The sequence below is a fragment of the Aneurinibacillus aneurinilyticus ATCC 12856 genome (assembly GCF_000466385.1).
Classification (GTDB): Bacteria; Bacillota; Bacilli; order Aneurinibacillales; family Aneurinibacillaceae; genus Aneurinibacillus; species Aneurinibacillus aneurinilyticus.
In genome coordinates this window covers 1-43,812 of record NZ_KE952853.1, presented here as the reverse complement: position 1 = coordinate 43,812, position 43,812 = coordinate 1, and the positions used below count along the sequence as shown (strand labels likewise).

At 43.7% G+C, this 43,812-nt stretch carries 44 protein-coding genes and 2 riboswitches; of the genes, 41 read left to right on the top strand and 3 right to left on the bottom strand.

Translation table 11 applies throughout. The features are described from left to right. Positions 1 to 231 precede the first annotated feature (231 nt). The 29 genes from HMPREF0083_RS18740 to HMPREF0083_RS18600 all read left to right on the top strand — a co-directional run bounded on the left by HMPREF0083_RS18740 (position 232) and on the right by HMPREF0083_RS18600 (position 29,064). The gene (locus HMPREF0083_RS18740) at positions 232 to 966 is read left to right on the top strand and encodes an AzlC family ABC transporter permease (RefSeq protein WP_021623237.1); all 735 of its coding nucleotides are present in this window, start codon (positions 232 to 234) and stop codon (positions 964 to 966) included. Then, on the top strand, positions 957 to 1,283 hold the full coding sequence (locus HMPREF0083_RS18735; RefSeq protein WP_021623236.1) for an AzlD domain-containing protein: 327 nt from the start codon (positions 957 to 959) through the stop codon (positions 1,281 to 1,283). The genes HMPREF0083_RS18740 and HMPREF0083_RS18735 overlap by 10 nt, the downstream gene beginning before the upstream one ends. A gap of 363 nt (positions 1,284 to 1,646) precedes the next feature. Beyond that, a complete protein-coding gene (locus HMPREF0083_RS26555) occupies positions 1,647 to 2,372 on the top strand; it encodes a hypothetical protein (RefSeq protein ID WP_021623234.1) in 726 nt (241 codons plus the stop codon). A 300-nt stretch (positions 2,373 to 2,672) separates the two neighbouring features. Then, the gene (locus HMPREF0083_RS18725) at positions 2,673 to 3,653 is read left to right on the top strand and encodes a ketoacyl-ACP synthase III (protein ID WP_040303800.1); all 981 of its coding nucleotides are present in this window, start codon (positions 2,673 to 2,675) and stop codon (positions 3,651 to 3,653) included. 300 nt (positions 3,654 to 3,953) lie between these two features. Then, on the top strand, positions 3,954 to 5,342 hold the full coding sequence (gene fumC, locus HMPREF0083_RS18720) for a class II fumarate hydratase (protein ID WP_040303767.1): 1,389 nt from the start codon (positions 3,954 to 3,956) through the stop codon (positions 5,340 to 5,342). 37 nt (positions 5,343 to 5,379) lie between these two features. Next, positions 5,380 to 5,733 carry a hypothetical protein gene (locus tag HMPREF0083_RS18715; RefSeq protein ID WP_040303763.1) on the top strand — a complete coding sequence of 118 codons (354 nt, stop codon included), beginning with the start codon at positions 5,380 to 5,382 and terminating at the stop codon, positions 5,731 to 5,733. Positions 5,734 to 5,956: 223 nt separating this feature from the next. Further along, entirely contained in the window at positions 5,957 to 6,565 is a 609-nt protein-coding gene (locus HMPREF0083_RS18710; RefSeq protein WP_021623230.1) for an SCO family protein, read from the top strand. Between the two features lie 89 nt (positions 6,566 to 6,654). Further along, a complete protein-coding gene (gene nosD, locus HMPREF0083_RS18705) occupies positions 6,655 to 7,878 on the top strand; it encodes a nitrous oxide reductase family maturation protein NosD (RefSeq protein ID WP_040303760.1) in 1,224 nt (407 codons plus the stop codon). A 23-nt stretch (positions 7,879 to 7,901) separates the two neighbouring features. Continuing rightward, a complete protein-coding gene (locus HMPREF0083_RS18700; RefSeq protein WP_021623228.1) occupies positions 7,902 to 8,492 on the top strand; it encodes a nitrous oxide reductase accessory protein NosL in 591 nt (196 codons plus the stop codon). Next, positions 8,492 to 9,331, top strand: coding sequence for an ABC transporter permease (locus HMPREF0083_RS18695; protein WP_021623227.1), 840 nt, complete (start codon positions 8,492 to 8,494; stop codon positions 9,329 to 9,331). Before HMPREF0083_RS18700 ends, HMPREF0083_RS18695 begins: the two co-directional genes overlap by 1 nt. A gap of 3 nt (positions 9,332 to 9,334) precedes the next feature. Further along, complete coding sequence (locus tag HMPREF0083_RS18690; RefSeq protein ID WP_021623226.1) at positions 9,335 to 10,021, top strand: ABC transporter ATP-binding protein; 687 nt, start codon at positions 9,335 to 9,337, stop codon at positions 10,019 to 10,021. Between the two features lie 31 nt (positions 10,022 to 10,052). After that, complete coding sequence (locus HMPREF0083_RS18685) at positions 10,053 to 10,325, top strand: TlpA family protein disulfide reductase (RefSeq protein ID WP_021623225.1); 273 nt, start codon at positions 10,053 to 10,055, stop codon at positions 10,323 to 10,325. 34 nt (positions 10,326 to 10,359) lie between these two features. Further along, on the top strand, positions 10,360 to 12,000 hold the full coding sequence (locus HMPREF0083_RS18680; RefSeq protein WP_021623224.1) for a copper resistance CopC/CopD family protein: 1,641 nt from the start codon (positions 10,360 to 10,362) through the stop codon (positions 11,998 to 12,000). Positions 12,001 to 12,151: 151 nt separating this feature from the next. Further along, positions 12,152 to 12,736: a nitroreductase family protein gene (locus HMPREF0083_RS18675; protein WP_021623223.1), complete on the top strand. Its 585-nt coding sequence runs from the start codon at positions 12,152 to 12,154 to the stop codon at positions 12,734 to 12,736. 198 nt (positions 12,737 to 12,934) lie between these two features. Further along, positions 12,935 to 14,560 carry an ABC transporter substrate-binding protein gene (locus HMPREF0083_RS18670; protein WP_021623222.1) on the top strand — a complete coding sequence of 542 codons (1,626 nt, stop codon included), beginning with the start codon at positions 12,935 to 12,937 and terminating at the stop codon, positions 14,558 to 14,560. A gap of 105 nt (positions 14,561 to 14,665) precedes the next feature. Further along, on the top strand, positions 14,666 to 15,652 hold the full coding sequence (locus HMPREF0083_RS18665) for an iron-hydroxamate ABC transporter substrate-binding protein (RefSeq protein WP_021623221.1): 987 nt from the start codon (positions 14,666 to 14,668) through the stop codon (positions 15,650 to 15,652). A gap of 20 nt (positions 15,653 to 15,672) precedes the next feature. Next, entirely contained in the window at positions 15,673 to 16,680 is a 1,008-nt protein-coding gene (locus tag HMPREF0083_RS18660) for a FecCD family ABC transporter permease (protein ID WP_021623220.1), read from the top strand. Further along, the gene (locus HMPREF0083_RS18655) at positions 16,673 to 17,695 is read left to right on the top strand and encodes a FecCD family ABC transporter permease (protein WP_021623219.1); all 1,023 of its coding nucleotides are present in this window, start codon (positions 16,673 to 16,675) and stop codon (positions 17,693 to 17,695) included. Before HMPREF0083_RS18660 ends, HMPREF0083_RS18655 begins: the two co-directional genes overlap by 8 nt. A 420-nt stretch (positions 17,696 to 18,115) precedes the next feature. Further along, the gene (locus tag HMPREF0083_RS18650) at positions 18,116 to 19,663 is read left to right on the top strand and encodes a 2-isopropylmalate synthase (RefSeq protein WP_021623218.1); all 1,548 of its coding nucleotides are present in this window, start codon (positions 18,116 to 18,118) and stop codon (positions 19,661 to 19,663) included. Positions 19,664 to 20,075: 412 nt separating this feature from the next. Further along, positions 20,076 to 20,618 (top strand): helix-turn-helix domain-containing protein, encoded by a 543-nt coding sequence (locus HMPREF0083_RS18645; protein WP_040303757.1) that lies wholly within the window; start codon positions 20,076 to 20,078, stop codon positions 20,616 to 20,618. Between the two features lie 24 nt (positions 20,619 to 20,642). Then, on the top strand, positions 20,643 to 21,749 hold the full coding sequence (locus HMPREF0083_RS18640; RefSeq protein WP_021623216.1) for an ABC transporter ATP-binding protein: 1,107 nt from the start codon (positions 20,643 to 20,645) through the stop codon (positions 21,747 to 21,749). After that, complete coding sequence (locus tag HMPREF0083_RS18635; RefSeq protein ID WP_021623215.1) at positions 21,739 to 22,530, top strand: ABC transporter permease; 792 nt, start codon at positions 21,739 to 21,741, stop codon at positions 22,528 to 22,530. The genes HMPREF0083_RS18640 and HMPREF0083_RS18635 overlap by 11 nt, the downstream gene beginning before the upstream one ends. Before the next feature lie 10 nt (positions 22,531 to 22,540). Further along, positions 22,541 to 23,344, top strand: coding sequence for an ABC transporter permease (locus HMPREF0083_RS18630; protein ID WP_021623214.1), 804 nt, complete (start codon positions 22,541 to 22,543; stop codon positions 23,342 to 23,344). Further along, positions 23,341 to 24,414: an ABC transporter substrate-binding protein gene (locus HMPREF0083_RS18625; protein ID WP_021623213.1), complete on the top strand. Its 1,074-nt coding sequence runs from the start codon at positions 23,341 to 23,343 to the stop codon at positions 24,412 to 24,414. The genes HMPREF0083_RS18630 and HMPREF0083_RS18625 overlap by 4 nt, the downstream gene beginning before the upstream one ends. Before the next feature lie 191 nt (positions 24,415 to 24,605). After that, positions 24,606 to 24,798: riboswitch (cobalamin riboswitch) on the top strand. Between the two features lie 204 nt (positions 24,799 to 25,002). After that, a complete protein-coding gene (locus HMPREF0083_RS18620; RefSeq protein WP_040303789.1) occupies positions 25,003 to 26,055 on the top strand; it encodes a FecCD family ABC transporter permease in 1,053 nt (350 codons plus the stop codon). Then, a complete protein-coding gene (locus tag HMPREF0083_RS18615) occupies positions 26,052 to 26,819 on the top strand; it encodes an ABC transporter ATP-binding protein (protein ID WP_040303788.1) in 768 nt (255 codons plus the stop codon). The genes HMPREF0083_RS18620 and HMPREF0083_RS18615 overlap by 4 nt, the downstream gene beginning before the upstream one ends. A 91-nt stretch (positions 26,820 to 26,910) precedes the next feature. Further along, on the top strand, positions 26,911 to 27,924 hold the full coding sequence (locus HMPREF0083_RS18610; protein ID WP_021623209.1) for an ABC transporter substrate-binding protein: 1,014 nt from the start codon (positions 26,911 to 26,913) through the stop codon (positions 27,922 to 27,924). Between the two features lie 8 nt (positions 27,925 to 27,932). After that, positions 27,933 to 28,131, top strand: a riboswitch (cobalamin riboswitch). Positions 28,132 to 28,278: 147 nt separating this feature from the next. Beyond that, on the top strand, positions 28,279 to 28,458 hold the full coding sequence (locus tag HMPREF0083_RS18605; protein WP_040303753.1) for a hypothetical protein: 180 nt from the start codon (positions 28,279 to 28,281) through the stop codon (positions 28,456 to 28,458). An 18-nt stretch (positions 28,459 to 28,476) separates the two neighbouring features. Beyond that, positions 28,477 to 29,064, top strand: coding sequence for a GNAT family N-acetyltransferase (locus tag HMPREF0083_RS18600; RefSeq protein WP_021623207.1), 588 nt, complete (start codon positions 28,477 to 28,479; stop codon positions 29,062 to 29,064). A gap of 126 nt (positions 29,065 to 29,190) precedes the next feature. On the opposite strand, the gene HMPREF0083_RS18595 is transcribed toward HMPREF0083_RS18600, so the two are convergent. Continuing rightward, positions 29,191 to 30,123, bottom strand: coding sequence for an LCP family protein (locus HMPREF0083_RS18595; protein ID WP_021623206.1), 933 nt, complete (start codon positions 30,121 to 30,123; stop codon positions 29,191 to 29,193). A 217-nt stretch (positions 30,124 to 30,340) separates the two neighbouring features. Between HMPREF0083_RS18595 and HMPREF0083_RS18590 the strand changes: the two genes are divergently transcribed. From HMPREF0083_RS18590 to HMPREF0083_RS18560, 7 genes are all read left to right on the top strand, one after another. Further along, a complete protein-coding gene (locus HMPREF0083_RS18590; protein WP_021623205.1) occupies positions 30,341 to 31,825 on the top strand; it encodes a class I SAM-dependent DNA methyltransferase in 1,485 nt (494 codons plus the stop codon). Further along, positions 31,818 to 33,122, top strand: a complete 1,305-nt coding sequence (locus tag HMPREF0083_RS18585) for a restriction endonuclease subunit S (RefSeq protein WP_021623204.1) — start codon at positions 31,818 to 31,820, stop codon at positions 33,120 to 33,122. Before HMPREF0083_RS18590 ends, HMPREF0083_RS18585 begins: the two co-directional genes overlap by 8 nt. Continuing rightward, the gene (locus HMPREF0083_RS18580; RefSeq protein WP_021623203.1) at positions 33,119 to 34,081 is read left to right on the top strand and encodes a helix-turn-helix transcriptional regulator; all 963 of its coding nucleotides are present in this window, start codon (positions 33,119 to 33,121) and stop codon (positions 34,079 to 34,081) included. Before HMPREF0083_RS18585 ends, HMPREF0083_RS18580 begins: the two co-directional genes overlap by 4 nt. 96 nt (positions 34,082 to 34,177) lie before the next feature. After that, positions 34,178 to 34,696 (top strand): DinB family protein, encoded by a 519-nt coding sequence (locus HMPREF0083_RS18575; protein WP_040303751.1) that lies wholly within the window; start codon positions 34,178 to 34,180, stop codon positions 34,694 to 34,696. A gap of 106 nt (positions 34,697 to 34,802) precedes the next feature. After that, positions 34,803 to 35,411 carry a YdcF family protein gene (locus tag HMPREF0083_RS18570; protein ID WP_021623201.1) on the top strand — a complete coding sequence of 203 codons (609 nt, stop codon included), beginning with the start codon at positions 34,803 to 34,805 and terminating at the stop codon, positions 35,409 to 35,411. 264 nt (positions 35,412 to 35,675) lie between these two features. Further along, positions 35,676 to 36,656 carry a DMT family transporter gene (locus HMPREF0083_RS18565; protein ID WP_040303748.1) on the top strand — a complete coding sequence of 327 codons (981 nt, stop codon included), beginning with the start codon at positions 35,676 to 35,678 and terminating at the stop codon, positions 36,654 to 36,656. 166 nt (positions 36,657 to 36,822) lie between these two features. After that, on the top strand, positions 36,823 to 38,037 hold the full coding sequence (locus HMPREF0083_RS18560) for an MFS transporter (RefSeq protein WP_040303745.1): 1,215 nt from the start codon (positions 36,823 to 36,825) through the stop codon (positions 38,035 to 38,037). A 134-nt stretch (positions 38,038 to 38,171) separates the two neighbouring features. On the opposite strand, the gene HMPREF0083_RS18555 is transcribed toward HMPREF0083_RS18560, so the two are convergent. Beyond that, positions 38,172 to 38,504 (bottom strand): DUF952 domain-containing protein, encoded by a 333-nt coding sequence (locus HMPREF0083_RS18555; RefSeq protein ID WP_040303743.1) that lies wholly within the window; start codon positions 38,502 to 38,504, stop codon positions 38,172 to 38,174. A 217-nt stretch (positions 38,505 to 38,721) separates the two neighbouring features. On the opposite strand from HMPREF0083_RS18555, the gene HMPREF0083_RS18550 reads away from it, so the two are divergent. From HMPREF0083_RS18550 to HMPREF0083_RS18540, 3 genes are all read left to right on the top strand, one after another. Beyond that, on the top strand, positions 38,722 to 39,189 hold the full coding sequence (locus HMPREF0083_RS18550) for a hypothetical protein (RefSeq protein ID WP_021623195.1): 468 nt from the start codon (positions 38,722 to 38,724) through the stop codon (positions 39,187 to 39,189). 64 nt (positions 39,190 to 39,253) lie between these two features. Beyond that, on the top strand, positions 39,254 to 39,841 hold the full coding sequence (locus HMPREF0083_RS18545; RefSeq protein ID WP_040303740.1) for a beta-class carbonic anhydrase: 588 nt from the start codon (positions 39,254 to 39,256) through the stop codon (positions 39,839 to 39,841). 21 nt (positions 39,842 to 39,862) lie between these two features. Beyond that, complete coding sequence (locus tag HMPREF0083_RS18540; protein WP_021623193.1) at positions 39,863 to 40,297, top strand: universal stress protein; 435 nt, start codon at positions 39,863 to 39,865, stop codon at positions 40,295 to 40,297. A 61-nt stretch (positions 40,298 to 40,358) separates the two neighbouring features. On the opposite strand, the gene HMPREF0083_RS18535 is transcribed toward HMPREF0083_RS18540, so the two are convergent. Further along, entirely contained in the window at positions 40,359 to 41,717 is a 1,359-nt protein-coding gene (locus HMPREF0083_RS18535) for an alanine/glycine:cation symporter family protein (RefSeq protein ID WP_021623192.1), read from the bottom strand. A 160-nt stretch (positions 41,718 to 41,877) separates the two neighbouring features. Here HMPREF0083_RS18535 and HMPREF0083_RS18530 point away from each other — a divergent pair, with 160 nt between their 5' ends. Both HMPREF0083_RS18530 and HMPREF0083_RS18525 read left to right on the top strand, forming a co-directional pair. Beyond that, a complete protein-coding gene (locus HMPREF0083_RS18530) occupies positions 41,878 to 42,675 on the top strand; it encodes an enoyl-CoA hydratase/isomerase family protein (protein WP_021623191.1) in 798 nt (265 codons plus the stop codon). A gap of 363 nt (positions 42,676 to 43,038) precedes the next feature. Beyond that, the gene (locus HMPREF0083_RS18525) at positions 43,039 to 43,596 is read left to right on the top strand and encodes a ribonuclease H-like YkuK family protein (RefSeq protein WP_040303770.1); all 558 of its coding nucleotides are present in this window, start codon (positions 43,039 to 43,041) and stop codon (positions 43,594 to 43,596) included. Positions 43,597 to 43,812 lie beyond the last annotated feature (216 nt).

The following is a 43,812-nucleotide window of genomic DNA, read 5'->3' as shown; positions in this document are numbered from 1 at the left end:
CGATCTAATCTGGATTATACTGGATAATCAACACCCTTGGTCTTACATAATAGCTTGAACATCACCTCTGTATGAACAAAATCCTATAAAAATACACTTTGAATTATTGTGATTATTTTGAGTAGGTAGTATAATGACTACTAAATAAAAAGGCTTATATTCCTTTTATTGCAGTTGTGTGGGTGACGAATGGATGTGACCTTTATCATTATGTTCTGAAGGAGGGGGAAAATGAAGCAGGAGCATGTATCAGCTGAAGCATATGTTGGTATACAACAGGAAGATAGTTTCTTGCAAGGTGTAAAAGATTGTTTGCCAACCGTATTTGGATATTTAAGTATAGGGTTTGCTGCCGGTGTAATCGAAAGAACGGCTGGCTTAAGTATTATGGAAATTGTGCTTATGTCTTTGTTTTTGTATGCGGGGTCCGCCCAGTTTATTGCCGCAGGTATGCTGGTAGCGGGCGCACCGATATCGGCGATTATTTTAACTATATTTTTCGCTAATCTTCGTTACTTACTATTAAGTGCTGCGCTGTCCCCTTATTTTCGACATCTTCCTACTTGGAAAAATGCAATTATTGGTTTTCAGTTAACCGATGAGACCTTCGGGGTGGCAGCGAACCATCTTGCGAATAGAAAGCTGGCTAACGATCGCTGGATGTTTGGCTTAAATATAACTGCGTATGTTAATTGGCTGATCGCCAATGTCGCAGGTGGAATTTTTGGTCAATGGATTGCCAAACCGGAAGATTACGGTCTTGATTTTGCTTTGCCAGCTATGTTTATTGGGTTGCTTGTTTTGCAAATTTTAGGTCGTGCAAAAGTACGAATAGACCTGTTGGTAGCCATTAGCGCAATTGCTATTACTGTAGGTGTCAGCTTCCTATTTTCCGGGGGGATAGATATTATTGTAGCTACTGTGCTGGCAGCAACGATAGGAGTGATAATAGAGAAATGGCTATAACATGGCAGGTGTTCTGGATTATTGTTGGCGGGACAATTGTAACAATCATTCCACGGGTATTTCCATTGGTCGTGTTAAGCAAGCTTAATATTCCTCAACTGGGATTGCGCTGGCTTGCCCATATTCCTGTTGCTATTATGGCAGCTTTGTTAGCACAAGAATTATTGTTGCCGACGAAAGAATTTTCATATTTTTGGGATAATATAAGACTTCTTGCTGCTCTTCCGGCTCTGCTTGTTGCAATTATAACTCGCAGTTTGTTAGGAACTGTCGTAGTCGGAATTTTTTCCATGATGATGCTACGTTGGTTTCTATAAGGGGCTGCTGCTGGATTTGGATTATACTGAAGGTTCTGTTATACTAGATGTAAGAAAATCTATTATATTAGAGTCTACTTTCTAAAGTGAGATGATTAAATTTTGGGATACTTTATTTTCTTCATACTCAACTTTATATTAGCTTACTTTATCTATGATGAATCCAGCTATGTTAAGCCTTTAGAACATTCTATTCTTTTGCTGATTGTGGTTGTTATAATGGATTTAATTACGAAAAACAAAAAGAAAAGAAAAAATTAATCAAATTAATAAACAAATACAATTAAAAAACAGGCGTTTCAGGAGTATAATGGAAAAAACTTCTGAACGCTTTTTTATTATTTATTTTTAAGGGGAGTGAAGATGATGGACATTTACCAGGAAAGAGCTGTAGCGTTTATTCACCTTATGGAGTTCGATTCCGTAATAGATGAATCTGCCAATGACTCTGCTCAAGCTTCTGCTATTTTGACAGCACTCAAATATGTAGAAGAAACTACGGTGAAGAAAAAACATGATGTATGGGGATTGGAGCTGCCAGGGAAACAAATGACCATTTTCTCTAACAGTATAGCGATTTCCTACCCTGTCGAATACAATTCAGGTGCATTATACCAATTATTAGTAGACGTGTGTCACCTACAGCTCAATCTGTTGGACAAAGGCTTTTTCGTTCGTGGTGGAGTATCTGTCGGAAAGCTATATCATGAGGGCAATATGGTATTCGGGCCGGCTCTGGCAGAAGCACGTCAGCTTGAAGCGAAAGTGGCTAAATATGCACGTGTTGTTTTATCTGAGGAATTTTATCAAGAGGCGCTTGAATATAGATATGAGGCCCATACGATTATGGAAGAAGAAAGATTCCTGGCCCAATTATTATTAAAAGATAAAAAAGACGATTATTACCTCGATTTTTTCCGGATATCCGAGTTTAATACACTTGATGAGGCAATGGATCTGCATAAAAAAACAAAAAGGCTGCTAAAGGATCGACTGAAAAATAAGGCATTGCCAAAGAAGGCAAGAGAAAAACTTGTTTGGTTTAAGAAATACCTCAAATATGCTAAAGAAAAGTATTCATTTGAATGAGTTACATAATATAAAGGGTGTTGGCCAGTACGCTCGGCAATGGATGGCTAACACCTTGAGCTTCAAACGGACGTGGGTTCGTCTGCTGTTTCTTGCCGCAACCAAGCGGGATGACAAAATATCTTGTGTCCCGCTCTGGTTGTCTTTTTTTCTCTAAACAATTTACAGATGTGCTTTGATTTAATTCGTATATGGCTCATTCCATACAAAAAGAACAGAAAAAATGTCTAAAAATTAGTACCAAGTACTAATATCTAGTGATAAAATACAGGTAAAAGAAAGTTGAGGTGTAGTCTAATGATTAAATCAAAAGCACGTATTACAGCGATTGGTACATATGTACCTCATAAAAAGCTATTAAATGCAGATTTAGAAAAAATGGTGGATACGAGCGATGAATGGATTATCCAAAGGACAGGCATGAAGGAGAGACGAATTGCGGAGGACGAAGAATATGCTTCTACTTTAGCTTTTCATGCGATTGAAAATTTGGTTGCAACCTATAAAAAAGACCTGTGGGACGTTGATTGTATCATTGTAGCGACGACTACTCCGGATTATGCGTTTCCAAGTGTAGCATGTCAAATACAGAACCATTTCAATATTCCCCATACTGGTGCTTTTGACTTGAATGCTACGTGTGCCGGCTTCACATATGGATTGCATCTAGCTAACAATTTAATTACGTCCGAGGCGCATAATAAAATTTTGGTGGTCGCTACAGAAACATTATCCAAGGTAACCGATTATAGTGACCGAACGACTTGCATTTTGTTTGGAGATGGAGCAGGGGCTGTCCTGGTGGAACGAGATGTGGAAAACCCCAGCTTTATAGCTGCGTATATGGGTACCAATGGTGAGGGGGGCGCTCACGTATACAGAACCACTTTCGCCACTACGATGGAGGGAAATCCTTTACAGACAACTGGAAAGATGGTCCAGAATGGAAGAGAGGTATATAAGTGGGCTGCACGCACTTTGCCGGTTGGCATACAGGAGTTGCTACGTAAAACAAACTTACAGAAAGATGATATTGATTGGTTTGTACCGCATAGCGCGAACATGAGAATGATCGAATCAATATGTGAGAAGTCCGAATTCCCAATAGAAAAGACGCTCACAAGTATGGAATATATGGGAAATACTTCTTCGGCGTCGATTCCATTAGCTTTACATTTAGGAATCCAAAAAGAGAAAGTAAAAAATGGCGATACCCTTTTGCTTTATGGTTTTGGGGGTGGACTGACACATTTAGGTTTGCTTGTGAAGTGGAGCGTGTAAGTTATACTTTATGGCACCGTTCTGTTCGGAACGGTGTTTTTTCTGTGCTTCCGATAAAAATAACCTTCATTAATTGACAATAATAATCAATATCAATATAATTTTAATTGAAAATAATTATCATCTGATGGTGCTGTGAAAGCGAGAATACATATAGAGTAGTTAACCAGCCCTGGTGCTGACATAATTGCCGTTAAACTGTAAAACCATATTAATTTATTTGTGTAAATTTATATATTTACAGTGATATGTGGAAAATAATTAATATGGTTTTTGAATGATGTTAAAGGAGGATGCATGATGGAATTCAGAACAGAGAAAGACACGCTAGGAGAAATCAAAGTACCAGCAGATAAACTGTGGGGAGCTCAAACACAGCGCAGCAGCGAGAACTTTAAAATCGGCACGGAAAAAATTCCTCAGGAAGTAATCCGTGCTTTTGCCATTTTAAAGAAAAGTGCAGCAAAAACAAATCAGCAGCTTGGTAAACTGGAAGAAGAGAAGGCAAAGGCGATTGTGCAGGCGGCAGATGAAATTCTGGAGGGCAAATGGAATGAGCACTTCCCGCTGGTAGTATGGCAAACAGGAAGTGGAACCCAATCAAATATGAATATGAATGAAGTGATTGCTCATCGTGCGAACCAGTTGCTTGAACAAAGTGGCAGTCACTATCGTATTCATCCTAACGATGATGTCAACAAATCGCAAAGCTCAAACGATACGTTCCCTACGGCTATGCATATAGCAGGGGTTTTTGCTATTGAAGATCAAGTGCTTCCGGCCCTGGTTAAGCTAAAGGATGTACTTCGTCAAAAATCTGAGAAGTTTAAGGATATTATTAAAATCGGCCGCACACACCTGCAGGATGCTACCCCGTTAACGCTAGGACAGGAAGTAAGTGGCTGGCACCGGATGCTGGAGAAGAACGAAAAAATGATAAAAGAAAGCGTCCAATCAATGAAGGAGCTTGCTATCGGCGGAACAGCAGTAGGTACCGGCATTAATGCCCATCCTAAATTCGGTGAGATGGTAGCCGCAGAAATTAGCCAGCTTACAAATAAAACGTTCGTTTCGGCTCCGAATAAATTTCATGCTTTAACGAGTCATGATGAAATCGTATATGTACACGGCTCCCTGAAAGCTCTTGCGGCTGATTTGATGAAGATCGCTAATGATGTACGCTGGTTGGCGAGTGGACCACGCACCGGAATTGGAGAAATCATCATTCCTGCGAACGAACCGGGAAGCTCGATTATGCCTGGAAAAGTTAATCCAACACAAAGTGAAGCGATGACGATGGTCGTGTGTCAGGTGATGGGGAATGATGCTACAATCGGGTTTGCTGCCAGCCAGGGTAATTTTGAACTGAATGTTTTCAAGCCTGTTATTATCTATAATTTCCTGCAATCTGCAAGACTGCTTGCGGATGCGATGATTTCCTTTAATGAGCATTGTGCGGTTGGAATAGAGCCGAACCTTGAAGTCATTAAACATAATTTGGAACGTTCGCTTATGCTTGTTACAGCATTGAATCCTCATATCGGTTACGAGAACGCGGCTGCTATCGCAAAGCTTGCCCATAAGGAAGGTCTAACGCTTAAAGAAGCAGCCATTAAAACCAATCTGCTTACGGAGGAGCAATTTGACAAGATTGTACGCCCTGAAAATATGATCCATCCCAGTGAATAAGAAGCCTGCTTAAGTAATAGGAGAGGAGGTGATCGCTTTGTGGCAGACTTTACCCATTTCCAAAGAATTGTACGGTTTTTTGCCTGAAGCGAACTGGCATGAAGCCTGGACAGCTACTGCAATGATTGTAGAAACAGAGCATAAGCTGGAAATCCACACGGATATTCATGTGTACTATGTAAAAAACAAAGAAGAGTTCGAACTTCTTCTAGAAGCGATTCGACATCTGGCTAGTATTAAAAAAGAAGAAATGGCAAAGGAAAGCTGCGTGATTCATTTTCGTTGCAAAGGCATCTCAACGTTTACGCTCGATGACTCAATGCCGGTTCAACATTATTCTGATAGAGACATACTTGTGGATGTGGAATTCTCTGAAGAGCTGGCATCGTAATGATAGGGACTCCCCTTTAGATATGAAGGGGAGCCTTTTTATTGAGTGAATTAGTTGCAACACAGAGGAATTTACAGGAGCATAAGAAGGAGTATGTGGTTGCTTCTTTTTCTACTACTATTAGTCCTATTTATTCATAAATTTGACATACATAGCACACAAGTTGCACACAACAATTTATTACCATTTGTATTGTGGATAACAAAAATACAAGGAGTCACATATGGTACTACACAAGTTAAAACGCAACCGATTTGCAATTATCGCTTCTTTGTTAATTATCGTTGTTCTTTTTGTGATTGTTTATCAGTTCATGTGGGGTTCGAGGCAGCTGCCCGTAATCGATAAAGCGCCGTCCTTTACGATGTCAGATATGTACGGTAAACAAGTATCCTTGCAAGATTCAGATGGAAAGGTACGCCTCGTCTCGTTTCATTACACACGTTGTCCGGATATTTGCCAGGCGACGAATTTGAATATTATCCGCATTCAGCAAAAGCTGAAGGAAGAGGATATGCTTGGCAATAAAACACAGCTATTGACTATTACATTCGATCCGAAGAATGACACAGAGGAAGTGCTGCAACACTATACGGCAGCAAGGAACATTCAGCCGGATGGCTGGAGATTCCTACGGGGTACGCCGGAACAAACGAAGGAAGTACTTGATGGATTTAAGGTGTATGTAGAGGATTCAGGAAATGGGTTCCTCACTCACTCTAATGAGCTATTTTTGCTTGATGGCCAGGAGAATATACGTGCGATTTATAAAATGGGCGATCAAATGGACAATGAACAAATAGTTAAAGATATGAAGACATTGCTGCAATAACAGCAGAGCCATATTACTTTCGATATTTTTTCACAGTTTTTACACAACTTGTAATTATAATAAAATAACGTAAGTTGAGATGTATGTTTATGGAGGGGGTTTTCATAGGAAAAATTATTATTCTTTTATTGCTTTCTTTTTTTACGGCTGTGTCGCATGCGCATGCAGAAAAAAACGTATCAATCGAACAGCTCATTACACAGGCCAAGCCTGGGCAGACGGTAGTTGTTCCGTCCGGTGTTTACAAAGGGCCGCTTACGATTGACAAGCCCGTTATCCTACGAGCAGAGCCAGGTGCCATTCTTGAAGGAAATGGTACAGGAAATGTGTTAACCATAGCAGCAGATAAGGTTACAGTAGAGGGGTTGACCATCCGAAATAGCGGACAGGATGTGACAGCACATGATGCAGGTATCCTGATTCAGGGAAACGATGTGATTGTGCGAAATAACAGCATACAAAATACCTTGTTCGGCATCCATCTGGACCGAAGCTCCGCTTGTTTTGTGTCTGATAATTTTATTGTAGGAGATAAAAAAGCTTCGGTTGCACGACGGGGAAATGGAATCCAAATTACGGCAGGCGGAAAGCATACGATTGAACGCAACCAGCTTGCTGAGGTACAGGATGGTGTGTATTTTGACCAAACTGTTCACAATACGGTAAGACAAAATACAGTGAAAAATTCCCGCTATGGTTATCATGTGATGTTCTCGGATAATAATCGCATCGTGTCCAATGTGACAGAGGATAGTGTAATCGGTGCGATGGTTATGTCAGCGAACAGTATTGAGGTTCAAGATAACGTTTTTCGTGACCAGCTGGATGTACAGGGGTGCGGCTTATTTCTGTACGATGTGCAGAACGGCCTTGTTAAGGGAAACAAGCTTCTTAATAATACAACCGGTATTACGATGGACACGGTTCAGGGAACGCTCTTGCAAAAAAATTTGATCGCTTATAATGCGATGGGTGTTAAACGTGAGGGAGATATAGAAGCCACCCATCTAACCAAGAACGCTTTTGTTGCCAATGTGCGTCAGATCGGTGGCGATACGGATTGGTTAACTGAAGTATGGAGCTGGCAGGCACAGGGCAATTATTGGGACGATTACAAGGGCTGGGACTTCAACAAGGATGGGATTGGCGACGGCGCTTATCGTATGGCCGATGATATGCTTAAAGCATTTGAGGGCAATCCTCTGCTGGGCATTTTCTATGCGGGTCCCTTGCACCAATTGATGGACCAGATCGCGTCTGCTTATCCCGTGGTTGATGAATACCCGCTTATGAGCATTCCCCTTACAGAATAAAACAAAGAGGAGAAGTGAATAGCATGTTGAAGAGAAAAGGTTTATGGCTGATTACTGGAATGATATTTTGTTTGCTTGTGCTTGCCGCATGCGGCAAAAAGGAGAGTGTACAGCCCCAGCCTATCGATGAAGCGGTGGACACATGTGCTCAATGCCACATGGCTATTAGAAATAACGGATATGCCGCTCAATACGTAACAGCGGACGGGAAAAGCGTTAAATTCGATGACATAGGCTGTCTGCATAAATATGTAGGGGAACATAAAGGAGAAAATATTGCAGAAAGCTTCGTACAGGACAGCGGAACGAAAGAATGGGTAACACTGAAGGACGCTACATATGTAGATGCGATGAATGTGCCGACCCCGATGGGATATGGTGTACATGCGTTTAAAGATAAAGCGGCTGCCGAGAAGTTCATTCAGGAAAAAGGTGCAGGACAAGTCATAACATATGAGCAATTGCAGCAACACGAGTGGAAGATGGACAAGAGCCACATGATGCCGCATGAAGGTATGCAGCATGGAAATATGAAACATGACGCAAAGCAGGATCATAGTGGACAGCATGGCGAAAGCATGCAGCATGAGGAAATGAAAGGTGAACATAAGTAATGAGGCGAATGAACATTCGTCAAGTAAAGGCTGTGGCCGGATATGAGTGGCAAATGATGCTGCGCAGTCGCTGGCTTGCGGCCTTTGCCGCCTTATTCGCTATATTGGGCGTGTTTTTAGCTTATTGGAATAATGCGTTGTTCTCAAGTACAGGAGCCAACGGGATGACTCGGCAATCAATGATGCTGTTGAATATGGTGCTTCAACTTGCACCGCTCATGGGAGTATTGCTCTCGTCCCTTTCGCTTTCCGGTGAGCGAAATGACGGAATGACCCGGCTGCTGCGTACATATCCGTTAACAGAGGCTCAGTATGTAATCGGGAAGTTCTTGGGGCTGTTTCTTGCTTTAGTATGCGCGGTATTAGCAGGAACCATGCTTGCATATGTTGGCTTGGTAGTCCTTGGACAGGGAGGTTCCATACAGGCGATAGGAGCATTGCTACTGACAAGCATTCCTCTGCTTGCCGCCTTTTCTTCCCTTGGCTTATGCTTGGGAAGTAGAGTGAGAAGCAGGCTGAATGCGATAGCGGGCAGTCTTTTTTTATGGTTTTTTCTAGTTTATATATATGGTATGGGCGTAATGGCTGCATTGCCGATGTTGCCTCGTATGGTGCAAGAAGGTATGCTGGCGGTACTGCTGGCGCTCAATCCGGTAGAAGCTGTGCGTATTGGCACGGTCTTTTGGCAAGGACAAGGATACATGTATGGTCCGGCCTTTTATTACTGGGAACAAATTATCCGCTCCCCGGTGGGGATCGTTGGCAGTGTGGCGCTTATGGTAATATATAGCTTGATTCCTTTGCTTTTTGCGGTGCGAAAGTTGAAGAGGGGGGAGTAGTGTATGATAAAGCTTGAACAAGTAAGTAAAACATATGGTAGCCATACGGCGCTCCACCCTTTCTCTGCAACAATTCAGCCAGGAACGTGCCTTGCATTATGCGGTGGCAACGGTGCAGGAAAAAGCACGCTGCTGTCCATATTGGCAGGGATTGTCCGCCCGGATAGCGGTCGAGTGACCGGCGTGGAGCAGCGGCACATCGGATATATGCCCGATTCTCTACAAATTCCTGCGGGGGTTAGTGCACGCCGCTGGTTGATGTATATGGCACAGTTGAGGGGCACGAAGAGGAATAGGATAGAAGAGGTTTTGGATATGGTGGGATTGACAGATGCCGCCGGGAGGGAGCTGTCTTCCTATTCACGCGGCATGATGCAGCGTCTTTTGTTTGCGCAGATGATACTGGATGAGCCGGACATTTTGCTGATGGACGAACCAGGGAACGGACTCGATCCTTTCTGGGTGGAAGAGTGGAAACAATGGATCGAAGCCTATCGCAAGCGGGGGGCCACGATTATTTTTTCCTCCCATTTGTTGCACGATGTACTGGCTGTCTCTGAACGAATTTTACTTATGCATAACGGGCGTTTACTGAAGGATGAACCGGCGGAGGCCTGGCGCAGCGATGTACGTTCTCCTGAACAGCGTTTCCTCGATCTTACGAAAAGCATACCTATACCGGATGAGTAAGATGAAGCAGGTGAAAAAATGAAGAAAACGCTTGTACGATCATTATAAAGGCAAATTCGAAATTCTTGCGGTGAATATTACGATAAATGATAAGGAAGAGAATGCGAGAAAATTTGCCCGATTTTTCGGAATGGAATTTCCGGTGTTATTTGATCGGGATGGAAGCATAGCTGAAAAGTATCGGGTCACAGGCTTTCCCACTACTGTTTTTATCGGTAAGGATAAAAAAATTGTATATATCGCAAATGGACTGCTACCCTCCAAAAAGCTGGAGGAAATCACACAGAAAATGCTTGATTCCTAAGTGAGCAGGGGATACAAGGAGCAAGGAGAGAACAATGATTACAGCAAGAAAAGAGAAAAGTAGAGTTGCATTTATTTTTTTGCTTCTGCTGGGTATTGTAGTATGGCTGTTGCTCCCCTTTCATGTGAAGGCCCAGGATGTATCAGGGACGACAACCGCTCAACAAGAGCAGACAGGAGAAGAAAAAGCGTATAAGCTGCTGAAGACAGTGCCGGAAGATGGTGCGATTCTATCGGCTACACCTAAGGAAGTGCGGTTGACGTTCGCGCAACCGACAGAAATAGAATATGCCTCTATTTTTGACAATCGAAACAAGGAATACAGTACAGGAAAGATTAAAATAAATCCGGAAGACCCGCGTCAAGTTATCCTGACGACTGCTAAAGAGCTATCACCAGGAACATACGGAGTCGAATGGGTTATGAGGACAGCGCCTTCGGCTAATAAAAAGGACCCGAATGCAAAGCTGCGCGGACAAATTTATTTTGCGATTCAATCGCTTTCCCCTACACCCAAGGGCGGAGGAGCAGGCTTGGTTGAACAATTAAGCAGGGAAACGCTTCCGAATTGGGTTGTATTTTGGGGGATGGCTGTTTCGTTCGGTGGCACATTCTTTGTACGATATATCGCTCGGGAGAAAGAATATCATAAGCGTTGGCAATACTGGCAAATTCCTATTTATTTTCTGACTTCGACTGCTGCGCTTGTCCTGTTCCTGGTGCGAAATGCTGCAATACCTGAGGTAACACCTGTTGAATTAGCTTCACTTCGTATTGGATGGGTGCCGTTAGTGCAATTTTTTATGTTTGCGCTTATTTTTGGAATTACGTATACAAGATGGACGCTTCCGTTTCTTGGGCTTGCATTGATGCTAAATGTCATTGTTGGACGCTCTTATACGGTTGAATACGGCGGATGGATGGCAATGCTAATGAACGGGATTCACTTGTTTGCGCTATCCATTTGGTTAGGCGGCGTTTTTGCATTGTTAGTAGTGGCTCCAAAAGAGGGCAAATGGAAATGGTTTAGGGAGAAAGGAGCGGAATTCTCACGGTGGGCGATGATAAGTATCGTACTGCTGATTTTGACAGGCATTGCGATGACGGTCGATTACGCACCAACCTGGGATGAATTTATACGTAGCGTGTGGGGGATTTCAATTCTGGTAAAAGCGGGTCTTGTCATCCTTATTGTGCTACTTGGTTGCTTGCAGATGCGATATGTCAGGAAAGGAACCGAAAAGGGAGTACACTGGTTTGTCCGTAAAATCAGGTGGGAACTCTGGCTTGGAGCGACTGCCCTGCTTATAGCTGGAGCGCTTGTTAATTTTGTGCCCGCTGTTTCGAAAGTCGATGCTGCACCGGTTCAGGTAACGAAGCAGGGCATTACCGTATATGCGACCATCTCCCCGTTTGTAGCGGGCTTTAATGATGTTAAGATTCAGTTTGATAAGGATGCTCCAGAGTTCAAGGAAGTATATGTACGATTCTCGGAATTGGCAGGATATAATGTAGTGAATAGGGCGTTTGTCCTTGGAAAAGGAAGCTATGCAGTTTCGGGTGATCAGATGCGTTCGCCAAGCTCTACTTATGTAAATGTAGAGGCGATCACTCAGGACGGAAAAAAAATTGTTTTTACGTTTCCGCCGCGGGGCACTGCCTGGTGCGACATATAACACATAGCGAAACAAACAAGGCTGTTTATTATGAGCACATCATGATGACAGCCTTTTTTCAATTGATACTAGCTATAGTTAATAAAAAGTGTTAATATGATAATGATTATCATTATCTTTTTTGGATAGCCATAACAGGAGGAGATATGCTGTGGCAGTATCGCTTGAATCACTTATAACCTCAAGAAGAACCGTTCGAAAGACAAAAAGCTCTCCCATTCCTTTAGAAGTCATTGAAGATATTCTGGAGAAAGCGGCTTATGCTCCTTTCCATAGTAAGATTGAGCCGTGGTCTGTAAAAATAGCATCTACAGCAGAGGAAAAGCAGTATATTTTTGATTGTGTCCTGCGAAGCTATGAGCGGACCGGAGTGCTTGCTTCTTATTCAGATGAGCAAGTGGAAAAGATAAAGACCTCTTATAAAGATTATTTATTGTCTACGCCTATTACAATGATTGTAGCAACAGAAGTATTTGAAGATGAGAAGAAAGATTTCGACTCTATGGGAGCAACATGCGCCTTTATCCAGAATATTCAATTGCTATCGTGGGAGAAAAATATAGGGACGGTGTGGCGTACGAATCCGTACATTTTTGATCCTGCATTTGCAGAAGAGCTTGGCATATCGTCTTCAAAAAAAGTAATAGGATCTATTCACCTTGGCTATCCCGAACAAGTGCCTGAGGCGAAGGAAAGAAGACCTATTCATGAGTGGGTAACACGTATAGCTCCGTAATTAAAAAGTATAGAAATAAAAGAAGTAGAGAACCTCATTTTGATGCAATGAGAGAGGATTATAAGAATAGAACAGGTTTATTTTTGTAGCACCGCTCAAAGTTTGAACGGTGTTTTTTCAATTCGGCATAAGCCCGAACAGAACTGGAAAGAGTTCATTTTCGTATAAATCTTAATTAAATAAGGATGGTGAAGAGCGATGATTGATCATGAATCGATTAAGGAGGGGAATGCTGATTTTTCCTTGGACGGCTTGCTATTCAAGCTTCGGGACATAGAGTTTATCAAAGGGAATAGTGACTGGCGGAGCGAACAGCAGTTTACTACTTCCCATGTGCTGCTGGCGGTAATAAGCGGACAGGGAAGACTGACGATTGGTATGCATGATTATCGATTACGGCCGGACACTGTATATGTATGTTCTCCTAAACAAACTTTTGGAACTGTGGTGGAACGGGCGGATGAAATGGAGATGTTTCTGCTCAAATTCGATGCGGTCGGAGAAGCAGAGCATGGAAAGAAGCCCTTATTTCCGTTGATGGGAGAGATTCCGCTCCATTCTAGAGGGCAGCTCGCTTTTTTATGTGAGGTGATTACCAGCCAGAGGTACAGTCAGGATGAGTTAGAACGCTTTCGAAGTCAGGCTACGTTTCAAGAATTGCTTTACTACATCCTGAAAAGCAGTCGACTGATACTAAAAGATTCGCAAACAGCGCTTGAACGCACAAAAGCATATATGGAAGAACAGTATAGTGATAGTGTAACAATCGATCAGCTAGCTCGTATGACGGACATTAGCCCCAAGTATTTCGTAGATTTATTTAAAAAGACGTATGGCATAAGTGCAATCGATTATTTGACCGAATTACGGATGAACCGAGCCAAACAGCTTATGGCACAGACCAATGTCAAACTACAGGATGTAGCCCGGCAGGTCGGCTATAGTGATCCATTTTATTTCAGTCGCAAATTCAAGAAGGAGGTTGGCGTATCTCCTACGGTATATATGAAAAGTCGTCGCCGCAAAATTGCTGCCTATGAAACTTCGATTATCGGTCAATTACTCGCACTTAAGATGATTCCGTATGCTGCGCCGCTTCACCCGAAATGGACAACACATTATTACAGGATACACCGTAATGATATTCCTGTACATCTCAGCGCCTATCGGCAAAATCAGCACTGGGAGGCCAATATCGAAACGCTTCTTCAGGCCCATCCAGATGTTGTGATTAGCACAAGTAAATTGGCTATTAGAGAGAAAGCGGAGCTAGAGAAGGTTGCTCCTGTGTTTTACGTTCCATGGAAAGAGAAGAATTGGCGGGAGCATTTGCAGTTGATAGCTGAATTCCTAGACGAATCGGAAGAAGCAGAGCAATGGCTTGCAAGTTATGACCGGAAAGTAAAAATAGCTAGGGAGCAGTTGAAGCACAAGGTACAGGATGACACGTTCCTTATTGTACGTATTTTAAAGAATAATCTATATGCTTATAGCAATCGTAGTATGGCCGAAGTTGTTTACCATGACTTGCAGTTGGCACCTGCATATCTTTCAGAACATCCCGTCTACAATCAACAGATAACGCTGGAACAGTTAGCTAGTTTGGATGCAGATCATTTGCTATTAACGGTTTGCCAGGAGACGGAAACGCTGGAATATTGGAAAACGCTACAATATTTGGTGCCGTGGCAGGAGCTGAAGGCAGTTCGGAATAATCGGGTACATCTGCTTTCATCGGATCCATGGTATGAATACTCAGCCTCTGCCCACGATCGGGTCGTTGCTGAGCTAGTAAGAATGCTTTCTGGAAATCATCCAAAATGATTCTGGATATCCTCCATGGTTAGAATAGCAGGAACAATTTATAATCAATAATGATAATTGTTATCAATTAGTCGCATAACAACTGGGAGGAGAACTGCAAAAAAGATGAAGAAGAAATATATGAGTTTTGGTCTTATTATTGTAGTGATTTTAATGTTGACAGCTTGCGGTACAGGTAAAGAAGCACTGACGACAAACGTAGCAGGGAGTACAGCGGAGAAGAAAACGGATGGGACTGAATCGAAGGAAACAAGGACCATACAATACCTTGGCAAAGAATATACTGTTCCTGCTAAAACGGAGCGAATTGTAATTGCTGGCAGTATGGAAACGATGGAAGATTCAGTTGTACTCAAGGTTCAGCCGACAGGGGGGATTACGGTAGGAGGCAAGTTTCCGCCTATTTTCGCCGAAGTTACAGGCTCTACTGTACCGATAGGAGAGAAAATGCAGCCTAATATCGAAGCGATCCTGAAGCTCAAACCGGATGTTATCCTGGGAAGTACGAAATTTCCTGCAGATGTTGCAGAAAAATTCAAGAAAATCGCTCCCACAATTCTTGTATCCCATGTATCTGCCAATTGGGAAGACAACCTGCGTTTGCTGGCAGAGCTGACTGGTAAACAGGAGAAGGCAGAACAAGTTTTGCAGAAATATAAGGGTGATGTTGCCATGGCGAAGACAAAGTTAGGAGAAAACATGAAGGGTAAAAAAGTTGTCGCTATTCGGCTTAGAGGTGGCAATATCAACATTTATCCAGAAAAGGTGTTTTTTAATCCTTCGTTATATGCGGATTTAGGATTTACTGCTCCGAAAGAAGTGAAAGCTGCCAAAGCACAGGAAATGATTTCACTGGAGAAGTTCAGTGAAATGAATCCGGATTATTTGTTTGTACAATTCTCTGCAGATGAGAATAAAGATCAGCCGAAAGCGTTGGAAGAACTGCAAAGCAATCCGATCTGGCAGAGCATCAATGCAGTGAAAAACGGCAAGGTGTTCGTTAATGTTGTCGATCCGCTTGCACAGGGCGGCACGGCATGGAGCAAAATCAACTTCCTGCAAGCGGCTGTTGAGAAGTTGTCCAACCCATAATGCAGGGTGAATAGAACGATATGCGACTAAGAATTTCTTTGCCGGTTATTATTTTGTGTATTTCACCACTTGTCATTATATTGACGATTCTGGTGTCCATTCTTTACGGGGCCAAAAACATAGATGCGGACACCGTTTGGGAGGCGATTTTTTCCTTCGACCCGGGCAACGTCAATCATCAAATTGTAATGCATTCCCGTTTGCCAAGGGTAATCGGAGCACTTTTAATCGGTGCATTTCTGGCTATATCGGGAGCTCTGATGCAGGGGATGACAAGAAATTATCTTGCATCCCCTTCTATTATGGGAGTTTCTGATGGCTCGGCTTTTGCCATTACGTTCTGCATGATTTTTATGCCGAATGCCTCTTCTTTGGATATGATAGTGTATTCGCTTATCGGTTCGGCGTTTGGTGTGGGTATTACATTTGGGCTGGCATCACTTTTGCCGAACGGAATGACCCCGGTGCGAATGGCGATCATCGGGGTTATTATTGGAACGTTTTTGAGCAGCGTTTCAGCAGCGTTGGCCTCCTATTTTCAAGTCTCACAAAATGTTAGCTTTTGGTATAATGCCCGGCTGCATCAGATAAATCCGGATATGATAATGTTTGTGATTCCTTTTGCGGTAGTCGGCATTGCTATGGCGTTTTTCATCTCCCGCTCGATTACGGTTTTGTCGTTAGGCGAAGAGATGTCAATTAGCCTTGGACAAAGAACATTGCTTGTAAAATTAATGGCTACCGCTTCCGTTGTTATTCTCACTGGTATTTCCGTTGCTTTAGCTGGAAAAATTGGATTTGTAGGTCTTATTATTCCTCATATCACTCGCTTTTTAGTTGGCATTGATTACAGGCGAATTATACCGTATGCAGGTATTCTGGGAGGGATTTTTCTAGCATTATCCGACGTACTGAGCCGATTCCTGAACTATCCTTTTGAGACGCCGATTGGGGTCGTTACTTCTTTGTTTGGCGTTCCTTTTTTCCTCTATTTAATTCGAAAGAGGGGAGGGACAAAGCATGTATAAGGACTCGGCAAGAAGATACTGGCTGACATTGCTTGCAAGCGGCGGAATTATTCTGGCTGCAGCGTATATGAGTTTGACGAATGGCATATTTGATATGACGGTAGCTGATGTGATAAAGACGCTTCTCCGAATTCATCCGGTTCCGGAGCATGATTTGGTTATCTTTGATTTTCGCCTTCCCCGGCTTGTCATTGCTGCTCTAGTTGGTTTAGGGCTTGGCGTGGCAGGAGCTGTCATTCAAGGGATAACGAGGAATGGTCTGGCTGATCCGGGAATTTTGGGAATCAATGCTGGAGCGGGAGCTGCTATTGTCATTTTTATGTTTTTCTTTGAAGGGCAAATCACGGGTACCGGATGGTTATCTGTCATGATAAGGCCATTGTTTGGTCTGGCCGGTGGCCTGGGAGCGGCTATTCTGATCTATATTTTTGCGTGGAGGGGAGGAAAGCTGGACCCTCAGCGTCTCATACTGGCAGGTATCGCTATCGGCTCGGGATTTGGGGCCTTATGTTTGTATCTGTCATTAAAAATGAATGCGCAGGATTTCGAGATGGCAACGGTATGGCTAACAGGAAGTATATGGAATGCGAACTGGGATTATATTATATCAATGCTGCCATGGCTTTTGGTTCTTATTCCGATTATCATGAGAAAATCTACTATTCTTGACCTGTTTCAACTGGAGGAGAATAGTGTTAAAGGTCTTGGAGTAGCTACAGAAAAAGAAAGAAGCATATTGCTGCTAAGCAGCATCGGAATCGTGAGTGCATGCGTTTCTGTCTCGGGAAGCATCGGCTTTGTCGGCTTGATTGCTCCCCATATCGCCAGACGGTTAGTAGGAATTCATTATGAACGAGTCATTCCTATTTCTGGAACGATCGGCATGCTGCTGGTTATTGTCTCCGATTTTATTGCCAAAACCGTTTTTGCTCCAGCAGAGCTACAGGTAGGAATAGTTATTTCCATCATTGGTGTTCCCTATTTCGTATACTTGTTATTTAAGGCCAGAGCATAGAAATGATAGAGATGATATGGATAAGGATAGAAGTGATTCTCATTTTTAATTGATGGGAGGTGTTGACAAATAAAAATGAACAATGTAAAATTTGTGAAAATATGATTAACAGCTGGGAAGAGGAGCAAGATGAAGGCTCTTATATACAGAGAGCGATACATTTGCTGAGAGTATCGTAATAATCCATCATCGACTCGCCTCGGAGCTGATTCTCTGAAACTAAGTAAGAGAAAACGACTAACACCCGTTATCGTGTTTGAGTTAATCTGATACTCATGAAGGTCGTATGCTGTGAGGCATATGGCGAATAAGGGTGGTACCACGTTAGGAAATAGAACTCCTGTCGTCCCTTGTGCTTTTGCGCAAGCCGGATGATGGGAGTTTTTTATTTCATATATAACAATAAAAGGAGGCGTTCGTATGAGAAAAATTCATGTGTTCGATACGACACTAAGGGATGGGGAACAATCTCCAGGTGTTCATCTTACAACGGATGAAAAGGTGAAGATTGCCTTGCAGCTGGAGAAGCTGGGAGTAGACCGGATTGAAGCAGGTTTTCCGGCTTCATCGCCAGGAGAGATTGTCAGTGTGAGAGAAGTTTCCAGGGTAGTGAAAAATGCAAGCATTGCCGCTCTATCAAGAGCGAATCAGAAGGATATTGAAGCTGCAAGAGAAGCGTTAAAAGGTGCTGCAACACCTTGCTTACACATCGTTCTTGCAACTTCACCCATACATCGTAAATATAAACTAAATATGACCAAGGAGCAAGTTTTAGAGGCAGCGGAATCATCAATTCGTTATGGAAAAAAATATTTTAACGAAATTGAGTTTTCATGTGAGGATGCCAGCCGGACCGAAATCGAATTTCTCTATGAGATTGTTCGTATGGCAATTCGAGCGGGAGCAACCGTTGTCAATCTTCCGGATACAGTCGGATATGCATCTCCTGAAACGTTCGGCCGCATGTTTAAACAAATAAAGGAAAACGTTACCGGAATTGAAAAAATATTATTAAGCACCCATTGCCACAACGACCTGGGGATGGCAACAGCCAATACATTGGCGGCTATCTATAATGGTGTCGATCAAATTGAAGGTACTATCAACGGTATTGGAGAGAGAGCAGGGAATACCGCGATTGAAGAAGTGGCACTCGCCCTTGAGACGAGGAGCGATGTATATCAAGCCAAGACCTCTCTCGTGTTAAAAGAAATATATGCAACAAGTCGTATGGTAAGCAAGATGACCGGAATGATGGTGCAACGCAATAAAGCGATTGTCGGAGACCATGCTTTTTCTCACGAATCCGGGATTCATCAGGACGGGATGCTCAAAGAGCCAACCACATATGAAATCATTCGTCCGGACATCATCGGTATTGCCAGCAGTACACTTGTATTAGGTAAACATTCAGGACGGCATGCGTTGAAGGAAAAGATTAAAAGCATGGGCTTCGATTTATCGAAGGATGAGCTCACCGCTGTTTTCCATGAATTTAAAAATTTAGTCGATAAGAAGAAGTACGTTGTAGATGAAGACATACGCGCATTGGTCGATCAGCAAATGGTCCATGATACCGAAGGCTTTTCGCTGACAGATATTTCGATTGCCTATCCGAATCAACAGGCTGAAGTGTCTGTCACTCTAGAGGATAACAACCATAATGTGTACGATGCAACAGTTCAGGGGAATGGAGCGATTGATGCGTTATTCCAGGCTATCGATCAGGCGCTTGATACGTCATTTGCGTTAGAGGACTATACAATCCGTTCAAATACTGCGGGTAAGGATGCATTGGGAGAAGTGTATGTCGTGCTGGAGAAAGACGGAAAAGAGGTGCAGGGAAGAGGCATTGATACAGATATTATAAAAGCGAGCGCGCAAGCATATATTAAAGCGATCAATCGCTATTATGAGAATCGGGAGAAGCAGCCGGTCGGTAGCAGCGACTATTCATTTACTATTTAGTCTGTCAAAAGGGCCAACTCATATTGCTATGAGTTGGTCTTTTTTTAGTTTAAGAAAATGATCGTGATTAAATACATAGCTGTGACGTAGGTCCATACGTTACGGCTTTTTGCGCGTTTCCTGATATAAAAATTTTTGATTGAAGTTTTGCAACAATCATGTATAATATTCTGGGGTTAAAAGTAAACTTATAGTTTTATAAAATTAAACTTTATAACTGGAAGTTTAATTTTAATGGATAAGAAACAATATGTCGCTTCGTATCATTTGAAAAGCTCGTAAGGTGTATGCCAAATGTTGCCTGTGCGATAGCTTGGCACCAGCCAAGTTTTCTTTATGCCCCGTGGGGCGACGGGTGAAAAAGACTGGCAACGCCCACAGGTTTTTCTTAAACAAAACTGAGGAGCATATGATGCAAATCGGAAAAAAGATTAAAAATTTGCGTTTGAAAAAAGGGTTGACACAAGAAGAACTCGGTGAGCGTACAGACTTAACAAAAGGGTATATCTCACAGCTTGAGCGTGACTTAAGCTCTCCTGCACTTGAAACGTTTTTCAGCATTCTTGAAGTACTCGGCTGTACCCCCAAGGAATTCTTCGATGAAGAAGAACGGGAGCAGAAGGTCGTATACGGAGAAGATGACCAGACTGGCTACGTCGACGAGGAGCGCGGCTATCATATTCAATGGCTCGTTCCGGAATCGAACGAAAAGGAAATGGAACCGATTCGGCTAACGCTTCATGCTGCTGGTGAATTCAAGCAGTTTGAGCCCTCTCTTTCTGAAACGTTTGCCTATGTACTGAACGGACGCGTTATTGTACGGCTTGGCAGGCGTACGTATTGTGCAAAAGCCGGGGAGGCTATCTACTTTCATGCATCAGATGAACATCAAATTATTAACGACTTCGATGGGACATCAGAGCTGATCCTGGTCGCTACCGAGTCTTATTTATAACCCATTTGTTAAGGGGGGCCATTAATGTCAGAACATACGATTATTCGCTTTGAACAGGTTACGAAACAATATGATGATGATCCGGCTGTATTGGACAATGTTAGCTTTGAAATCGAACGAGGAAAATTCTATACTTTGCTCGGTCCTTCAGGCTGTGGAAAAACGACCATTCTTCGTCTGATTGCCGGTTTTATGGAGCCATCCGAAGGAAAAATTTATTTTAACGGAAAAATGATTAACAATGTGCCAGCCAATGAGCGTCAGGTTAATACTGTATTTCAGGATTATGCGCTGTTTCCGCATTTAAACGTATTTGAAAATGTGGCGTTCGGGTTGCGCATTAAAAAGATGAAGAATGCCGTTATTGGTGAGAAGGTAAAGGAAGCCCTTCGCTTTGTGAACCTGGATGGCTACGAAGCAAGAGAAATTAGGGAAATGTCCGGTGGGCAACGCCAGCGCGTAGCTATCGCACGGGCGATTGTTAACGAGCCGGAGGTTATTCTTTTGGATGAACCGTTATCAGCGCTCGACTTGAAACTGCGGACGGAAATGCAGTATGAATTGCGGGAGCTGCAGCGTCGTCTCGGTATTACGTTTATTTTCGTTACGCACGATCAGGAAGAGGCGCTGGCTATGTCAGACGAGATTTTTGTCTTGAATAAAGGGAAAATCCAGCAGAGTGGAACCCCAACGGATATTTATGATGAGCCGATTAATCGCTTTGTTGCGGATTTTATTGGAGAATCCAACATTATTCCAGGTAAGATGATTAAAGACTTCCTAGTAGAGTTTGACGGCAAACAGTTTGAATGCGTAGATCAGGGCTTTGATCCAAACGAGCCAATCGAAATCGTAATTCGTCCCGAGGATTTGGAGATTACCGGACGTGAGCAAGGAAAGCTTCAGGTGCGTGTCGATTCCCAGCTTTTCCGCGGTGTTCACTATGAGATTTGTTGCTATGATGCGGAAGGAAACGAATGGCTTGTTCATTCAACGAAAAAAGCTACGGTTGGCGATGAGATAGGCCTTTATTTTGATCCGGAGGCCATTCATGTTATGCGTTTTGGAGAAACGGAAGAAGAGTTCGATAAGCGTCTTGAAGCGTACGATGAGGGCAGCCATGGACAATAAAACACGCAATATTTATCTCATCCCGTACGTTTTATGGATTGTCCTGTTTGTTATTGCGCCGGTTCTCCTTGTTCTTTATTATTCTTTTTTTAATGTTGAAGGCCAGTTTACGTTCGAGAATTACGAGAAGTTTTTCACGCCGGTCTATTTGAAGATGACGGTAAGTTCGTTCTGGTATGCTTTTTTAATTACGGCTTTTTCTTTGCTTATTGCTTATCCGACTGCCTATTTGCTGACAAGAACAAAGCACAAGCAACTATGGCTGCTGCTTATTATTTTGCCATCATGGATTAATTTGTTGCTTAAAGCGTATGCTTTTCTCGGTATTTTTGGTACATACGGACCGGCGAATGCGTTGCTGGAAGTGTTCGGAATCGGAACGCAGCAAATATTGTTTACCGATTTCAGTTTTGTTTTCGTCTCGGTGTACATTTTCATTCCGTTTATGATATTGCCCATTTTCAATTCATTGGAAGAGTTGAATCCTTCCTTTATCGACGCAGCGCGTGATCTTGGGGCATCGGCATGGACAACATTTCGACGCGTGGTTTTCCCGCTAACACTGGATGGCGTGAAATCAGGCTGTCAGGCGGTTTTTATCCCGGCATTATCTTTATTTATGATTACCCGCTTGATTGCAGGAAACCGCGTTATTACGCTTGGTACGGCAATTGAACAGCATTTTCTCGTTACGCAGGATTGGGGCATGGGATCAACCATTGCCGTGTTCCTTATTATTGCGATGGCGATCATCATGATTCTAACAGGAAATCGGAAGTGAGGGGTGTAGTATGAAAAGAAATGGAAAGCTCTCGAATATTTACTTGTTCATCGTCTTTATCATCTTATACGCTCCGATTTTCTATTTAATGTATTACTCCTTCAACAGTGGCGGTTCCATGCACGATTTTGAAGGCTTTACGCTTGAGTGGTATAAAGAAGTGTTCCATGATACACGGTTATTAATTATCGTTTTGAACACGTTTGTTATTGCGCTTCTATCGGCGGCTATTTCCACCATTTTAGGTGTGTTGGGAGCGCTGGCGATCATGTATGTCAGAAGACGACAGGTAAAAAATACGTTGCTTACGCTGAATAACGTACTGATTGTAAGTCCTGACGTTATTATCGGGGCGTCGTTCTTGATTTTATTTACCATTATTGGAATTAAGCTCGGATTTGCTTCGGTACTGCTTTCCCATATTGCATTCAGTGTGCCGATTGTAGTCATTATGGTGCTGCCGAAATTGCAGGAGATGAGCCCAACGCTGATTGATGCGGCACGGGATCTGGGAGCAAGTCGCTGGGATGTTCTATCGAAGGTTATTTTGCCTTTTATCACGCCAGGAATTTTTGCCGGCTTCTTTATGGCCCTTACGTATTCGCTCGATGATTTTGCGGTGACCTTCTTTGTTACAGGAAATGGCTTCTCTACATTATCTGTCGAAATTTATTCACGGGCACGGCAGGGGATTTCTTTATCGGTTAACGCTTTATCTACGCTCCTATTCTTATTTACCATTGTGCTTGTGATCGGCTATTACTTTATTAATCAGAAAGGCAGCCGCTCCAAAGGAATGGGGGTTAGAAAATGAAACAGCTTGTTCGTATGTTTCTTTTGGTTTTTATCGTTTCTTTTGCCCTGATGTATGTCGTATCTCTTCTGAATTCGACGCAAGGCTACTCAGGAAAAAATACGCTAACAATCTATAATTGGGGAGATTACATCGATCCCGATTTAATCAAGCAATTTGAGAAAGAGAGCGGTATTAAAGTCATTTATCAAACGTTTGATTCAAACGAAGCCATGATGACAAAAATCGCCCAAGGAGGAACCACTTTCGATGTGGCGATTCCTTCAGAATATGCGATTAGCAAAATGAAAGAAGAAAATCTGCTGCTTCCGTTGGACCATACGAAGCTGCCAAACTTAAAATATATTAATCCGCGCTTTATGGATTTATCGTTTGATAAAAAGAATACATACTCGATTCCTTATTTCTGGGGTACTGTAGGAATCGTGTATAATCCGGATATGCTTCATGGCAAAAAACCGACAAGCTGGAATGATTTATGGGATGAGAGTTTGCGCAACCAAATTTTGCTTGTGGACGGTGCGCGCGAGGTAATAGGAATGGGCTTAAATAGTCTCCATTATTCATTAAATGATACAGATGAGGCGCATCTGCAAGAAGCAAAACGGAAGCTCAGTACGCTTACGCCTAACGTAAAAGCCATTGTTGGTGACGAAATTAAAATGCTGTTGGCGAACGAAGAGGCTGCGGTCGGGGTTGTCTGGTCTGGAGATGCCTCCGAGATTATGAAGGAAAATGAAAAGCTTGATTATGTGGTGCCTGAGGAAGGATCAAACTTGTGGTTTGATAATATGGTGATTCCAAAGACAGCGAAAAATCTGGAAGGCGCCCATCAATTCATTAACTTCATGCTGAACCCCGAACATGCGGCACAAAACGCTGAGTACGTCGGTTATTCTACACCGAACGAAAAGGCGCTGGAGTATTTGCCGGAAGAAATTGCCGGAGATGAACGGTTTTATCCGGACCCGGAAGTGACCAAAAAGCTCGAGGTGTATGAGAACCTCGGAAAAAGAATGCTTTCCCATTACAATGAGCTGTTTCTTGAATTTAAAATGCATAAAAAATAGGATAGACAATAAATAGACGGACTGAAGAAGGCAGCGTTGTATCATAATGCTGGCCAATTCAGTCCTTTTTAATAAGAAGCAGGTACAGGGGACGAAGCGCAGAGTGTTAAGGTTAATACTAATACTACAAATCGAATGGAAGAAAGATGTGGCTTAAAAGCCCATTGTATTATATCCTAGAAGTAACAATATTTTCATATGTGCAGCCAGGTGCCCTTGCAAAGGCAAGGGGTAACAGGGAATCGGGTGCAAATCCCGAGCGGTCCCGCCACTGTAAACGAGGAGTTCTCTTTCATTGACATGTCACTCGATTGGATAATCGGGGAAGACGGGAGAGTGCGATGATCCGGAAGCCAGGAGACCTACCTAGCTTGCTTACACCAGAAAAACCTTCGCGGAAAGGAAAGGTGTACGAAGAGTGGAATAACAGTTTATTCTATATACCTGTTGTCTGCGAATTGTACGCAAGCCCTATCCGTCAGGACGGGGCTTTTTTATATCATTAGCATCCAAGGAGCATGGTACATGAGGAATGCATACAGCATGAAGATCATACAGACTTTCAGAAGAACGGGAGCGTCTTTCCGCATGCAAAAGCTATGGCTGCGGCTCATTCTTCTATCGCTTACAGGTATTCTTCTATTAACGATAACGCTGGCTGTTATGCTTGGTCCTGTCCCCATTTCCCCTCTAACAGTGTGGAAAATTATACTGTCACACTTTCCGTTTATGGGAGATAGGATCGAGGCGGATTGGAGCAAAGCGCAAGAAAACATTATTTGGGATATTCGGCTTCCGCGTGTATTATTGGGTGCCGTAGTTGGGGCCGGCCTTGCCGTCGTCGGAGTGGTGATACAGGCACTGGTGCGTAATTCGCTCGCTGATCCGTATATCCTCGGCGTTTCATCTGGAGCTTCTGTTGCCGCTACGCTCGTCATCCTCTTTGGCGCGTTCTCGTTTCTAGGTCAATATGCTTTGTCGATTGGAGCCTTTCTGGGGGCCCTTTCTTCCATAGCTGTCGTATACATTCTTGCTCAGGTTGGAGGGAGAATGAATGCTACGCGCTTGCTTCTGGCTGGAGTGTCCATATCAATGATTTTATCTGCTGTTACCAGCCTTATTGTGATGATGGCACCGAATGAGAAAGGAATTCGGGATGCCATGTTTTGGATGATGGGCAGCTTCTCTGGAGCAAGATGGGGAAATCTTGTTATACCGGGTTTTGTTGTGTTTGTCGGATATGTGTTTTTGCTAGTTCGGCGTCGTTCCCTGAATGCCTTGTTAATGGGAGAGGAAACAGCTACAACCCTTGGCATAAACACGGACGCCTTTCGGAAGGTATTGGTTATTGTTCTCTCGCTGCTAACAGGAGCAATGGTGGCCGTGAGCGGTGCCATTGGGTTTATCGGCTTAATCACTCCCCATATCGCACGTTTTGTTGTTGGTTCTGATCATAGGAGGGTTCTTCCGGTAAGTGCATTGTTCGGGGCAATTATGGCGATATGGGCAGACGTGCTTGCCCGATTGGTACTAGCTCCCCAGGAATTACCGGTCGGAGTAGTAACGGCATTATGCGGTGGACCATTCTTCATCTGGCTGCTCAGGCGGAGCGCCTATTCTTTCGGAGGAGGGAATCGATAATGCTGACAATGGAAGATGTCTCCCTTAGCATACTGCAAAAGCCGATTATCAAGGATATTTCCCTGCGGGTTTTCAAGGGGCAATTTGTTGGTATTATTGGACCGAATGGCAGCGGCAAGTCAACCCTGCTCAAAACGCTGTACCGCGTTTTGCAGCCGGATGAAGGCGGTGTTGAACTGGACGGGAAAAACCTGTACCAACTGCCTTCCCGCTACGTTTTCCAACGAATGGCCGTAGTCAGTCAGGAAGCGTCCCAGACATTTGATTTTTCGGTTGAGGAAATGGTAGCGATGGGTCGTACACCGCATAAGCAGGCATTTGAATCGGATACGGATGAAGACCGGGCGATTGTGGATCAGGCACTACTGCGTGTCGGTATGAAAGAATATGCGGAACGAAGCTTTATGAACTTATCTGGAGGAGAGAAGCAACGCGTCCTTATTGCAAGAGCGCTTGCTCAGCAGGCGGAGGCCATCATTCTCGATGAACCGACGAACCATCTGGATATTCGTTACCAGCTTCAATTGCTGGAGCTGCTTAAGAATCTCGATATTACCGTTCTGGCATCCCTGCATGATTTGAATCTTGCTTCGGTTTATTGTGACTATTTGTATGTTATGCGGGATGGACAGATTGTTGCAAAGGGCACACCGGAGGACGTCTTGACCTGTGAAGTGCTGAGAGAGGTATTTAGGGTAGAAACCGATATTGTGATCCATCCTGTAACTGGAAAGCCGCATGTGATCTTTTTATCCCACTCTTAATGGGTGATAGAGCCTCTATTGGTGAAAGCTTCACTTTATCCGCTCGAATCAGAAATATACACAATTTTTAAGAGGGTGAGGAGTTTTACGTATGAAAATGATACATAAGCTTTCTTTTGTATATATGCTTTTGTTCATAATGATCATTCTATCTTCCTGCGGTAGTACAGGGGACAAAGCCCAGCCTGCTGATACAACCGGGAATAAGGCTGCTGCAAAGGACACGAAGCCTTATGAAAAAGTAGTCATAAACAATATGGGACAGACGGTAACCTTTACCGAACCTCCGAAGCGGGCCGTTACGTTGAATCAGCATGTAACCGAGATTATGCTTGCTTTGGGATTGCAGGATTCTATGGTAGGTACCGCTTATCTTGACGATAAAATTCTGCCTGAGTTCCAGGATGCATATTCGAAAATCCCTGTACTGTCAGACAAGTACCCTTCCAAGGAGGTATTTATGGCGACAGGGCCCGATTTTGCCTATGCTGGCTGGAGAAGCGCCTTTACAGAGAAGTCATTGGGAACAGTACAGGAATTATCAGAGAGCGGAATTAAGACATACGTTCAGGAATCCTCTACTATGGCGGCGCCTGATTTAGAGGATGTTTATAAAGATATTCATACTATTGGTCGAATTTTTAATGTTGAAGCAAAGGCGAATGCAGTCATCGGCAAGATGAAGCAGGATATTGAACAGATTACAAAACGAATTGGTCCAATTGAAAAGCCGTTACGTGTTTTCATTTACGATAATGGAGACGATAAAGCGAAGACCGCAGCAAACAACTATATGACGAAGCTTATAAGCATGGTAGGCGGAAAAAACATATTTGACGACATACAGCAGGGATGGACGGATGTAAGCTGGGAGGAAGTCATAAATCGTAATCCAGAGGTTATTGTAATCGTTGATTATGGAGATAAAACGGTAGAGCAAAAAAGAGATTTATTGCTGGCCAAAAAGGAGCTTTCCGATATCTCGGCGATTAAAAATAAAAGATTCATCATTCTTCCCCTCTCAGCAGCAGCTGAAGGTATCCGGGCGCCTTATGCATTAGAAATGCTGGCCAAAGGATTCTATCCTGATAAGTTTAAAAAGTAAATAGACAACTTCATATATCGCTTTATGGTGCATGTAACTTATCATTTTACATGCTTAAAAGGGAAGTCCGGTGAAAGTCCGGTGCGGTCCCGCCACTGTAAACGGGAAGCGACTCTTGTAAACCACTGTTCCATCTTCATGGAATGGGAAGGGAAAGGGAAGCTGCGATCCGTAAGCCAGGAGACCTGCCATGAAGAAGGCACCATAGAAACCACGAGGATGGGGAGGTGTTCGACAGATGGGCGTATATCCGGGTATTAGGACATGGCACGGAAGCATCGTCTGATTTGAGCATCTTTTCTATACGAAAAGATGCTTTTTTTAATCGTATCACTTGAAAAAGGAGGAAAAAATATGCATCAGCTGTTCAGGGAAGGTATGCGGGTAGAACGGTTTGACGGGATGAGGGGGCAAATACTTGGGATGCATGAGCTTTTTCTTATTGTACTATGGGAGAATTACCAGCTGGGGGAGTATCATCTTTGCGATGATATCCCACCGTATTATTTCTATCCTATTGACAATGAAATATAGAAGAAGAGAGGGACGCTAATGGTAAGCGAAAGTATGAACATTGAGTTGCTTTCCTTATTTTCGACACAGCAATTACCGTATCCGCTTCATTCCGGTTTAACGTGCTTTGGCGAGAATGATGAGCAGTATTCCCGTTTACAGCGATTGCTTGCGGAGCCTTATACACAGGTCTGCATCGCCGTTCATGAAGAGAAGGTGATTGGGTATGCCACTCTTTTGCCGCCTGAACCTGCGGAGCGGTGGTCTTCATTACCTTATGTTCGCATCATGGGGGTTCTGGAGGTGGCCCCTCCTTATCGTGGCCGGCGAGTTGCCTACTCGATTCTGCAACATTTGTTCCGTAACGATGAGGACATCGAGCGAAGAATTGTCCTTGCTTTCGAATATTATTGGCACTGGGATTTGAAAAATAGTGGATTGAATGCCTACGAGTATAAAAATATGCTCAAGCAGCTGCTCATGTTATCAGGGATGGAGGAGGTATATCCAGACGATCCTGACATTCATGCCCATGCTGCCAACTTTGCTATGGCGCGTATTGGTCGCGAGATATCAGCCGAGCAGATGCAACGTTTCTTCTATATGATAAACCCGAGGGTATGGTAAACATGATTAGAGAGGCGGCAGTCGCAAACTGCCGCCTCTCTTTATGATAAATTACACTTGCTATTTCGACAGGATAGTATGATTGGAAGCAGGAGAGCTAAAGAAGGAAGATGGTGGAAAACGCACTTATAGCGACTCATCCTCAGGCTTTACCTGCAGTAGGTTCTGAAGGTACCTTTTTGTTTCTTCGATTTTTGGATCGATAACCTTTGCTCCACGGATCGTTTTTTCTTTTAATATAGATGACGGTGGGATTTGTCCTGTGTTCAATTCGCTCCACTGTACCTTATAAGCAAGGGAAGCTAGTCGAAGCATATCGTTTGAATCCATGTTGGTTGTGACATATGGAGCGATCTCTTCCAGAATTTTTGGTACCTTGAAAACGGTTGTTCCGTTTCTAGCTTTTTCGGCAAGCGCCTTTAGGAACTTGCGTTGACGTTCCGTACGTGTATAGTCTCCTGTTGCATCGTGGCGGAATCGTACGTATTGCAGCGCTTTGCGCCCGTCTAAGTGCTGCTGCCCCTTCTTTAAAACGATGTCGTAATAACCATTGTTCTCATATAAGTAATACTCCATATCTTTCTCCACATACAAATCAATGCCTCCAAGTGCATCCACTACTTTTTCGAAGCCTTGAAAATCTGTAGTAAGGTAATAGTGAATAGGCAGTCCAGTTAGCTTTTCCACCGATTGGGCCATAAGCTCTGGGCCTCCGAGTGCAAAGGCTGTGTTAATCCGGTTTGATTTGTAGCCTGGTATCTTTATCCACGAATCACGCAGAATAGAGAACAAGTGGGCTTTTCCGTCAACAGGGTTAATATGCAACAGCATGATGGAATCGGAACGTCCAGCCTCTTCTCCATCCCTCGTATCCGCTCCCAGTAGCAGGATGTTTACAGGCTCCTTGCCTTGCCACTCAGGAAGGGACATAGATGGATGTGAATCGTGATTGATGTTTTTTGAAAAAGATTGAAAAGCATATACATAGTAGCCGAAAACAGCAAAAATACTGAAAATGGCGAGCAGGAAGAAGGAAAAGAATATCTTTTTTATGCTCATAAGCCGGTTTAAATCACCCTTTCATCCCGTTTTTTGCCTGTAGGAAAAACTATTTCTCGTAATTTATGATAACAAAGTAGGACAGCGATGCACAGGAAAAAATTATAGTTATGTGTGCAGCTTGAAGCATTTTGTGTACGAAAAGATATAGAGATAGTAAAGTTAATTTATATAGAAAACGAGTGAACGAAAAACGCCTGCAAAGGAGCAAGCATAGATGACAAACCAGGAAATGGTACAAAAACTATGGAATTTATGTAACGTACTACGGGATGATGGAATTACGTATCATCAGTATGTGACGGAATTGGCCTACTTGTTATTTTTAAAAATGATGAAAGAGACCGGGCAGGATTATATGATCGAAGAAATATATCGCTGGGATTCTTTAGTATCAAAAGACGGCAATGACTTAAAGGAACATTATCGCCGATTGTTGTTTGATCTGGGGAAGGTCGAGAATACCTTATTAAATGTCATTTACACTGGTGCAACAACGCATATTAGCGAGCCGAGAAATCTGGCAAAAATCATTGCATCAATCGATGCCCTCGATTGGTACAATGCAAAGCGGGAGGGCCTGGGCGATTTGTATGAAGGGTTATTGGAAAAAAACGCGAGTGAAGTGAAGGCGGGGGCAGGCCAGTATTTCACCCCCCGTGTGCTCATTGATATTATCGTCAAGCTAATAAATCCGGAACCGGGTGAATGCTGCCATGATCCGGCAGCAGGTACGTTCGGTTTTATGATAGCGGCGGACCGTCATGTTCGCAGCCAAACCGCCAATTATTTCGATCTATCCCAGGATGAAGTCCGATTTCAGAAGTATGAAGCATTCTCAGGCATTGAGCTTGTAAAGGAGACGCACCGGTTAGCGACAATGAACGCGCTGCTGCATGGTATTCACGGCAAACTTATTCTGGGAGATGCACTTTCTCCTCAAGGCGAGTTCCTGCAAAAATATGATGTTATTCTAACGAACCCTCCTTTCGGTACGAAAAGAGGAGGGGAGCAGATGGCACGGCAGGACTTTACATTTTCAACATCAAACAAACAACTGAACTTCCTGCAGTATATTTATCAGGCGCTAAAAACAAATGGAAAAGCGCGTGCGGCTGTCGTTTTGCCCGATAATGTGCTATTTGAAGGCGGAGTGGGTACAGAGATACGACGAGAGCTGATGAATAAGTGTAATCTGCATACCATTTTGCGATTGCCTACAGGCATTTTCTATGCGCAAGGTGTAAAGACCAACGTCTTATTTTTTACTCGCGGAAAAGAAGATAGAGGCGGTACGAATGAAATATGGGTGTATGATCTGCGGACGAACATGCCTTCGTTCGGAAAACGAAATCCGCTAACGGAAAGTCATTTTGACGAATTTGTCCAAGCATACACGGCCGATGATCGCCATAAGGTAGAGGATAAACGCTGGAATATGTTTACACGGGAAGATATCGCCAAAAAAGGCGATAGCCTGGATGTCGGGTTGATTGTCGATGAGTTGAACTCCTCCTACATCGACTTGCCTGATCCGGTTGATTTGGCGGAGGAGACGATAAGTAAGCTTGAACAGGCCATTTCTTTATTAAATGAGGTGATGGCGGAATTGAAATCGACAACGAAGCCGTCTTCGTGCTCAAGGGCTTACCGGCAAGAAACAGGGGGAGCTGTAACTTCCGGGGTGATAAGCAATGAATGAAACTCAAAAGAGTATTGAAGAAAGGCTGTATGAATTACCTGAGAACTGGGAGTGGGCTCGCCTAGGTTCCCTCGTGAATATAAAAACAGGTAAAAAGGATTCAAACCACGGAAACAGGGAGGGAGCATACCCTTTCTTTACTTGTGCGGCCGCCCCTATTAGAAGTGATACGTACTCATTCGAGGGGGAAGCCGTTTTATTGCCAGGCAACGGGGCAAATGTAGGGCTGGCCCTATACTATAATGGCAAATTCGAGGCATATCAGCGTACATACGTGCTAACAAGTGAAAAAATCTCTATAAAGTATGTATATTATCATCTATTGCTTGGCTGGGAACGCCATAACAGAAATAAACAATTCGGTTCCGCGACGAATTATATTAAGCTAGCAAACATAAAGGACTACAGGCTTCCTCTCGCTCCACTTGATGAGCAAAGACGAATTGTGGAGAAGATAGAGCGGCTTTTTGCAAAAGTGGAAAAGGCAGCACATGTAGTTGAAGAAGTAAAAGAATCGGTTGAACTTCGCCGGGCGGCTATTTTATATCGTGCGTTTCGAGGAGAGCTAGGTACGAACCTGCCTGAAGAGAAGAATATACTTGAGACTGCCGGACAATGGATAAGAACGAAGCTGATTGCAGAAAATATGCAGCCTTACCGTATACCGAAAAACTGGGTATGGCTCTGTCTGAAGGATTTTTTACCGCCAATGGTGTCATGTGATCCTTCGAAGCTCGATTGTAAAGAATTTTTATATGTTGATATTGATTCGATTGATAATCGCCAGTTTACAATAAAGCGGCCAAAGATGATCAATGTATCGGAGGCGCCAAGCAGGGCAAGACGAGCCATATGTAAAGGAGACGTTATTATATCCATGGTACGTCCGTATCTCATGAACGTCGCAAAAGTGTTATCCGATGATCCGGCGCTGGTCGCTTCAACGGCATTTTATGTATGCAGGAAGAATGAAGTCGTCAACACGGACTATCTTTATTATTATTTGCTTACACCTTTTGTGACGAATGAGTTAAACATCAGGGCGAAGGGTCACAATGCTCCTTCAGTCAGAAATAAAGAATTTCTAGAGTTAAAAATACCAGTGCCACCAGCAGAGGAGCAAGGACGGATTGCCAAGAAAATAGCGAAGTTACTGGATGCATTGAACGAAGAGATGCATATTACCACAGAAGTAGAAGAGAGACTGAGCTTCGTAAAGCAGGGCATCCTTAATAAAGCCTTTCGTGGAGCACTTGGAACCGGCGAGCCGGAGAAGGAAGGCGGGAAAGCACGATGAATCGAACGGATAGATTGCTGGCGATTATGCTGGAGCTGAGAACGTGCGATTTTTGCCGGGCCGAGGATTTGGCGGAGAAGTTCGAGACATGCAAGCGTACAATATACCGCGATATGCAGGCGTTAAGCGAATCTGGCGTTCCTCTCATGGCAGTACCAGGAAAGGGATATTCTTTAATGGAAGGGTATTTTTTGCCGCCTGTCCATTTAAAACCGGAAGAAGCGATGACCTTGCTGCTTGGAAGCGGCTATATTGAACAAAATCTGGATAGGGAATTTCAGCAGCATGCCCGAACGGCACAGGAGAAGCTAGAAGCAGTGCTGCCCGCTAGCCAGCAAGAAGAGGTGATTCGCTTCAAGGAGACTGTTCGCTTCCTTCCCGGCACATTTTTTCCGAAAGCCCAAGCATACACAGATTATGAAAATAAATTGATTTCTTTGCGTGTCGCTATTATGGAGAAGCGGGCGGTTTCGTTTGGCTATAGAAAAAAAATTGAGCATAATCATTTGCAATCCGGGAGAAGGACGGTTCATCCATACGGATTGGTCAATATATCAGGCATCTGGTACCTGTTAGCGTATTGCCTGCTACGCAAGGATATTCGTCATTTCCGTCTGGAACGAATGGATGAACTTAGATGTGAAGCGGAAACATTCGAAAAACCTGATGGCTTTGAGCTACAAAAGTATATACCTGATCAAGATAGGCCACTTTCTATTCATGTTGTATTTGACACATCGGTACAGGATAGGGTTCTGGAATCGCGTTATTTTTATCTTCATACACATAAAGTGAAAGCGGATGGTCTGCATGTTACGCTGCGGGTGCGTCAAGTGGAAGAGGTATTTCATTGGCTGCTTAGTTGGGGCAGCAAGGTAAAGGTTATCGAGCCAGAGTCTCTTGCGGACAGAATTAGGGAAGAGGCTGCGGCAATGCTTGGAATTAGACAAAAAAGATAAAAGACTGCTGACATAACGGTGTCAGTAGCCCCCCGGTATAGTAGTCTCATAAGCAAATCAAATGAGACCAAATCCCAAATTAAAGGAGCCGGAAAAATGAACACAAAAGATACATTACGCACGTTTGAGGAAGTAGCCGGATATTATATCGCTGAGCTAGATAATTATTCGCCCGAAAAATTCAGAAGTAAGCCGTCTGAAGAGGAATGGTCATTAAGTCAATTGTATAATCATCTTATTATGGCTGCTTTTCACATGCAGATCAAAGCGATAGAGGATTGCGAGCTTGGGCGCTGCTCAGTCCTTGATGGTGAGAAAACAGAGGTTGGTGCCGCTGTGTTTGCAGCAGGTGCATTTCCGCCTATCCAAATTAGGGTGCCAGCTAAACCTGGATATACACCTGATTACTCTACTGATAAACAAGAGATCAAAGAGCGGATGCTGCAGGTTATTGAAGAAATGCGCAGTGTAGAGCAACGGTTAGCCTCTATCCCTCCAGACAGAAAAATTGAACACCCGGCTTTTGGTTGCCTGAATGCGGTAGAATGGTTCCAGCTCGTGCCAATGCACTTCGCTCACCATCTGTGCCAGAAGGAGAAACTAGAAGCATTATAAGATGACAAGCCTGATAAATGCCAGGTAAGAGCAGTGAACGCTTCACTGCTCATTTTTGCTATATCGACATATCGTACAAAATATGAACAGGGTAGGGAAATAGGAGATGCAACAGACAGAAAGAGTGCAGGCAGGCGAAAAACGAAAATCGATGAGAAGGAGGGCAGTGGTGCTAGTAGGAGTTCTTTTGCTGCTCCCGGTATGCTATGTTGCTGGTGTGCATGCTGCTATTATGCATACGGCAAGGCAGCAACCGGCGCAGGGAGCAGAATATATGATTATTCTTGGAGCTGCTTTATGGGGGGATAAAATGTCACCGTCGCTTCAATATAGGATGGATACAGGGTTGGCGTACCTGAAGCAAAATCCACATACGAAAGTCATCGTTTCCGGGGGGCAAGGGGCGAATGAAGATTTGCCAGAGGCGGTCGCCATGCAGAAATTTCTGCTTGCGAACGGCATTGCGGCACAGCGGATTTTGGTAGAGGATAAAGCCAAATCAACAGCGGAGAATATTCGCTTTTCCCAACCGTTGATGACTTCAAATCAGGCTGTGCTTGTGACGAACGATTTTCATACGTTGCGCGCCAAGCTGCTGGCTCAACGTGCCGGCATCAAGACACAAATTCTTGCCGCACCTACACCCGATTCGGTAAAGGTAAAATTGTTTGTACGTGAATATGTAGCACTTATAAAATCATGGTGCTTTGATTAACAATGTTGATACGGTCAAAACAAAAAAAGGGGAGAAGGGACGTTCTTTATGCAGGAGCGTCCTTTTTATATTTAGGTGTACTGGATTTGAATTCGATGTACAGATGTTTCCATGCGGTTGTCAGAAAATAATAAATTAGTTTAGTATGATTTAAGAAAGAAGAAAGAGGATGCAACGGAACAAAAAAGGGAGCTGGTGAAAAAATGCTGGCAAATCTGCATGGAGAAATGGTAAAAAACAAAAAAATCATCAAGGGGAGATAAGGTGAGGCCGATTGTATACGGTTTGCTGGCATCGTTTTTCTTTGCATTTACTTTTGTATTAAACAGGGCTATGGATGTATCCGGAGGGCATTGGATTTGGAGCGCCTCGCTCCGGTATTTATTTATGGTGCCATTCTTGCTTCTCATTGTGATGAAGCGGAAAAATTTAGGTGCACTGCTAACTCATATGCATCGTCATCCCGGCCCATGGTTTATATGGAGCTTCATCGGATTCGTACTATTTTATGCGCCATTGAGCTTTGCGGCAGCATACGGCCCGGGCTGGCTTATCGCAGGAACATGGCAAATAACGATTATAGCAGGCTCACTGCTTGTGCCGCTCTTCCATGAACGTATCAATACGCCGCATGGACCAATTAACGTACGGGGGAAGCTGCCGGTAAAGGGCCTCCTTCTATCTTGTGTGATTTTGCTGGGCGTAGCTGTCATGCAGGTAGAACATGCAAAAAGCATTTCACAGGCCGAGCTGTTACTCGGTATCTTACCAGTGGTGCTGGCTGCATTTGCCTATCCGTTGGGAAATCGCAAGATGATGGAGGTATGCAGGGGAGAAATTGACGCATATCAGCGCGTATTGGGGATGACGCTGGCTAGCCTGCCATTTTGGCTGTTGTTGGCGGGTTACGGTTGGGCTATTGTTGGTCCGCCGAGTGCCGGGCAGACAATGCAGTCTATTGTTGTAGCCGTTAGTTCTGGGGTTATTGCTACCGTCCTATTTTTTGCGGCGACGGATATGGTAAAAGGCAATACAGGCAGGTTGGCAGCTGTAGAAGCTACCCAATCCGGAGAAGTGTTGTTCGCTTTGCTTGGAGAGATATTGCTGTTATCAACTTCTCTTCCTGCATTCTGGTCCTGGGCGGGTATGTTTCTCGTTGTGCTTGGAATGATTTTGCATAGTCTGTATTCGCATGGGCCAGAACCGAAGAAGGTAGCGAAAAATGTACCAGAGAGCGTGACATAAGAAAATTAAACGGTTGTTTAGCTTTTTTTGGAAGAGGGAAGCTGCCGGGAAATTTTCCTCTCCCCTTTCCCGGCAACTACCTCTTGGCACATTGCACACATCCGGCAGCGAAAGGATACATTCATGGAATAAAGTGAAAATAATGAAAAAAAGGGGTTCATCTGTAATGAATATTCTATCTACAAGCAGCCCGGGTCAGCGCAAATTGCTGGTAAGTGCAGGAATGAGCTGGCTATTCGATGCGATGGATGTCGGCATTATTTCATTTATTGTCGCTGCGCTTACGGTAGCCTGGGGTCTGACTCCAGAGCAGGTCGGCTGGCTGACGAGCATCAACTCCATTGGAATGGCAGTCGGAGCGGCGCTGGCAGGTATATTGGCAGATCGATATCGAAGGAAAGCAGTGCTGCTTTCGACTTTGCTAATTTTTTCGCTGGCTACGGGGCTTTCCGCGCTTGCAACGTCTTTCGCTGTACTGTGTTTGTTGCGCTTTATTGCCGGTTTCGGCTTAGGGGGAGAGCTCCCTGTAGCGTCTACGCTCGTATCGGAGAGCATGCCGGCATCGGATAGAGGTCGAGCAGTGGTACTGCTGGAGAGCTTTTGGGCAGGTGGCTGGATTTTGGCTGCATTGATTGCATATTTCGTCATACCGAAGTATGGCTGGCAGGCCGCTTTCATTATCGGAGCTGTACCTGCCTTGTATGCTGTGTATTTGCGGAAAGCCATTTCCGATTCGCCTCGTCATCTAGCGAATCGCACGAAGGAAACGCCATCCTTCGCTCGTAATCTGGCTTCTATCTGGACGAAGGAGCATCGCAAATCGACGGTTACGTTATGGGTGCTGTGGTTTACAGTCGTTTTTTCTTATTATGGTATGTTTCTCTGGCTACCGACTGTGATGGTTATGAAAGGCTTTAGTCTAATTAAAAGTTTTGAGTATGTATTGATTATGACACTTGCACAGCTTCCCGGCTATTTTACTGCTGCTTATTTTATTGAGCGGTACGGTCGGAAGTTCGTACTCGTATCGTACCTGTCAATGACTGCACTGAGCGCGCTCTGGTTCGGCAATGCAGGTTCACTCGCCTCACTACTTACAGCAGGTATTTTGTTATCTTTCTTTAATCTGGGTGCGTGGGGCGGTTTATATGCATATACGCCAGAATTGTATCCAACACGTATTCGTTCTACAGGTGCAGGGATGGCAGCTTCCTGCGGCCGTGTCGGGGGGATTGTGGCACCGTTGCTGGTTGGTCTGCTGGTAAAGAACGGTGTAAGTCTTGCCTGGATTTTCTCCATGTTTTTTATTGTCATTCTTATTGGAGTGTTGGCCGTCGCATTTTTTGGACAGGAAACTCGAAATCTTGAGCTTGCAGATTAGGTATTCGTAAAAGTAAGGGGCCTGATTTTACTGCTGCACATTGTATGCGTCCGCCAGGCAATCCGCTTGGGGATGATGCAAGAATAAGTTCGGGTGAATCGGGTGCGGTGACAAGTGGGCTGGCCAGCCGGAAGTTATCCGATGGTCCAGCCGTTTTTCGTTCGGTTCATTTGTTTGATTTCCATGATTGCGTTTGTATTTAACGGACCGTAAATATGAGGATACAGATTGCCATCCTTTGCTTGCTCATATCTCACTTCCGCTGTGACGTTTTTTTCATCGATAACAAGTACAAGCAGTTCATCCGTGAAGTTTTTGTATACCCGATTTACTACCTTGATAAGCAGGTCGTCTCCTTTGGTTGCATGAATGAAGCCTTCCTGCTCATAATCGCGAGGAATATATTCATGTGCGTTCCTGAAATTTTCCCAATAGAAGGCGGGGCATAGACAATAAATAACCGACATTGGAAATGCTCCTTTCATCGTTCATTCGGCATTTTGCTGCACGATACGTATTTATTATCCGTTATCTGTTAGTGAAAAAAAAGCTGGAAAACTTGTTTGTTTTTTCGTAACCTGGCATATCGAAGAGAGAGGGCTCTTACATACACCCTCTCTTTTGTTTTTATACAGTCAGATTGCATAGTACAATGAAATAAGAACATATAGGGAGGGAAGAGATGTGAACCAGGGAGAAGAATTTGACGAGCATATGCTGTCCATTCATTCAAAGGAACGCTGGATACGTAAAAGACGAGAGGTGGATGAGTGGGAAAAGCGGCGGAAGCTTATAAAAAAACAAAAAGAAACAGTATTCTTCCTGAACGATGAAGTGGATGTGCAATTGTTTCCTGCCCTTTCCTTGCTGAATGACATGAGGATTGTTACGCAATATTCATGTGCAGGTGTCAGCGTATCCGATGATCCGTTGAACCATTCTCTGTATGCGTACGTTACGGTATTCGACTCTGAATCGACCCGGAATTTTATCGATTATTTACAGCGGAGTATGCGCCATCGTTTGCTTGTTACATATGAGCCGACGAGGAAACGTTATGATCTTTCTTCCTTTTATATTCAACATAATCGCTCGTTCTGTTTTTTGCTTTATCGATACGCAATATGCTGGAAAAGTCGTATGGAGTGGTGAAATAGAGGGTCGTGCGGTAAAATAAAAAGAAAACAGCACTAGTGGAGCAAAAAGGAGGAGACCTATGTCAGTGTTATCAGATATTATGTCATACAATCAGAAATTTGTTGAAGGTGAAAAATACGAAGAATTCCGAACAACGAAATATCCTGATAAAGGCATTGTGATTCTTACTTGTATGGATACCCGGCTTGTTGAGCTTTTGCATCGCGCTATGAACTTGCGAAACGGTGATGCTAAAATCATTAGAAATGCAGGGGCGATGGTAACGCATCCTTTCGGTAGTATTATGCGAAGCATTCTGGTCGCTGTTTACGAGCTACAGGCGAGGGAAGTATTCGTTATTGGTCATCATGATTGCGGTATGACAAGCCTGAACTCGGAATCTGTTATTGAGAAGGCAAAGAAAAATGGTGTGTCTGAAGATAAAATTGATACTTTACGGCATGCAGGAATTGAGCTGGACAAATGGTTAACAGGTTTTGAAAGCGTAGAGGATAGTGTAAGGCAAACAGTAGAGAATATTAAGAAGCATCCGATGTTCCCGATAGGTATTCCTGTACATGGGTTAGTTATTCATCCAGAGACAGGGGAACTGGATTTGATTGTAGAAGGAGAAAATGCAGAGGGCAATGCTGGTCTGAAAGAGTAGTGGTGAAAAGGAGATATAGGCATGGGGAAGCACATTCTTGTTCCGGTTGATGGTTCGAAGCACGCATTACATGCGCTGGAAGAGGCAGCAGAAATGGCAAAAGCATTCGACGAAAAGGTTATTTTGTTGAACGTGCAATACGATCTTGACACATTTAACACCCGCCGATTCTTCAGTCGCGAACAAGTAGAGGAATATAGAAAAGAACTGAGCGAGGAGGCACTTGCTTCAGCTATAGAGGAGCTGCGTGAATACGGTGTCGAATTTGACGTGAAAGTGCGTGTGGGAAGCCCGAAGAAAGAAATTTTATCTGAAGCGAGGGAGCAGGACGTAAGATGTATCGCCATGGGTTCACGTGGTATGGGAGCAGTCAGGGGAACCATTCTGGGCAGCGTTAGCCATGGAGTGATCTATGAATCGTCGTGTCCCGTAATGATTATACCTGAGGGTAAGTAAGAAACGATAAAGAAAGGACGCTTGTCTTGAGCAAGCGCCCTTCTGCTCTAAAGTTAGTCAGTTATACTTCAACTCGACTGGATGGATTATTTGGTGATGTATGCTTCAGATGTTTGCGATAGTGTCTTGTCTCGGCCACGACCACCCCGGAGAGTGCGAGCAGACCAATAAGGTTGGGCAGTGCCATCAATCCATTGAAAATATCGGCGATGGACCACACCAGTCCAAGGTTGGCGACTGCACCGAGAAATACGGAGGCTGTATAAACGATACGGTATCCCATTACCGACTTATTGCCGAATAGATACTCGAAGCATTTCTCTCCATAGTAAGACCAGCCGAGCACGGTGGAGTAAGCGAAAAAGATAAGACCAATAGTAACAATCCAGCCGCCCGGTCCCGGCAGCATGTGGTTGAATGCTTCTGTCGTCAGTGCAGCCCCTTCAAGCTTTTTGTCGGTATACAGTCCACTCATAACGAGTGCAATTCCGGTAATTGAACATACAACGATAGTATCCAAAAAAGTCCCTGTCATCGATACAAGTGCCTGACGGCCCGGATGATCGGTCTTGGCTGCTGCTGCCGCAATCGGTGCGGAACCCATACCAGCCTCATTGGAGAATACGCCACGTGCCACGCCATAACGGATGACGGTTCCAATAGCGCCGCCCGCCATTGCTTGACCGGTAAAGGCATCGGTAAAAATCAAGCCAATCGTAGCAGGTACTCTATCAATATGCATAAAAATAATAACAAGTCCGCCTAGTACGTAGAAAATGGCCATAAATGGCACAATGAAGCTTGCGGCACGACCGATGCTTTTGATGCCGCCAAGAATGACAAGTGCTGTAATAGCAGTAAGAATAGTAGCTGTAATCCAAGGACTGACGCCGAAGCTGGCTTGTACGGATGAAGCAACGGAGTTGGATTGCACAGAGCTACCAATACCGAATGCCGCAAGCGAACCAAGAAAGGCGAAGCAGACGGCAAGCCATTTCCAACCGAGCCCACGCTCAATATAATACATCGGTCCACCAGACATTTGACCGTTTTCCCCAGTAATACGATACTTTACAGCTAATATGGCTTCTGCATACTTAGTTGCCATGCCGAAGATAGCAGTAATCCACATCCAGAATACAGCTCCTGGTCCGCCGGCTACCACCGCGGTTGCTACACCGGCGATATTACCGGTACCAATGGTAGCTGCGAGAGCAGTCATAAGCGATTGGAAGTGCGAGATATCGCCTTTGGAGGAACTGTCCTGATTTTTAGAGAAAGCAAGCTTTAATGCATGTGGTAGCTCGGTGAATTGTAGGAAGGAAAGGCGAAACGTTAAATAAATCCCTGTTCCAACCAACAGAACGAGCAGAGGCGGCCCCCAGACAATATCGCTTATTGCAGATAAAAATTTTTCCATAAAAGCCTCCCTGGATTTTATTCAGAAACTTTATATTATTTATAAATTACACAATAAACAATTCTTCTGTCCAGCATTATTGAGAAATTTGGAAAAAATTATAATATAATAATAAAGAAAGCGAGCAGGTTTTTTATAAAAATAAAAATGGGGTGAAGGTGTGAAAGTAGAAACAATTCGCTTTGAGGACGGAGCCAAAATCGTATGGCAGGAAACGGCAGGACTTGCTATTGTAACCATTAAACGTCCATGGCTTAAAAATGCTATGACGCCGGAAATGTGGAAAGCGCTAGCTGATATAGGCAGAAAAATTGAGAAAAACGAAAAGATTAAAACAGTCATTTTACGAGGGGAAGGCAAGCAGTTTACCGTTGGTTCAGACATTAAGGCATTTAATAGGATGTCGATTGAAGAAGCGAATGAAGCGTTTGTAGTAATGGAGGACGCAATCACCTCGTTTGAGTATTTGCGTATTCCAACGATAGCTTTTATTACTGGCCCTTCGATGGGAGCGGGATTAGAATTAGCTCTTTCTTGTGATTTGCGTGTAGGATCGCCAGATGCGTTACTAGGCATTCCGATCGGGAAGTTGGGCATTACGATTAGTCAGCGTTTTTCGCAGCGCTTGGTAAATCTGATTGGGCCGAGCCGCACAAAGGATTTAATCTTCACAGGCCGTTTATTTAAAGCAGAGGAAGCATACGATCTTGGCTTGTTGAACTATTTATTTGATGGGGATAATGCAGATGCTTTTGTGCTGGATTTGGCCCAGAGAATATCATACGCCTCGATGAACTCTTTGCAGGCAGCCAAAGAAGCGGTAGCTCGCTGTGTGCCGTTTACAGAAGTAGCATTCGGACATCGAGGTTATCCGCAGTATATCGATCCGATTGACTTTCCAGAAGGCGTGGCAGCATTTGTCGAGAAGAGAGAGCCGCGTTTTGGTCGCTTAACTTAATTTTTACAGCAGTTTTACAAAAGTACACCTTTTTCTTGTTCGAGCACTCACACGAGTGTAGTACAATGAATATAATAAAACAAGGGATTGAGGCGAAAGAATGAGAGGGGTTGGCAGTATGCCTGAAATGGATTTTCGAACCAAGCGAATAAGCAGGGGAAGAAAATCGGGACAGGTATGCCGTTTTTACATTGGATTTCTTTTTTGGGACGAGGCAGACATCTTTGGTCGCATAGGCGGCTTTTATAGTGCAGGGTAATAAAAGGGCTATCTCATGCAGTAATGTTGAGATAGCCCTTTTATTTTCTTTTTAAAAGCAAACACTAAACGTGGGCAAACAAAAACAGGAGGTTTGTTATGGACATGAAAAAGCCGTATAAACGAGAGATGTTTTATAACATGACCGAGAAGTTTGTGAGCTTTGAGGACGTGTTTGAACGTATTTTGCATTTTGTAAAACAGGACCCTTTGGCACAGTATGCTATGGCGATTGGAACAGACTCGCATGGATATCAATCGTATACGAAGTTCACTTCGGCTGTACTGATTCATCGGCTTGGTAAAGGAGCGTGGGGATGTTTGCGCGATTATATTGTCCCACGCCGGATTCAAAGCCTCCGTGAAAAAATTTCTCTGGAGACATCGTTGAGCCAGGAGATTGCTTATTATGTAACACCGGAAATGATCGCACAAATTTCAGATGTTTTACTTCCGTATGTAGATAAAGGAGCTGATTTTACGATTTCGATTCATCTTGACATCGGTAACCAGGGAGCGACGAAAGAGTTGATTAAGGAGATGGTTGGCCGTATTCAGGCAATGGGCATTGAAGCTAAAATTAAGCCGGATTCTTATGTAGCATCAAGCTACGCAAACCGATTTACGAAGCGCGGTTCCATTGATGAAAGACGGGCAAACTAAGTATTAGTAATAAAAACAGAGGTGTAAGCCCCTTATTTTGAGATTCAAAATTAAAAAAGTGCTTGCCATTCCTTTATGAAGCATGATATATTAATTCCTGTCGCTGCTAATACTCTTGAGTAGTGAAGCGACTACATAGTACAAAGTAAGGACGTTCAGTTGTAAACACTGACATCCTGTTATTCCGCAGTAGCTCAGTCGGTAGAGCAATCGGCT

What these genes read in the sequence shown, in the direction of transcription:
- HMPREF0083_RS18740 (WP_021623237.1), top strand. Translation starts at nt 232, where the DNA reads ATGAAGCAGGAGCATGTATCAGCTGAAGCATATGTTGGTATACAACAG.
- HMPREF0083_RS18735 (WP_021623236.1), top strand. Translation starts at nt 957, where the DNA reads ATGGCTATAACATGGCAGGTGTTCTGGATTATTGTTGGCGGGACAATT.
- HMPREF0083_RS26555 (WP_021623234.1), top strand. Translation starts at nt 1,647, where the DNA reads ATGATGGACATTTACCAGGAAAGAGCTGTAGCGTTTATTCACCTTATG.
- fumC (WP_040303767.1), top strand. Translation starts at nt 3,954, where the DNA reads ATGGAATTCAGAACAGAGAAAGACACGCTAGGAGAAATCAAAGTACCA.
- HMPREF0083_RS18710 (WP_021623230.1), top strand. Translation starts at nt 5,957, where the DNA reads ATGGTACTACACAAGTTAAAACGCAACCGATTTGCAATTATCGCTTCT.
- nosD (WP_040303760.1), top strand. Translation starts at nt 6,655, where the DNA reads ATGGAGGGGGTTTTCATAGGAAAAATTATTATTCTTTTATTGCTTTCT.
- HMPREF0083_RS18700 (WP_021623228.1), top strand. Translation starts at nt 7,902, where the DNA reads ATGTTGAAGAGAAAAGGTTTATGGCTGATTACTGGAATGATATTTTGT.
- HMPREF0083_RS18695 (WP_021623227.1), top strand. Translation starts at nt 8,492, where the DNA reads ATGAGGCGAATGAACATTCGTCAAGTAAAGGCTGTGGCCGGATATGAG.
- HMPREF0083_RS18690 (WP_021623226.1), top strand. Translation starts at nt 9,335, where the DNA reads ATGATAAAGCTTGAACAAGTAAGTAAAACATATGGTAGCCATACGGCG.
- HMPREF0083_RS18680 (WP_021623224.1), top strand. Translation starts at nt 10,360, where the DNA reads ATGATTACAGCAAGAAAAGAGAAAAGTAGAGTTGCATTTATTTTTTTG.
- HMPREF0083_RS18670 (WP_021623222.1), top strand. Translation starts at nt 12,935, where the DNA reads ATGATTGATCATGAATCGATTAAGGAGGGGAATGCTGATTTTTCCTTG.
- HMPREF0083_RS18665 (WP_021623221.1), top strand. Translation starts at nt 14,666, where the DNA reads ATGAAGAAGAAATATATGAGTTTTGGTCTTATTATTGTAGTGATTTTA.
- HMPREF0083_RS18660 (WP_021623220.1), top strand. Translation starts at nt 15,673, where the DNA reads ATGCGACTAAGAATTTCTTTGCCGGTTATTATTTTGTGTATTTCACCA.
- HMPREF0083_RS18655 (WP_021623219.1), top strand. Translation starts at nt 16,673, where the DNA reads ATGTATAAGGACTCGGCAAGAAGATACTGGCTGACATTGCTTGCAAGC.
- HMPREF0083_RS18650 (WP_021623218.1), top strand. Translation starts at nt 18,116, where the DNA reads ATGAGAAAAATTCATGTGTTCGATACGACACTAAGGGATGGGGAACAA.
- HMPREF0083_RS18645 (WP_040303757.1), top strand. Translation starts at nt 20,076, where the DNA reads ATGCAAATCGGAAAAAAGATTAAAAATTTGCGTTTGAAAAAAGGGTTG.
- HMPREF0083_RS18640 (WP_021623216.1), top strand. Translation starts at nt 20,643, where the DNA reads ATGTCAGAACATACGATTATTCGCTTTGAACAGGTTACGAAACAATAT.
- HMPREF0083_RS18635 (WP_021623215.1), top strand. Translation starts at nt 21,739, where the DNA reads ATGGACAATAAAACACGCAATATTTATCTCATCCCGTACGTTTTATGG.
- HMPREF0083_RS18630 (WP_021623214.1), top strand. Translation starts at nt 22,541, where the DNA reads ATGAAAAGAAATGGAAAGCTCTCGAATATTTACTTGTTCATCGTCTTT.
- HMPREF0083_RS18625 (WP_021623213.1), top strand. Translation starts at nt 23,341, where the DNA reads ATGAAACAGCTTGTTCGTATGTTTCTTTTGGTTTTTATCGTTTCTTTT.
- HMPREF0083_RS18620 (WP_040303789.1), top strand. Translation starts at nt 25,003, where the DNA reads ATGCAAAAGCTATGGCTGCGGCTCATTCTTCTATCGCTTACAGGTATT.
- HMPREF0083_RS18610 (WP_021623209.1), top strand. Translation starts at nt 26,911, where the DNA reads ATGAAAATGATACATAAGCTTTCTTTTGTATATATGCTTTTGTTCATA.
- HMPREF0083_RS18605 (WP_040303753.1), top strand. Translation starts at nt 28,279, where the DNA reads ATGCATCAGCTGTTCAGGGAAGGTATGCGGGTAGAACGGTTTGACGGG.
- HMPREF0083_RS18600 (WP_021623207.1), top strand. Translation starts at nt 28,477, where the DNA reads ATGGTAAGCGAAAGTATGAACATTGAGTTGCTTTCCTTATTTTCGACA.
- HMPREF0083_RS18595 (WP_021623206.1), bottom strand. Translation starts at nt 30,123, where the DNA reads ATGAGCATAAAAAAGATATTCTTTTCCTTCTTCCTGCTCGCCATTTTC.
- HMPREF0083_RS18590 (WP_021623205.1), top strand. Translation starts at nt 30,341, where the DNA reads ATGACAAACCAGGAAATGGTACAAAAACTATGGAATTTATGTAACGTA.
- HMPREF0083_RS18585 (WP_021623204.1), top strand. Translation starts at nt 31,818, where the DNA reads ATGAATGAAACTCAAAAGAGTATTGAAGAAAGGCTGTATGAATTACCT.
- HMPREF0083_RS18580 (WP_021623203.1), top strand. Translation starts at nt 33,119, where the DNA reads ATGAATCGAACGGATAGATTGCTGGCGATTATGCTGGAGCTGAGAACG.
- HMPREF0083_RS18575 (WP_040303751.1), top strand. Translation starts at nt 34,178, where the DNA reads ATGAACACAAAAGATACATTACGCACGTTTGAGGAAGTAGCCGGATAT.
- HMPREF0083_RS18570 (WP_021623201.1), top strand. Translation starts at nt 34,803, where the DNA reads ATGCAACAGACAGAAAGAGTGCAGGCAGGCGAAAAACGAAAATCGATG.
- HMPREF0083_RS18560 (WP_040303745.1), top strand. Translation starts at nt 36,823, where the DNA reads ATGAATATTCTATCTACAAGCAGCCCGGGTCAGCGCAAATTGCTGGTA.
- HMPREF0083_RS18555 (WP_040303743.1), bottom strand. Translation starts at nt 38,504, where the DNA reads ATGTCGGTTATTTATTGTCTATGCCCCGCCTTCTATTGGGAAAATTTC.
- HMPREF0083_RS18545 (WP_040303740.1), top strand. Translation starts at nt 39,254, where the DNA reads ATGTCAGTGTTATCAGATATTATGTCATACAATCAGAAATTTGTTGAA.
- HMPREF0083_RS18540 (WP_021623193.1), top strand. Translation starts at nt 39,863, where the DNA reads ATGGGGAAGCACATTCTTGTTCCGGTTGATGGTTCGAAGCACGCATTA.
- HMPREF0083_RS18535 (WP_021623192.1), bottom strand. Translation starts at nt 41,717, where the DNA reads ATGGAAAAATTTTTATCTGCAATAAGCGATATTGTCTGGGGGCCGCCT.
- HMPREF0083_RS18525 (WP_040303770.1), top strand. Translation starts at nt 43,039, where the DNA reads ATGAAAAAGCCGTATAAACGAGAGATGTTTTATAACATGACCGAGAAG.